Origin of the sequence: Thermanaeromonas toyohensis ToBE (assembly GCF_900176005.1) — a bacterium.
Taxonomy (GTDB): Bacteria; Bacillota; DSM-521; order Neomoorellales; family Neomoorellaceae; genus Thermanaeromonas; species Thermanaeromonas toyohensis.
Map to the genome: position 1 here is coordinate 1,081,475 of NZ_LT838272.1, position 57,671 is coordinate 1,139,145.

Here is a 57,671-nt window from a genome sequence, read left to right on the forward strand (position 1 = left end):
TCTTAGCTGCGGCGGCTGATGAAAATCAGTTATATAGTTATCTACAGGAGCTGTCTCCAAAATCTCCGAGCAAGCAGCCCAGAAGCTTTCTAGAAAAAATATGTTCCCTGATTTCAAAACAGGAGATCAAGGAGCTAGAAGTTATAGTTCAAGAAACAATTAACGATCTCAACTATACTGTGGCTGAGGGCAATTTTTATGGTCTTTTACTACATTTGGCAGTAGCCTTGCAGCGTATAAAGCAAGGAAAAAATGTATTTATATCTTCTGAACAGCTTGAGCAATTAAGGGCGCTGGACGAATTCCGAGTAGCGTATAAGCTTGCTGAGAGGCTAGAACGGACTTACGGCGTTAAAATCCCTGAAGGTGAAATAGGCAATATTACCCTGCACTTTATGGGGGCCAAGATGCGGCAGGGTAGTCCAGTGCAAACCTTTGCCGGAGTGGAACCTTATCTTCTCGAGATAGTTCAGGAATTCGTCCGGCATACAGGTGCTGTCTTAGGGTTTAACTTTTTCGAGGATAAAGAGTTGATTATAGCTTTAGCCCTGCACTTCAGGGTGACGTTCCACAAGTTAAGATGGGGTTTGAGCCTGCGTAATCCCCTTTTACAAGAGATCAAGGAGAAATATCCGCAAATTTTCTTTGCTGCCCGGCAGGCCGCTCGACGGCTGGAGGAAAAATGTCAGGTTGGAATACCGGAAGATGAGATCGGGTATCTGGCAGTGCACCTGGCAGCCTCTATTGAAAGGCAGACTTCTAGGGAAATCCGTTATAAAGCCCTTCTAGTCTGTGGGAGTGGAATAGGTACTGCTCAATTGTTGTTGACCATATTGCGCAAGCGTTTGCCTGAGCTGGAAATTGTGGGTCTGGGTTCAGTATTAGAGCTTCCTGAACTTCTTAAGGGAAGTCAGGTGGATTATGTTATCACTACTGTTCCCCTGGAATTAAAGAATTTTCCAGTTATCCAGGTAAATCCCCTCTTGCAGGAAGAAGATATTTTGTATTTACGCCGGAAGCTTTTGGAATCGCCCCACAAAGGAGGACCTCCGTTAATGCTAAAAGATGTTCTAACCGAGGAGACAATTTCCCTGGACGTGGAGGTGAAGGACTGGGAGGAGGCTGTACGGGCAGCGGGAAGATTGCTTGTTAGAAAGGGGGTGGTGGAGGAACGGTATGTAGAGAGCATGGTGCGCACAGTTAAAGAATTGGGCCCGTATATTGTAATCGCGCCGGGGATAGCTATGCCCCATGCACGACCGGAAGATGGAGTTAAACAAGTGGGCTTAAGCCTGGTGCGCCTAAGACCCCCAGTCGATTTCGGAAATAAAGCTAATGACCCCGTTGATATAGTTATAGCTATTGCAGGTGTAGATCGCTCTTCGCACCTGCAGATTTTGGCGCAGTTAAGCAAGGTTTTAAGCGATAAAGATAAGCTTCATGTCTTACGTCGCGCCAGGTCCGCCAAGGAAATTATCGAAGAGGTGAAACCATGAAAATATTGGCCGTTTGCGGTATGGGGTTGGGTAGCAGCCTGATTTTACGGCTGGGAATAGAGGGAGCCCTCAGAGATTTAGGGATAGAAGGGGAGGTGGAAGTAGCGGATATTGGGACGGCAAAATCAGTACCCTGTGACCTGATCGTTACTTCCGAGCAGCTAGCAGAACTTTTAACTGCTACTGGCAAACCTATTGTAGTTATCCACAATTATTTAGATAAGGAGGAGATGCGGGAAAAATTAGAAGCTGCACTTAAAGGTAAAGGGTAAAATGGCAAGAAGAACTTAGGAATGAATTAAAGAAATTTGGTAAAGGAGGGAATTAGACTTTATGAATTTTATTATAAGCTTTGTAAACGATGTTTTAGCGGTTCCTGCTGTACTTGTGGGCCTTGCAGCATTGGTAGGCCTTGTGGCCCAGCGAAAATCATTTCCCGAAGTATTAACGGGTACTACTAAATCAATTCTCGGTTTCTTAATATTGGTCGCCGGAGCCACTACACTTGTGGGGAGCCTAAATAAGTTAGGACCGCTTTTGGAACAGGGATTTGCTGTTAAAGGAGTGGTGCCTAATAACGAGGCAGTAGTGGCCATTGCTCAAAAAACGTTGGGTAGCGAGACTGCCTTAATTATGGTGTTTGGCTTTATTGCTAATATACTTTATGCTCGGTTTACCCCTTTTAAATTTATCTTCTTAACTGGCCATCATACCTTTTACATGGCAGCCTTGCTTTCTGCGGTACTCGGTACAGCCGGTCTGTCTGGTGCTTCCTTAGTAATAATAGGTTCTCTGATTCTGGGTGCTCTTATGGTTCTTATGCCTGCTTTGGCTAGTCGTTATATGGATCAAGTTACTAATAATAGCGGTATAGCACTAGGACATTTTGGTACTCTAGGGTATTGGCTTTCAGGATTAATTGGTAGTAAGGTTGGTAATAAAGAAGATTCTATTGAAAATTATAAGCTACCTAAAACTCTCTCCTTTTTTCGCGATTCCTTGGTCTCTACTTCGCTAGTAATGTTTATTATCTTCCTAATTGCCGCCCTGGCTGCAGGGAATGAGCAGGTCCTTAAGCTTTCCGGCGGTCAAAATTTGCTAGTGTTTACCCTCCTCCAGGCTTTAACCTTCGCTGCTGGAGTAGCAGTTATCCTCCAAGGGGTGCGGATGATTATTGGCGAGATCGTACCCGCCTTCCAGGGAATTGCCCAGAAGATTGTGCCAGAGGCCAAGCCGGCCCTGGACTGCCCGGTTACTTTTCCCTATGCTCCTACTGCAGTATTGGTGGGTTTCTTGTGTTCCTTTGCTGGCGGGCTAATTAGCATGTTGGCTCTAGGCAGCCTCGGGATGGCAGTTATTGTTCCGGGCTTGGTACCCCACTTTTTCGTAGGAGGTACGGCGGGCGTCTTTGGTAACGCTACCGGTGGAAAGCGGGGTTGCATACTTGGCTCCTTTGTAAATGGCATTCTAATCAGCTTTGGAGCTGCTTTCCTGTTACCGATGTTGGGCGCTTTGGGATTTGAAAATACTACCTTTGGTGATTCTGACTTCCAGTGGGTGGGTATAGTTATCGGCGCGGTGGGTAAATCCTTTAAGGGTAATGCGGTAGCTATTGCGGTTACCCTCATCGCTTTACTGGCTTTGGTCATGATAGTAGGTAGTTTAATAACCCAAAGGCGGCGGGCCGATGTCAGCAGGGAAGTTTAGGGTTTTGGACCGTAGGGAAGACCCTGCTCTTAACTAGGGTCTTCCCCTCGCCTAAACTTCGCCTAAATATTTTAAGTGTGGAGGTAGACACGAGCTTGGTTTATAAGCAGGTTGTTATAGCTAATGAGGCCGGCCTGCATGCGCGACCGGCTGTTCTTTTTGTCCAAGAGGCCCAAAAATTTAAGAGTAAGATCACCGTGCATAAAGGAGACAAGCAAGCAGATGCTAAGAGCATTTTAGGGGTCATGAGCCTTGCAGTTACTAAGGGGACCTCAATATTAATTGTAGCTGAAGGAGAAGATGAGAAGGAAGCGGTTGAGTGTCTTGTAAACCTTATCAACAATAAATTCGGAGAAGGTAGTAACGATGTTTAAAGGGTTACCCATTTCGTTGGGGATAGGTATAGGCAAGATCTGTTGGTTACGCGAAGCTCAGGGCATTTATTGCAATAAGTTAAGGTAGTGATAACCCGTTAGGCATAGGGTTGGGCGCTGGGGTAATCTATGGTAAGAACCATTAGTTTGGGCTCTATGTCAATAGTTGTGGGATCAGATTTTGGGGGCAACATCCTAGGAAGATTTTTTTGATGAAATGAATGCGATTTCTGAAGCCGAAACTTAAGCGTTTAAGCATTTTGCTTAAGGTATTTTTACCTTCTATATAGCCATTAGTGTACCGGCGACCTTGCTGGGTATATCTTACCAGGTTTAATATTTCTGACCTCCAAGACTTGATAGTACGGGCCCATATCCGTCCCTCTGCATTTTCAGCGCATTCTGCATTTATAAACCAACGGCTCAAAGCAGCTTTTGCCTCTTCTACCCGGTCCATCCTTAGAATTTGCCTTAAGTCTTCCTTTAGCTGGTATAATTCATAGAGGGACGGGTATTTATCTTTAATTTTTCTAATGCCTCTTGCTGTCTGGGAGTAAGTCTCTCTTTAGCTTTAATCAAAGGAAACCGGGGTATCTTCTCTTTGCTCGCTTCTTGCTCTATCCTCCTTGCCTCATCTAAACGACGGTTAGCATCCTGGATCACATGAAAAGGGTCTACTATTATCTTGGCTGAAGGAAATATTGCTTTGATTAACTTACGCCAAGAGTCTTTCATGTCAATTACTACCGCCTCTACTTTGACCCCAGCTTTCTTGAGCTCTTCTAGGTAAGCCTTTATAGTTGCCGTCCTCACATCCTCTAAAATAGTCAAAGGCCTCTTGTCCGGTTCCAACCTCCCTACCATGCATACAAAATCGTTCCCAGTAAAGGATAGCTCATCTAAGGTTAACACTATAGGTTCTTGAGTATCATCAAAAGGAAGATTAGGCTGGACATACTTGTCCACTAATCTTATAACCCTAGTGGGGGTAAGGTTTAACATTTGAGCCGCATAAGTAAAGCTCATCCTCTGGGCATAATAAACTACTGTCTGCACCCCTAATTTTGTAAATCTGGCCCAGGGGTTGGTACCCGGAGGACGAAGGGTATAAGTCTTACCACAACGGTAACACTTATACCGTACGGGAACCCAGGACAGAATAACCCATCTCCCATATAAGAAAGCATGATGAATTCTTCTTTCTTTTGGCTTCTGGTTTTCCTTTAAGAAGCCATGCCTGTGTAATTTGCCTTCGTTGCATACAGGACATACCTCTGGAGGGTCTACGGTTACCTTTAACACAATATCTCCTGGGTCTTGGGGTTCTTCTAAAATGGGCTGTAGTATTTTCTCAAAATTCTCTTGCTCTTCGAGGGTGAACGTGTTAATCTTGTGCATGGGGGCACTCCTTTCTTGAAGGGGTTTGTGTTTGCTAACATTCAATTTGGATGTGCCCCCGTCCTTTTCCTCCTACAACCAAAATCTACCTTCCCACTCGCTTAATCCCATCTACCCCTATCCCACACTTTTTATTATAGAGCCATTAGTTTGTTGACAGTCCGTAGAAAGGCGACTATAATTTTCCGTAGAGGTTTTATTGCACCTTAAGGAATAAGTAGGTTTAAATATGGCATAGACGAGTTAAAAAATGAAGGCCACGGAGGCTCGAAATTTCCTTCCACGGAAGGGAAGGAAAATGGTTTCGTGGCTTTTTTATTTATTTTCCAAGAGACTGATGGGGTGTGATTTTGGTGGTTATGGCTCACCGTGAATATTTTAATCAAAAAGCAGCAGAGTGGGATAGCTTATTATCCGAGGAAACAATACAGTGCTTAAAAACAATCATAAGGGAACTTGCCATTAAACCCGGCAGCATCATTTTGGACGTGGGCACCGGTACGGGGGTTTTGTTGCCTTTTCTTGTGGAAGCAACAGGTCAAGACGGTAAAGTAGTAGCGCTAGACATTGCCGAAGAAATGCTAGCCAGAGCTAAAGCAAAAAACATACATAATGTAGATTATGTTTTGGGAGATATAACCTGTACGCCCTTTGACGAGAATACCTTTGATGAGGTTATCTGCAATTCCTGTTTTCCCCACGTCCTCGATAAACCTCGGGCGCTTAGAGAAATGGCCCGCCTTTTAAAACCGGGCGGGAGGCTAGTTATTTGTCACCCTATGAGTCGGGAGGCGGTGAATGAGCTGCACAGGTCAATAGGCGGGGTGGTGGGCAACGATCTCCTTCCCGATGATGAGGAGATGCAAAGCTTATGCAGGCAGGCTGGCCTGGTACAGGTGAATATTACTAATACCCACGAAAAATATATCCTTACTGCCCGGAAGCCATAATAAGATTTTGATTTCGGAAAAGAGGATGATTTTTTTATGAACCTCCGGGAGATTTTATCCAAAATCGAAAAAGAGGAGATCATTGTAATCTGGGAAGAGGTAGCAGTTCAATTTGATAATTTGCAGCAAACGCCATTAGGTTTTCAATGGCGCGGCGAACATTATGAGGTTTTAGAGCCCCTTTTAGTATTTAAAAGCTCTGGAGGTTACTTACATTATCTTTTACTGACCAGTGGGGGCGTCTTTTGCCTGACTTTGGTACGCGATAGAGGAGATCTTCCCTTGAGTGAAAGTAGGTGGGTCCTGAGGTACCGGGTAAAAGATGATGCCCCACCCAAGAAGTCCAACGAATCTGTTCCTTTACTTGGCGGTTCTCCGAAAGCAGCTTTTTCCCTTCTCCAGGGGATAAGCAAGTCGATGCTGGTACCCCTCCCGTTATTAAACGTGGTTTATTATCACGGGCATCTTTGCCCTGAATTGGCTATAGGTTACCGTGCTGGGTTAGTTGCTCAGCAGGAATTGGGTCTTTCCCGGGAGAACGCGTATAACTTTTTTGTTCTAGCTGAAAATATGACTTCGGCCATTGATGCTCTTCAGTTTATGACAGGCTGTACCATTGGAAACCAGAACTTTTTTGTTTATGATCTGGGTAAACATGTTTATTACTTCGGTCGTTTTTCCAGTACCTTTGATGCTCAGGAAGTTTTACGGGTAGCCCTGATAAATCCTGTTATTGATCTTAAGTATAAAGGTGAAGTTGAAAAGAAAATTGTAGCCGGCCGGGCTAGTGCAACTGAGCTAAAAGAGTACCAGAAGGCTATTGACGATGCTGTGCAGGAGATATTGAGCCTTCCTGAGGAGGATTTATTTTCTAAATCAAAGGTTTCTCTACGGCTGCCCCAGGTAACTAGCCGCCACAATTACACTAAATGTTCGTGCTGTGGTGAGGTGGTGGCAGTGGAAAAAAGCATTATGGGGGAAAACAAGTTTTTATGCCAGGTTTGTGCAGCTAAAACAATTTAGGGATTATTTCTTGGGTTTTGGTTTACTTTTTTATGTTAAAAGCGGGAAAATCCTTGACATATGCAGAAGAGTAATATAGATTATAGTAAGCAGGTATCCTTTAAGTTAGTCCGGTGAGGCTAGCAAGGAGTGAATAAAAAACTCCTTATTGTAGTGTGGTGCTAAACCTGCGCCGGATGAGCGTGGGTTTTTTTATGCGCAAGGGCGGAGGGGTTTAACTTGAATGTCAAGGCTCAAATTATGGACGCTGAGAAAATGCGGCGAGCTTTAATACGAATTGCCCATGAGATCCTAGAGCGGAATAAGGGGACGGAAAACCTAGTCCTTGTAGGTATTAGACGGCGGGGTGTTCCCCTGGCCGAAAGGTTGCAGCGGATAATAGAAGAGATTGAAGGAGTAAAGCTTCCTTTAGGGATTTTGGATATCACCCTCTACCGCGATGATCTCACTACTTTAAGCTCGCACCCCATCATCCACCGTACAGAGATACCCTTTAACATAACCGGCAAAAAAGTAGTGCTAGTAGACGATGTACTATTTACTGGAAGGACCGTAAGGGCAGCCTTAGATGCTTTGATGGATTTGGGTCGGCCCCAAAATATTCAATTGGCGGTGCTAATTGACCGGGGCCACCGGGAACTACCCATCCGGGCAGATTATGTAGGCAAGAACGTTCCCACTTCCCTTAAAGAAGAGATCGCAGTACAAGTGAAAGAAATAGACGGCGTGGATCAAGTTCTGATCCGCGCTCTACCTGAAAAAACCGCCGGTCCTTGAAATTAGCCCCGTGAGGCTAATAAGGACGGCAGGAGACCTCCTTATTAGCCTCGGGCGATAAGGAGGTTTTTAATTTATATGGCTTTAAAGAGCAAGCATCTATTAGGGCTTAAGGATCTCAGTGCTCAAGAGATCAAGCTTATACTGGATACTGCTGGACCTATGAAGGAAATAATCCAGCGCGACATTAAAAAAGTTCCCACCTTAAGGGGTAAGCTCGTAGTAACCCTTTTTTACGAGCCCAGTACCCGTACCCGCACCTCCTTTGAGCTGGCTGCTAAATACATGGGCGCCGACACTGTAAGTATAGCTACCTCCACCAGCAGTGTCACTAAGGGGGAGTCTTTGCGGGATACAGCTCAGACCTTGGCCGCCATGGGCGCGGATGCAGTCATCATTCGGCATTCTGCAGCCGGAAGCCCGGTTTTACTCACCCGGTATATTAAGGCTTCGGTTATCAACGGGGGGGATGGTATGCATGAACATCCTACCCAGGCTTTACTCGATATGTTTACTATCCAGGAGAAGTTGGGTCGTATAGAGGGTCTTAAGGTAGTTATCTTAGGAGATATCCTTCATAGCCGGGTAGCTCGGTCCAACATTTGGGGATTAACTAAGATGGGTGCGGAAGTCCGGGTAGCGGGGCCGCCAACCCTTATACCTAAAGGCATAGAAAACTTAGGGGTAAAGGTCTTTTACCGGGTGGAGGAGGCTTTGAGAGGGGCTGACGTAATAAACGTCCTTCGTATCCAAAGGGAACGGCAGAAGAAAGGGTTGTTCCCTTCTTTGCGGGAATATGCTTTGCTTTATCAGCTTACCCCGGAGAGGCTCCGTCTGGCTAAGCCTAACGCCTTAGTCCTACATCCTGGCCCTATGAATCGTGGAATAGAGATTTCCCCAGCTGTAGCTGATGGTTTGCAATCAGCCATAACTGAACAAGTAACCAATGGGGTGGCTGTCCGCATGGCCCTCCTGTACTTGCTCATCGGAGGTGGCAATTGATGAAGATTTTGCTCCGAGGTGGAAGGGTGATCGATCCTTCCCAAGCTCTAGATATGGTAGCTGATGTTTTAGTCTCCGGCGACCGGATAGCGGCCATAGGCCAAGATCTAGAAACAGACCGGGAGACCAAGGTTATAGATGTCGGAGGGTGTATTGTGGCGCCCGGCTTTATAGATATGCATGTACACTTACGGGAACCCGGATACGAGCAGAAAGAGACTATAGCTACAGGAACTCGGGCCGCAGCGGCTGGGGGTTTCACAGCGGTGGCTTGCATGCCTAACACCCAGCCGGTAGCTGACAGCCCAGCAGTTATCGCTTATATAAGAGAAAAGGCCCGGGCCATAGGGGTGGTTCATGTCTATCCCATCGGCGCCCTCTCTAAAGGTTCACAAGGGGAAGAGCTGGCGGAGATCCGGGATCTGGTGGAGGCCGGGGCTGTGGCCCTTTCCGACGATGGGAATCCGGTTATGAATGCAGAAGTTATGCGCCGGGCCTTGGAGTACACCCGGTTATTTAACATCCCGGTGATATCCCATTGCGAGGATCTTAATCTTGCGGCCGGAGGAGTAATGCATGAGGGTTTTATCTCCACCATCTTAGGATTAAGGGGGATTCCTGCGGCAGCTGAGGAAGTTATGGTCGCCCGGGATATCATCCTGGCTGAGCTTACAGGAGGGAAGCTCCACCTGGCCCACTTAAGCAGCGCAGGTTCTCTTCGCATCTTACAGGAGGCTAAGTCCAGAGGGATTAAGGTTACTGCTGAAGTAACCCCTCATCACCTATGCCTGACTGATGAGGCGGTGGAAGGATACGATACCAACACCAAGGTTAATCCCCCCTTAAGAAGCGAGGAGGACCGACAAGCTTTAGAGGAAGCCTTAAGAGAAGGGCTTGTGGACGCCTTGGCCACGGATCATGCGCCTCACACAGAGGAAGATAAAGACGTAGAATATGATGTTGCTCCCTTCGGTATATCTGGGCTGGAGACAGCTATACCCTTGGTGGTAACCCGGTTAGTCGAAACCGGAAGGTTATCCTGGGAGCGGCTTATAGAGGCCTGGAGCTGCCAGCCAGCCAGTATCTTAAATATTCCAGGTGGCACCCTTAAGGAAGGTGGGATAGCTGATATTACAGTCATCGCACCTGACTGGGAAAAAGAAGTAGATGTAAATACCTTTTACTCCCTCGGGAAAAACTCTCCTTTCCAGGGCTTAAAGCTTAAAGGCTGGCCTTTAGTTACCATCGTAGCTGGGCGGTTAGTAATGGAGAAAGGCCAGGTCCTGCTTTAGAATCTTAGGCCGAACCAGGTTACCAGGCCCGGTTAAGGATAAAAGGTTAAATGAAACAAGGCTTTAGGAGGGGATTTCCAGTGGAAGCTTATTTGATCCTAGAAGATGGGACCATATTCCAGGGGGAAGCGTTGGAAGCAGGATATTTTTGCCATGGGGAAGTGGTGTTTAATACCAGCATGACCGGTTACCAGGAGATCCTTACCGACCCCTCCTATTGCGGTCAGATTGTTGTTCTAACTTACCCCCTTATAGGCAACTACGGTATCAATGAAGAGGATAGGGAAGCTCCACGACCACAGGTTTTGGGGCTGGTAGTACGGGAGGCTTGTCTGGAGCCTAGCAACTGGCGGGCGCAGGAGACTCTGGCTTCTTACCTTAAAAGGTATCGCATCCCCGTTATCCAAGGGGTGGATACCCGAGCTTTAACCCGTCACCTACGTACCCGGGGTACCATGCGCGGGATCTTAACCTCAGGCCAGGTGGACTGGGAGGAGGTTAAGCGTTTAGTACGGCAGACGCCCCCTTTAAGCGGAGATAAGCTGGTACCTGCAGTGACCAACAGTCAACCTTACGTTCTGGGAGAGGGTTCCCCCCGGATCGCGGTTTATAACTTAGGGGTCAAGCAGAGCATTTTGGAATGGTTTATAAAGCAGGGCTGTAGCGTTACCGTTTTCCCCGCTCACAGCACAGCCGAGGATATTTTGGCTATTCAGCCTGATGGGGTACTACTTTCCAACGGTCCCGGAGATCCCAAAGATGTTCCTTATGGTGTGGAAACTGTGAAGGGGCTCCTGGGTAAGGTTCCTATCCTGGGGATATGCCTGGGGCACCAGATCTTGGCTCTGGCTCTGGGAGGTGACACCTTTAAACTACACTTCGGCCACCGGGGAGGTAATCACCCGGTTAAAGATCTCACCACCGGCCGGGTGTACATTACTTCCCAGAATCACGGCTATGCAGTAGCGGCCGGCTCTTTGCCCTCGGAAGAAGTTTATGTCTCCCATATTAATCTGAACGACGATACCGTAGAGGGCTTGCGCCATAGGTATTTGCCTGTGTTTTCCGTCCAATATCATCCCGAAGCAGGGCCTGGGCCTAGGGACAGTGAATATATCTTCAGGGAATTTTTGGAACTGATAAGTAATAAAGGATGCAGGAAAGGGTAAGTATCTAGAGCACTACTCTACCAAGGGAGGGAAGGGATGACTATATATCCCCTGTGGAGGGGTTATATGAGGGAAGCATCATTAAGGAGGTGAGGGAAGGGGATGCCCCTGCGCAAGGATCTTAAAAAGATCATGGTCATAGGATCAGGACCTATCGTTATAGGCCAGGCTGCTGAGTTCGATTATGCTGGCACCCAGGCTTGCCGCGCCTTAAAGGAAGAAGGCCTTGAGGTAGTTCTGGTTAATTCTAACCCCGCTACCATAATGACCGATACTGAAATGGCGGACCGGGTATACCTGGAGCCCTTGACCTTAGAGTTCGTAGCCCCTATATTGCGCCGGGAGCGTCCGGATGGCCTTCTTCCTACTTTGGGAGGGCAGGTGGGGTTGAACCTGGCTTTGCAGCTCGCGGAAGCTGGCATTTTGGAAGAACTGGGAGTGGAGCTACTGGGCACGCCCTTAAGCGCTATCCAGAAGGCGGAGGATCGGGAACAGTTTAAGTCCTTGATGCAGGCTATAGGGGAGCCGGTTCCTGTAAGTCGCATTGTTACCCGAGTGGAGGAAGCCTTAGAATTCGCCCGGCAAAACGGCTACCCGGTGATCGTAAGGCCAGCCTATACCCTGGGAGGTACTGGAGGAGGGGTGGCCCGCAATGAAGAGGAGTTAAAGGCTATTGTGTTAAAAGGGCTTAAACTTAGCCTTATAAATCAGGTTCTAGTGGAACAATGTGTTATTGGTTGGAAAGAAATTGAGTATGAAGTTATGCGGGATGCTGCCGATAATTGCATTACCGTGTGCAATATGGAGAATATCGATCCCATGGGCATCCATACCGGTGATAGTATAGTTGTAGCTCCTTCCCAGACTCTATCTGATAAAGAATACCATATGCTCCGTACCGCGGCCCTAAAGATTATTCGAGCTTTAGGTATTCAAGGAGGATGCAATATTCAGTTCGCCTTGGATCCCCGGAGTTGGCAGTACTATGTCATAGAAGTAAATCCACGGGTGAGCCGCTCCAGCGCTTTAGCTTCTAAAGCTACTGGATACCCTATAGCCCGGGTGGCGGCTAAGATAGCTTTAGGGTTAACCCTCGATGAAATACCCAATGCAGTTACCCAAGAGACAAAGGCCTGCTTTGAACCTGCCCTCGATTACTGCGTGGTGAAGATCCCCCGCTTTCCCTTCGATAAATTTTCTTTAGCCGACAGAACCCTGGGGAGCCAGATGAAGGCCACAGGAGAGGTCATGGCCATCGACCGCACTTTTGAAGGGGCGTTACTCAAAGCTATACGGTCTTTAGAGCTTAAGCTTGATGGCCTGTATTTAGAGAGTCTAACTCGATTGACGGATAGCTCCTTAAGGCAGAAACTACGGGAGGCCGACGATGAGCGGCTGTTTGCCGTGGCTGAGGCTTTGAGGAGAGGCTTTGGGATTAAGGAGTTAAATGAGCTTACGGGCATCGATTCCTTCTTCCTGGTGAAGATCCGTAATATAGTGGAGCTGGAGCAAACCCTTCGGCAGGTGGGCAAAGGGGGTCTTACGCCGGAACTTTTACGTCGGGCCAAGGAGAGAGGCTTTAGCGACTCCCAGATTGCTCGGTTGACAGGGCTTAAAGAAGGGGAAATAAGGCAGCGAAGGAAGCTCTATAACCTCCGGCCGGTGTACAAAATGGTGGACACCTGCGCGGCAGAGTTCGAGGCGGTTACCCCTTATTTCTACTCAACTTATGATCAGGAAGATGAAGGCGAGGTTAGGTCAGGGGCTAAAGTAGTAGTTTTGGGAGCCGGCCCCATCCGTATTGGCCAGGGTATTGAATTTGACTATTGCTGTGTCCATTCTGTCTGGGCCCTGCGCAGGGCAGGGATACGGGCTATTATAATCAACAACAATCCGGAGACAGTGAGCACCGATTTCGACACTTCCGACCGCCTTTATTTCGAACCACTTACCCCGGAGGATGTAATTAATGTGCTAGAAAAGGAACAGCCCCAAGGAGTGATAGTCCAGTTTGGGGGACAGACGGCTATAAATTTGGCCCGGTATGTAGAGGAGGCGGGTTTTCAGGTTTTAGGTACTGCCGTGGAAGATATAGATCGGGCGGAAGACCGCGAGAAATTCGATACCCTTCTGGAAGAGTTGGGTATCCCCAGACCCCGGGGAGGGGCAGCAAGTTCAGTAGAACAGGTAGTCCGCATAGCTAAGGAATTGGGCTTTCCAGTGCTGGTCCGGCCTTCCTATGTGCTGGGTGGTAGAGCCATGGAAATAGTGCATAATGAAGGTGAACTGGTGGAGTATGCTACTACAGCCGTGAAGGTAACACCGGAGTATCCTATACTAGTGGATAAGTACCTGCCAGGGAAGGAAGTAGAAGTGGATGCTGTAAGCGATGGTGAGGAAGTCCTCATACCAGGTATTATGGAACATGTAGAGCGGGCAGGTATTCATTCTGGAGATAGCATCGCCCTGTACCCGGCGCTCTCTTTGAGCGAGGAGATTAAGGATAAAATTGTGGATTATACCTTGCGCCTGGCTAGGGCCCTTAAAGTAAAGGGGATGCTCAACATCCAGTTTGTGATCCACGAGGGCGAAGTGTATGTCTTGGAAGTGAACCCACGGTCTAGCCGGACTGTTCCCTATATAAGCAAGATAACCGGCGTGCCTATGGTGGCCCTGGCTACCAACATCATGCTAGGCCGGACTTTAAGGGAGCAAGGTTACCGGGGAGGGTTGCTTCCTCCTCCTGATTACGTGGCTGTGAAAGTACCTGTATTCTCCTTTGGGAAACTGTTGCAGGTAGACACTTTCCTGGGGCCGGAAATGAAATCCACTGGCGAAGTATTGGGGATAGACATTAACTTCGAGCGGGCCCTTTATAAGGGCCTGACTGCGGCGGGTTACACTATACCTGTACAAGGGACTTTACTAGCTACGGTAGCCGACAAAGATAAGGCGGAAGCTGTTCCCCTTCTTAAAGGTTTTGCAGAGCTGGGCTTTAAGATTGTGGCTACTGCCGGTACAGCCGGGGCCCTGGCTGCGGCTGGGCTATTTGTAGAGCGTGTGGCTAAACTGCGGGAGGGTTCACCCCATATTCTCGATTATATCCGGGGAGGGAAGGTGGACTTTATTATAAACACTTTAACCCGGGGCAGAATCCCTGAGCGGGATGGCTTTAAGATCCGGCGTGCGGCCGCGGAATTAGGTATACCCTGTCTTACTTCCCTAGATACGGCCCGGGCCCTGCTGGGAGTGGTAAGGGCCTGGCGTAAGGGTTCGGAATTTACCCTCCGGTCGCTGCAGGAGTACTTGGGGGAGCAGGGAAGATAACCCTCCACCCTCTAATCATGTTCATAAAAAGGAGGCATTTTCCTTTGTCTACTACCCACAAGTCCGCTAAGGATAGATTGATAGTCGCCCTAGATGTTCCTGAATTGGCTAGGGCGCAAGAAATAGTAGAGAAGCTTGCTCCTTTCGTGGGAATGTTTAAAGTAGGCCTTGAGCTATACTCCGTAGCCGGACCAGCTGCCCTAAAGATTATAAAGGAACGAGGGGGACGGGTCTTTGCTGACTTAAAATTCCACGATATCCCTAATACTGTAGCTGGGGCCGTTCGCGCCCTGGTGCGGCACGGGGTAGATATGTTGAATGTCCACGCGGCAGGGGGGAAAGAGATGCTCCTTATGGCCCGGGAAGCGGCGGAAGAAGAAGCGGCCCGCCAGGGGCGAAAACCTCCCTTGCTTATTGCGGTGACTGTCCTTACCAGCCTGGATACCGCAAGCTTAAAAGAAGATGTGGGGATTGAGCGGTCCTTGGAAGAGCAGGTAGTACATTGGGCCCTTCTTGCCCAAAGATGCGGGCTTAATGGGGTGGTGGCTTCCGCCCGGGAGCTAGAGGCTATAAGAAAGGCTTGCGGTCCCGAATTCGTAGTGGTTACACCTGGGATACGGCCAACTGGGGCTACACCAGATGACCAGCGCCGGGTTTTAACTCCGGCTGAAGCTGTGCGCCGGGGTGCTACTTACCTGGTGGTGGGTCGACCAGTGCTTTCCTCTCCGGATCCTGTAGCTGCTGTGACCAGCATATTGGGTGAGATAGGTTCTATATAAATGGTACGGTAGTTATTATAGAGCACCATACCCGGGCGTGCTCCTGGAGGTTTACGGACGTTTTTAGCGAGGGTATAGTCTACTGCTACGCGGCCGGCTTGGCGCGAGCGACTGAAATAGGCGGCCAGGCCGGCCGCTTCTTCTAAGGTGCGTGGAGATACTTCCTTTCCTTGAGTACGGATGATTACATGTGCTCCAGGAACATCCTTAGCGTGTAGCCATATATCTTCATCATGGGCTACTTTTAGAGTTAAGAAATCGTTTTGCCGGTTGTTCTTTCCAATTAGGATGGTGAAGCCATCGCTGGAGATAACTTCTAAAGGCTTAAAAGCCTTTTGCGGGGGAGCCTGGGCTCCCTTTTTCTTTTGGTGGGTAGCTTCTAAGTACCCCGCCCGGATTAGCTCTTCGCGGATCTCCTTTAAATCCTCCAAGGAATCGGCCATCTCTAAAGCCTGGATTATAGAGTTAAGATAAGCTATTTCTTCTCTTGTTTCTTTTAACTGCTCGGAAGCTTTTTGAGCGGCATTTTTGGCCTTCTGGTAGCGTTGAAAATATCGTGCTGCGTTTTCGGCTGGGGTAAGGGCAGGATCTAATTCGATGGTTATTTCCGGTGACCCCGGTTCATAAAAGTTTTCTACTGTAAAGTAGCGCTGTCCCTTTTCTAAACGGTAGATATTAGCCATAATAAGCTCCCCGTAAACCCGGAAACGGGAAGCTTCGGCTGCGGAGGCCACAGTTTCGGCTTGAAGGGCCTCTTTTTTTAAGCAGCGCTTTAGCTCTCGTTCCACTAAGTGGGTTAGAGAGCGTTTTTCAGATATTACCGAGTTGCGGGCCCGCTTTTCCTCATAAAAGGTTTCGCAGGCCTGGGAAGGGGTAGAAAAGCGCTCCCGGGGAAGGCCAGTGAACTGCTTAAGATCAAAGGCCGCAAAGGCCAGAACCCCCTTGTGGGGATCCTTTACCACCGTGGGCTCCCAGGAAGGGGGTAGGCTTAAAGCTAGAACTTCCTCCAAGGCCTGATGTAGGCGGGCTGCCTCGTATTCACCACAATCCTGGGGTGTAATATCTGCTGGTAGACCGGCCCGGAAAAGGATTTCCCCGGCTGTAAGGGGACCTATCCCGTCCAGCCGCTCTACTAAAGCTTCTTTAAGGGGTTTATCTAACGGCTCTTGCCAGATCACTTGGGCAATTTTTTCTCCCAACCCCCGGGGATCCTTTTTGTCCTGGTGCGGCGGCGGTACATATTCTTTTCCAGGCAATACTTCGCGGTACCGGCTTACAGTATGGGTGTAGCGCCGTAAAGCATCTATGATCGTAGGTCCAGCCGGGTCGAGAAGTAATAGGTTGGAATGCTTGCCCATGATTTCGGCTACCAGATGGCGTTCCATTGGTCTACCCAGTTCATCACTAGCATGGAAAAGAAGTTTTAAGACCCGCTCCAGGCCAGGCTGCTCTACCCCGGCCAGTGTAGCACCGTGCAGGTGTTTGCGCAAGACCATACAGAAAAGGGGGGGCTCGAGCGGGTTTAAGAAATGTACTTCAGTAAAGTGTATCCGGCAGTATTCGGCATGGGCAGATATAAGGAGTTTCTTTATTTCCCGGGCCTTCCGGAGATGAAGGATAACCGTATCCTTGTCCGGTTGATAAATACGGTCTACCCGGCTACCCAACCAATAAGACAATTCCTCTTTTATGGCACTTAAAAAAAGGCCGTCGAAGGCCACAGCACCTCTTCCTTTCTTTACCCCCGAAGTACCTTTTCTTCGATCGCTAATAACCAATATATCACTATATAGGTTCTAGGAGTACCCCGCCCTCCCTGTTCTTTTCTGTTTGGGACAGGCATACAAATTTAAGGTGGAGGCGAGGGAAAATGCGTTCTTCTATTAAATGGTATCAACTAGACATAAGCCAAGCCCTGGAAGAGTTAAAAAGTCATGGAGAATGGGGGTTAACCACCCAGGAGGCCCGCCGGAGGTTAGAGGAAGTAGGACCCAACCTTATCCAGGGGCAAAGGCGGTTATCCCCTTATCAAATCCTTCTCCAGCAGTTTAACGACTTTATGGTCTGGGTTCTCTTAGCTGCTACTGTTATTTCAGCCTTTTTAGGCGAGATAGCTGATGCTATTACTATTATAGCTATTGTAATCATTAACGGCTTCTTGGGATTTATACAGGAATACCGTGCTGAGTGTTCCATGGAGGCTTTAAGGGAAATGTCAGCCCCCTTTGCTCGGGTGATAAGGGATGGGGAAACCCAAAAAGTACCTGCCCGGGAACTGGTACCAGGGGACATCCTCTTGGTGGAAGCTGGAGACCGGGTAGCTGCCGATGCGCTTCTCTTGTGGTCTAGCGCTTTGGAAGTGGAGGAAGCGGCCCTTACCGGAGAATCAGTTCCCGTGGTTAAAGAGCCGGGAGTTTTAAAGGGAGAAGTGCCTCTGGGGGACCGTAAGAACATGCTTTACCAAGGTACCTTGGTTACCCGGGGAAGGGGGAAAGCTTTAGTGGTAGCTACCGGCATGGAGACGGAAATAGGTAAGATCGCCGGTATGCTCCAAGAGGTCGAGGAGGAAGAAACCCCACTTAAGAAACGTTTAGCTGGACTAGGGAAGTGGTTAGTAGGGATCTGTCTTTTAATATGTAGCCTTATGGTGGTGGCTGGTGTAGCCCGGGGAGAAAGTTTGTACAATATGTTCCTAGCTGGAGTAAGCCTGGCTGTAGCAGCCATCCCTGAAGGATTGCCAGCCATAGTTACTGTTTGTTTGGCTTTGGGTGTACAGAGGATGGCCCGGCGCCAGGCCATTATACGTAAGCTTCCGGCAGTGGAAACTTTAGGCTGTGCTACAGTCATCTGTTCGGACAAGACCGGGACCCTTACCCAAAATCAAATGACGGTAAGGGAAATCTGGGTGGATAATAAGTTATACCAGGTTACGGGGATAGGGTATATTCCTCAAGGGGCCTTTTATGTGGAGGACCGCCAGGTGGAGGTGGACCAGGCTTTACGGGTACTACTTACGGCTGCAGCTTTATGTAACAATGCCACGTTAAAAAGAAACGGGTTAACGATTAAAGGATGGCTACGGGGTAAGAGGAGAGATCCTTCCTGGGTAGTTAATGGGGATCCTACAGAAGGGGCTTTGCTTGTGGCAGCAGCCAAGGCCGGGCTTTGGCGGGAACACTTGGAGCGCAAGGCAAACCGTCTACAGGAGTTCCCCTTTGAACCTGAACGTAAAAGGATGAGCGTCGTTTATCAGGAGAACGGGAAACGGTTTGTGTATGTTAAGGGAGCTCCTGATATCATTTTAGGGCTTTGTAATTCTTTTTTCTATAAAGGCAAAACTATCCCCCTTACACTAGAGTGGAGACGGGCTATAGAACAGCAAAATGAAGCCATGGCCCGCCGGGCTCTTAGGGTCCTGGCCTTAGCCTTCCGGGAACTTCCTCAAGGAGCTACCACCGAGGAAGAGGTGGAGCGGGATTTGACCTTTATAGGACTGGCTGGTATGATAGATCCTCCTCGGCCGGAAGCCCGGGAAGCAGTACAAGTCTGTCAACGTGCCGGAATTAAAGTGGTGATGATTACCGGCGACCACCGGCTTACAGCCCAGGCTGTGGCTCGGGAACTGGGCCTTTCTGCAGAAAACGATCAGATTTTAACGGGTTCCCAACTAGATTCCTTAACGGATACTGAACTGGTCCAGGCCGCCCGGGAGGCCTCCGTATATGCCCGGGTTTCACCGATGCATAAACTCCGCATTGTCCGGGCTTTAAAAGCCAACAACCACATAGTAGCTATGACCGGCGATGGAGTCAACGATGCTCCAGCTATTAAAGAAGCTGACATAGGGATCGCTATGGGTAGAACAGGTACTGATGTGGCCAAAGAGGCAGCGGCCATGGTGCTAGCTGATGATAACTTTGCTACCATAGTGGCTGCTGTAGAGGAGGGAAGGGGGATTTATGCTAATATACGCAAGTTTATCCGTTATCTCTTATCTTGTAACGTGGGGGAAGTTTTAACTATGTTCGTGGCTGCAGTAGCAGGATTGCCTTTACCCTTGCTCCCCATTCAAATTTTATGGATGAATCTGGTGACAGATGGGTTACCGGCCCTAGCCTTAGGTGTAGATCCGCCTGAACCTGGCCTAATGTCCCGGCCGCCTTACCCACCTGGAGAAAGCATATTTGCCCGCGGCCTTGGATGGCGTATCCTAGGTTTAGGAATGGAGATCGGGGTAGTTACCTTGGGGGTATTCCTCTTGGGACTTTTCTTGGGGGAGGGGGATCTGCCCACGGCCCGTACTATGGCCTTTACCTCCTTGGTTATGGCCCAGCTTTTTGCCGTCTTCGAATGCCGCTCGGAAACCCAATCCCCTTTTGCTGTAGGGTATTTCAGCAATAAATACCTGGTATTGGCTGTAGCCTGTTCCTTGGCCATGCAGCTTCTAGTACTTTATATCCCACCTCTCCAAGTAGTCTTTGATACAGTTCCCCTTAATCCCTTCCAATGGGGGCTGGTCCTTATGGCTTCTGGCTGGCGGACTTATCTGGCCGGGATAACTTATTACCTAGTGCGCCCGCTTTGGCGCCTCATATTAGAAAAACCTAGCGCATTGTGCTAAAATCGTGTAAAATAAGCCTCAAGGTGCTAAAATACTTTAGCAGCGGAGGAAGGATAGGTGGGGACTCTACGTTTTACTAAAATGCACGGGTTAGGCAATGATTTTGTGCTAGTTAACGGTTTTCGCGAAAGAATAGAAAGGGATATGGCGGAACTTGCCCGACGCCTTTGTGACCGACGGTTTGGAGTAGGCTCTGACGGCCTTATTTTTCTTTTACCCTCCCAGGTGGCAGATCTTAAGATGCGCATGTTCAACCCGGACGGCAGCGAAGCTGAAATGTGCGGTAATGGGATCCGGTGTTTGGCTCGCTTGGCTTATGAAGAAGGGTTGGTCCAGGGGCGGGTTATCCGGGTGGAAACCCTAGCAGGTATTGTAGTACCTGAGTTAATCTTGGAAGGGGATAAGGTAAGCCAGGTTCGGGTAGATATGGGTGAACCAAGATTCTTTCGCCGGGAGATCCCTATGCTAGGAGAAGGGGATACAGCTATAGAGGCCCCTTTAGAGGTAAACGGGGAAATATGGGAGGCTACCTGCCTTTCCATGGGCAACCCCCATTGCGTCATCTTTGTACCCCGGATAGAGGAGGCTCCGGTGACTGAGCTGGGGCCTAAGCTGGAGTATCACCCCTTATTTCCCCAGCGGACAAATGTAGAATTTATTGAAGTCCAAAACCCAGGGGAAATAAAAATGAGGGTATGGGAGCGAGGCGCTGGAGAAACCCTGGCCTGCGGGTCTGGGGCTTGTGCAGCAGTAGTGGCCTCCGCTTTAACCGGCCGGACTAAGCGGAAGGTTGTTGTCCACCTCCCGGCTGGAGATCTCCAGATCGAGTGGGCAGCTAACAATCATGTTTTTATGAGCGGCCCAGCGGCGCGGGTTTTTGAAGGCCTATACTACTTAGAAACCTAACATTTAGAAAGCCAAACATCCTCTTCTTGCTATAAGGGGATTTTGACCAGGTTATGGCCGGAGAGGCCGGCTTTCCGGTAAGGCCCAAGAATGAGGATAGGAGGATAGAAAGAAGGAGGTAAGCTTAATACCATGGAATTATCCCAACGTCTTCAGAAGATACCCCCTTACCTTTTTGCTCGTATTGAAAAGAAGATCGAAGAGGCTCGGGAGAGGGGAGTAGATATCATAAGCTTAGGTATAGGAGATCCGGACCTACCTACACCAGGCCATATTATTGATAAGTTAGCTGAGGAAGCCCGGAACCCGGAAAACCACCGCTATCCTACTTCAGTAGGTTTACTTTCTTTTAGAGAGGCCGTAGCTAATTGGTACCGGGAGCGTTATGGAGTAGAACTTGATCCTCGTACAGAAGTAGTAAGTTTGATAGGATCCAAAGAAGGTATCGCCCATATATCTTTCTGTTATGTCAATCCTGGAGATATAAATTTAGTCCCGGATCCTGGTTACCCGGTATACGGCTTGGGCACTTTACTCTCGGGGGGAGAACCTTATATTATGCCCCTTAAAGAAGAAAACGGTTACCTCCCGGATCTTGCGGCTATCCCTCATGATGTGGCCAAACGGGCTAAACTTATGTTCCTTAACTACCCCAACAATCCTACAGGGGCTGTGGTCCAGCCAAGGTTCTTCCAGGAGGTAGTAGAATTTGCTAAGTCTTATGATATAATAGTCTGCCACGATGCAGCCTATAGCGAGATAACCTTTGATGGCTATCGAGCGCCTTCTTTCCTAGCCACCCCAGGAGCTAAAGAGGTGGGTATCGAGTTTAATTCTTTGTCCAAGCCCTATAATATGACGGGATGGCGTTTGGGGTGGGCCTGCGGAAGGCATGACGTGATTGAAGCCTTAGGCCGCCTTAAGTCCAACCTAGATTCCGGGGTATTCCAAGCTATACAGTACGCTGGTATAACAGCCCTTACAGGACCCCAAGATAGCTTAGAAGAGGTACGCCGGGTTTACCAGTCCCGCCGCGATTTGGTGGTAGATGGTTTGAATGCTTTGGGATGGCACCTGAATAAACCCTTGGGCACCTTTTACGTATGGGCTCCTGTGCCCGCAGGTTATACTTCTGAGAGTTTTGCGGAAACTTTGCTGGAGAAGGCAGGGGTGATTGTTACACCGGGTAATGGATACGGACGTTATGGAGAAGGATATTTCCGTATAGCCTTAACTATTAGCGAGGAACGCATTAAGGAGGCGCTAGATAGACTCAAGCGGGCCTTGGGAAGGGTGAAGTTTAGCTAATGCTTTCTAGTATGACCGGGTTCGGCCAAGGCGAAGCCAGGGGAGAGGGTAAAATAGTCAAGGTCGAAATCAGATCTCTTAATAGCCGTTTCCTAGATATAACAGTAAAACTTCCCCGGCCATATCTAGCCTTGGAGGAACGGATCCGGAAGGAAATTAAAAATCGTCTTGCCAGGGGGCATGTGGACGTATTCATAAGTATTAGCGAAGAAAATCCTCAAAATCAGCTCATATCCGTTGACAAAGGCCGTGCAATAGCTTATTATAGTGCTTTGAAGGAATTGGCGCAAATTTTGGCGATTCCGGAGGATATTACCGCTTACCAGATTTTGGCTCTGCCAGAAGTTCTAGTTATAAATGAGCCCCAGTGGTCGGAGGAAGTTCTTTGGCCTGTGGTTCAGCAGGCCCTGGAGAAAGCGCTGGAGAGATTACTCTCTATGCGTTTTTCCGAAGGGGCTCGGTTACAGCAGGACTTGGAAGAGAGGGCGCGGACCCTTAAAGGGTATTTGGAAGCTATCCGCCGGCGGGCCCCATTGGTACCGAAAGAATATGCTGTGCGGTTACGGGAGCGGATAGCGGAGTTAACTAGTGGAGCTATTTCTCTAGATCCGGGACGCGTGGAGGCCGAGGTAGCTTTTTTGGCTGAAAGGTGTGACATCCAGGAAGAGATAACAAGGCTTCAGAGCCATCTGGAAGAATTGGAAGAGTGCCTTAAGGGGGAAGGACCTGCGGGTCGTCGAGCAGAGTTTATATTGCAAGAAATGTTCCGGGAGATTAACACTTTAGGAGCCAAGGCCAATGATTTGGAAATTAGCCGATGGGTGATAGCCTTTAAAACAGAGTTAGAAAAGATACGGGAGCAAGTCCAGAATGTGGAATAATTCTTAGGAGGAGGCTATATGGACAAACTTATAAATATAGGTTTTGGTAATATTGTTTCAGCGCGGCGTATTGTAGCCATTGTAAGTCCAGAGTCTGCACCCATTAAGAGGATAATTCAGGAGGCAAGGGACCGGGGGATGCTCATTGATGCTACTTACGGCCGGCGTACCCGGGCCGTCATTATCACAGACAGCGACCATGTTATACTTTCCGCGGTTCAGCCGGAAACTGTAGCCCACCGTCTCTCTTCTCGCGAGCCGGTTAGTTCCAACGAGGAGCCTGTCGAATAAATGCAAGGGTTGCTCCTGGTGATATCGGGGCCCTCAGGTGCTGGGAAAGGTACTATCTGCCGCGCCTTACGGGAGAAAATGCCCGAGGTAGGGTATTCTATTTCGGCTACCACCCGTCCTCCCCGGCCAGGGGAGAAGGATGGGGAAAGTTATTTTTTCCTTGATCGTGAGAGATTTCTTCAGATGTTAAAGGAAGGGGCTTTCTTAGAATGGGCGGAAGTTTACGGGGAACTGTATGGTACTCCGCGAAAGCCGGTAGAAGAAGCTCTAGCCCGGGGCCAGGATATCATCCTGGAGATAGATACCCAAGGGGCGGCGCAGGTAAAAAGGTATTATCCTGAAGGTGTTTTTATATTTATTGTTCCCCCTTCCTATAGTGAGCTGGAAAAAAGAATCAAAGGGCGGGGTACGGAAAGCCCTGCCGCTATTAAAGACCGTCTGGCCTGGGTTAAGAAGGAGATGGCCCAGCTTGATCTTTATGATTACGTAGTGATAAACGATCAAGTGGAGGAGGCGGTAGCCAAAATTCAAGCCATTATTATAGCTGAAAAATGCCGCACCAAGCGGTTAAAAAAAATTGGTTGGCACCAGCTCTTTTGGAGCTAAGGAGGGATCCTATGGACCGTCCTTCCATTGATGAATTATTGCGCCAAATAGACAGCAAATATGCACTAGCCGTCTTAGCAGCCAAAAGGGCCCGTATGCTTACCCAGGGCCAGTTTGAGAGTTTATATCCTAAGGGCACTAAGCCTGTAACAGTGGCTTTAGAAGAGATCGCTCAAGGGAAGCTCAAGATGGAATGGGGTAAAAGGAAAACGTGAAGATGTTACAGGGTAAGAAAATAATCCTGGGGGTTTGTGGGGGTATAGCCGCCTATAAAGCAGCGGATCTTTGCCGGTTACTGGTAAAAGAGGGGGCCCAGGTTCAGGTCCTGATGACCCGGGCGGCTAAAGAATTTATTACCCCTTTAACTTTTAGTACTCTTTCGGGCCGCCCGGCTTTAAGTGAAATGTTCGGGGCGGAAGGAGTAAACCCCTTGCTTCATATCGAGGTGGCCAGCGGAGCCGATTTGCTTTTAATCGCCCCAGCTACTGCTAATATCATCGCTAAGTTAGCTTGGGGCTTAGCTGACGACCTTCTAAGTACTACGGCTTTAGCTGTTACCTGCCCGGCCCTTATAGCGCCAGCTATGAACGTACACATGTACAACAACCCTGTAGTACAAGAAAACTTGGCTATCCTAAAGCGGCGGGGCTGGGAAGTTATCGAGCCGGAAGAGGGTGAGCTGGCCTGCGGTGTTCAAGGGAAGGGAAGGTTGGCTTCCTTAGAAAAGATAATAGCCGCCGCGCGCAAAGCGCTCTCCCCCCAGGATTTAGCCGGAAAGACTTTTTTGGTAACTGCTGGAGGCACCCGTGAACCCTTAGATCCCGTACGTTTTATAAGTAACCGGAGTTCCGGTAAGATGGGACATGCCCTGGCCCGGGCGGCTTGGGAAAGAGGTGCACGGGTCCTCTTAGTTAGTGCAGCCACGGGGATAGAACCTCCCTGGGGAGTGGAGTATTATCCAGTAGAGACAGCGGCAGATATGGCTGAAAGGGTATTATCCCTATTTTCCCAAGTAGATGTGGTCATTAAGGCTGCTGCAGTAGCTGATTTTCGGCCAGCAGAGGTGGCCGGAGAAAAAATAAAAAAGAGCGAATACAGGAGTCTTATTCTTACCCTCGAACCTACTGTGGACATTCTAGCTGAATTGGGCAAGGTTAAAAGGCACCAGATACTAGTAGGATTTGCAGCCGAAACCACGGAAGCCCTTCACCAGGGAGCCCTTAAAATGGCAGCCAAAAATGTAGATCTTATGGTAATCAATGATGTAACCCTGGAAGGGGCTGGCTTCGGGAGCGACACCAATATTGTTACCCTGCTTTATCCTGATGGGCGACGGGAAGAATTACCCCGGTTACCCAAGTTAGAGGTTGCGCACCGGATTCTCAATGCTGTTAAGAGTTTACCCCGTTTTAAAGAGCAGGGAGATATACCGACTAAGAAGGAGTGAGAAGCGTGGCGCGCAGGTTGTTTACTTCTGAATCAGTAACTGAAGGCCACCCAGATAAAATGGCGGATAGCATATCCGATGCCATCCTCGATGCCATCCTGGAGAAGGATCCCCTGGCCAGGGTAGCTTGTGAAGTACTGGTGAGCACAGGGTTAGTCTTGGTGGCCGGCCAGATAACTACGGAATGTTATGTGGATATTCCTAGGATAGTGAGGGATACGGTACGCGATATTGGTTATACCCGGGCTAAGTTCGGCTTTGATTGTGACACTTGTGCGGTGGTTACCTCTATTGACGAGCAGTCCCCAGATATCGCTATGGGTGTAAACCAGGCCTGGGAAAAAAGAGAGGGGCTTGAGGATGATGAAGTAGCCTCCTTGGGAGCGGGGGACCAGGGAATGATGTTCGGCTACGCTACCCGGGAGACGCCAGAGCTCATGCCTTTGCCCATCACCTTAGCCCATAAGCTTACTAAGAGGCTGGCTGAAGTTCGCAAGCAACGTATCCTCCCCTACTTAAGGCCGGATGGCAAATCTCAGGTTACTGTAGAATATGAAGGGGACCAACCCATCCGGGTAGATACAGTAGTAATTTCTGCCCAGCACCGTCCAGATATCGATTTGGCTGATCTAAGGGAAGGCATTTTGGCAGAGGTTATTAGGAAAGTTATACCCGAGGAGATGCTGGATAAAAACACTAAGTATTTTATCAACCCTACGGGGCGCTTTGTTATCGGAGGACCGCAGGGAGATACGGGGCTTACCGGGCGAAAGATCATAGTGGATACTTATGGTGGGATGGCCCGCCATGGTGGGGGTGCCCTTTCGGGTAAGGATCCTACTAAGGTGGATCGGTCAGGAAGTTATGCGGCCCGTTATGTGGCCAAGAATATTGTAGCTGCAGGTTTGGCTGAACGTTGTGAGGTACAGGTAGCTTATGCTATAGGAGTAGCTCGTCCAGTTTCTATAGCTGTAGATACTTTTGGAACAGGTATACTCCCTGATGAGAAATTAGTAGATATAGTACGGGAGCATTTTGATCTACGTCCGGGGGCCATCATCCGCGATCTAAACTTACGTAGGCCCATTTACCGCCAGGTAGCAGTTTATGGTCATTTTGGCCGTAGCGATCTAGACCTTCCTTGGGAGCGTTTGGACAAGGTAGAGGCCCTGCGGTCTGCAGCAGGATTATAATCTGGAAGAACGGGGGTATAGCTTTTGGGGCTCGCCTTTATCTTTTCCACCGCTTTCTTAGTTGGTTTATCCGGTGCTTTAATGCCTGGCCCTCTCTTAACGGTAACAGTTGGAGAAAGTGCCCGGCGAGGATTTATAGCCGGGCCTCTTTTAGTTGCGGGGCATGGTCTATTGGAAGGAGTATTGGTGTTGGCTTTAGCTTTAGGTCTGTCTTCCTTTTTCCACCACCCCTTAACGAGCAAGGTAGTGGCTTTAATTGGTGGGTTTTTCCTTATCTATATGGCCTGGGGCATGCTCCGTGATGCCAGGAGCGGTAGGTTAGAGTTTGAAGCTAAAGGGACACGTGAGGAAGTAGCTGTCACAGACGGAGTTCCCCAGGTTTTCCCCTCTAGGGGATTGGACCTGGTGTGGACCGGGATGTTAGTTAGCTTATCTAACCCTTACTGGAGTCTCTGGTGGGCTACAGTAGGGTTGGGCTATATAACTTTATCTTTACAGCACGGGGATCTAGGCTTGCTTAGCTTTTTTTCCGGTCATATATTATCCGATCTGGTCTGGTATAGCTTGGTGGCGGCTGTTGTAGCTGGCGGCCGGCGGTTCCTAACCCCTGCTTTATACCGAGGCATAATCTTGGCTTGTGGTCTTTTTTTAGTCTTTCTGGGAGGCTCATTTATATTATGGGGTCTTAGAACCTAGACCTTCGGAAAATACAAATTGCGCGGAGACCGCAGACTGTGCTATATTTATGCTTGAGGTGGTTGTTGGTGATCCTGGAGCCCACGGTAGTCAGGCATTTGGCAGCCAGCATTATATACCGCGCAGTTTTAGATCTGATTTATAAGGATGAACGCTCTCCTTACTGGCATAGCGCCAGGTCTTTTTTCGCTTCTTCTTGGTTTGAAGACCTGGCCGACTACCTGGGTTATGACATAGAATCTGTAAGAAAAGCCATAGACCAGATATGCGCTAATCGGGAATACTACCGTAACCTCTTGCGCTCGTTGAGTTAGCTCCTGCCCTTGATTTTTAAGTTAAGACAATGGTATAATCCGTTAAGAAAAATGCTGATGTAGCTCAGTGGTAGAGCAGCGCACTCGTAATGCGCAGGCCGTGGGTTCGAATCCCACCATCAGCTCCAGGGAAACAAGGAATGGCAAGGTTTCCGGAATGGGAAATCCTTGCCATTTTACTTTGAGAGGGCAAATTGGGCACAAAATGTGCCCCATAAGCCTGTGATCTGATTTATCCTCGTTTTGTTGCTTGCCGGGTTAAATCTCACTTAACAAGTGAGGAGAAGACCATCTCCACTTTCACTCCACTTTATCTCCGGTTTTTGAACCCTCTGCTCATAAAGTAATGTTAAACCTAGGATTTTAAGGATTCCTTTTTGCCTAGCGATCTGTTATAATGACCTGTGGATAAATTAGCCATTAGGATTGGATTTGAGGACATGCTGGCTTCTGTTATTGTTAATTCGAGCAAGCAGTGGATAGGCCAGCCGTTGGTATACGAGGTCCCAGCCTCCCTGATTGGAGAGATCCGTTTAGGGACATGGGTGAGGGTTCCTATAGGCAACAGGGAAACAGATGGGGTTGTAGTGGGTTTTCCCCAGGAGAGTACAGTCCAAAACGTGAAGGTAATAGGAGAGGTACTAGACCCCGAGTTGCTACCCTCACCTGTTGTAGAGCTTTTACTATGGATGAGCGAGTATTACTTATGTCTTCCGGGAGAAACCCTCCCCCTTTTTTTACCCCCTATTTTAAAACGTCGCCAGTGTTTCTGGTCCTGGTTAGGGGGAAAAGGCAGGGAGGGGCTTGACCCTGCCTTATTTATTAACCCCTTAACCTTTGAAGTAGCAGCGTACTTATCTAGGCGAGGTCGGGTGACTCAACGCTCCTTAAAAAGTCGTTGGCCTGGGAAAGAGCTAGACTTAGCTCTGCAGGAACTGGAGGCACGCGGTTTTGTAGTCCGGGAATGGAGCTGGGGGTCCAAGGCGAGTAAAAAGCAAGCTTCTTCCCCTGGGCTAGAAGAGGAAAATCTTCGGGACATAGAGCAGCAGGTTATAAATTTAACTTTTGAGCAACGGTTGGCCCTTAAGTACTTGGAGATAGGTCTTAAGCAAGGTAAGGGTAACTTTTTATTACACGGGATAACGGGAAGTGGGAAGACAGAAGTTTACCTTCGAGCTGTTGCTGCTGCCCTGAATTTAGGGAAAGGGGTTATTGTATTAGTTCCTGAACATTCCCTCATCCCCCAGATGGCCGAGCGGTTAAAGGAAGCCTTCGGGCATCTGGTGGTGATCCTTCATGGTGACTTACCTACAGGGGAGCGTACGGGTGTTTGGGAGAAACTGCGCAGTGGCGAGGCCAAGATAGTTGTAGGTACACGTTCGGCTCTCTTCGCCCCTCTACCTGAGCTCGGGCTTATTGTTATAGATGAAGAGCATTCTCCAACCTACAAGCACGAGGCCAATCCCAGGTACGATGCTCGGGAGGTGGCCTTAAAGCGCGGACAGCTCCAGGGAGCTGTGGTGGTTTTGGGCAGCGCAACCCCTAGCACAGAAGCTTATTTTTTAGCCTCTCGCGGCCAGTTAAAATTACTGGTCCTTAAGCAAAGGGTGGCTGGGGGCCAGTTACCTAAGGTTGAGATAATCGATATGCGGGAAGAATATCTGCAGGGTCGCTCTGGTTACTTAAGTGTACGGTTGCAAGAAGAGATACGTACCACCCTCAAGCGGGGAGAACAGGTACTTCTTTTTCTTAATCGGCGAGGTTATGCTCCCCATGTTACTTGCCGTTGTTGCGGATATGTACCTACCTGTACCAATTGTGCAGTCGGCCTAACTTATCATGTTGATGGAAAATTACGCTGCCATTATTGTGGATTAGAAAAAGGATGGAGAGGAAGTTGCCCACGGTGTGGTGGCTCCCTTGCCCTCCTCGGCGCAGGAACCCAGAGGGTGGAGGCTGAGATACGCACTATATTTCCTGAAGCGCGGGTTTTACGAGCTGACAGCGACAGCCTGAAAAGCCCGAGACGGTGGCGGGAAATTTATAACCTATTTTTGGCTCGTCAGGCTAATGTGCTTATCGGCACTCAGACTATAGCTAAAGGTATGGACTTCCCTGGGGTTAGCCTGGTGGGAGTGATAAATGCTGATGTTTCCTTGTTTCTCCCGGATTTCCGCGCCCGGGAGCGTACCTTTCAGCTTTTAACCCAAGTAGCAGGGCGAGCCGGGCGTCGCTCCAGGGAAGGGAAAGTATTGATTCAAACCTTTAATCCCCAGGAACCAGCTATAGTTTTGGCTGCCCGGCAGGATTACGAAAGTTTTTACCACTTAGAAATAGCTTCTCGCCGTACCTTGCGTTATCCTCCCTTCGTTAAGCTAGCCCGGTTAGGATTGATGGGCCTTTATGAGGGAGAGGTAATAAGCGCTGCCTTTTCCTTAGCCAGGATATTAAAAGAGGTGGGTACTTCTTTAGAAGTTTTAGGGCCCGCTCCAGCAGCTATACCTAAAGTAAGGGGTGAATACCGATGGCAGCTGACTCTTAAAGCCCCAGGCTGGCAGGAGCTTAAAGAAGCCTTGGAAGCGGGGCTAGGACGGTATTGTTGCCCACCAGGGATAAAACTAATTAAAGAGATAGGACCAGTTAACCTGTGGTAGCTGTGTTCCGTCGAGTATTACTTTCCTAGGCCTGAAAATGGCACCTGAAAACCGAGGATAAGTTGGGTAAGTGCTCAATTAGCAGGGGGTAACTCGGGTGGCTGTTTTTAAAATTATTACCTTCGGTGATCCTATTTTAAGGGAAAAAGCCGAGCCGGTTAGAAAAATAACCCCCCACATCCATAAGTTGCTCGATAACATGGCGGAGACCATGTACGCTGCACCGGGGGTGGGGCTTGCCGCGCCTCAAATAGGGGTGAGCAAGCGGGTTATTGTGGTGGATGTGGGAGAAGGCCTGGTAGAGCTTATAAACCCAGAAATAGTGGTTGCCGAAGGCCAAGAGATTGGTATAGAAGGGTGCTTGAGCATACCCGGCGTACAAGGGGAGGTACTCCGGGCGGCCCGGGTAGTGGTAAAGGGGTTGGATCGTCACGGCCAAATGAAGGAATACAAGGCTCAAGGGTTGTTCGCCCGGGCTTTGCAGCACGAGATCGACCACTTAGATGGTATTCTATTTATAGATAAAGTGATCCGCTGGGTGGAGGATACCCAGGGGAGGCGATAGGGTTGAAAGTAGTTTTTATGGGGACGCCGGAATTTGCTGCTTTTTGCTTGCGTGCTTTATTAGAAAGCCGGCACCAAGTAGTAGGGGTGGTTACTCAGTTGGACCGACCCCGGGGTAGGGGGAAGAAGTTAGCCTTTTCCCCGGTAAAGGAGCTAGCCATAAAGCAGGGTTTACCCGTGCTCCAGCCTTCTAACCTGGCGGATCCCACGTTTTTAAATATTCTAAAGGGCTGGGAGCCACAGGCCATAGCGGTGGTAGCCTTCGGCCGTTTATTACCTCCCGCCGTATTATCTTTGCCGCCTTATGGGTGCATTAATGTTCATGCTTCTTTATTGCCCCGTTACCGGGGAGCAGCGCCCATCCAGCGGGCCATAATGAACGGGGAAAAAGAGACTGGGGTAACCACGATGTATATGGTAGAGAAATTGGATGCAGGGGATATTATTCTACAAGAGAAAGTTTCCATTCCTCCAGAAATGACAGCTGGTGAGCTTGAGCAAGAGCTAGCTGCCCGAGGTGCCCGGCTACTGGTGCGTACCCTAGATTTAATAGAGAGTGGACAGGCTCCCCGCATCCCCCAAAATGAGGAGTTGGCTACTTATGCTCCGCCTTTAAGGCCGGAGGAAGAAAGAATAAATTGGGAAGAAGAAGCGGCAAAAATTGTCGATCACGTCCGTGGTCTTAGCCCCCTTCCAGGAGCTTATACCTTGAGGGGGGGAGAGCGGCTTAAGGTTTATCGGGCTCGCGTGTGGGAAGGAGAGAAGGAAGATTTACCCAAGGGTAGGCCAGGGCAAGTCACGGCAGTATTTCCACGGGAAGGATTCCTGGTGCGGGCAGGTGAGGGCGAAGTATTAATTTTAGAAGTACAGCCCCCAGGTAAAAGGATAATGTCGGCGGTCGAGTATTTAAGAGGATACCGCCTACAGGTAGGTGAATACCTGGGATGAGGATAAAGAAGCGAGTTTTTCTAGGCCTGTTAATTATGAGCCTAGCCTTTATCCTTCTGACTTTTGTAGGTATCTGGTATATCCTGGCCCACAGGAGCACTATATGGACTAAATTTCTAATATTCGTGGGAGCTTTTTCTTTAGCTGGCCTTTTCTTTTTTATAATTTTAGGTATCAGTGGATTGACCCTTGTCCTTTGGCGACATCATCCCCTCCCCTTTCTACAACACCTGGGTATTTCGGTGGCTAACTTATTATTTCCTCTGGCTATAATGATCGGTAAAAAATTGGGCATCCCCTCGGATACTGTCCGGGCCTCTTTCATAGAAATTAATAATCAGCTTGTACGGGTGCAGAAACCTAAAGTTAAGCCGGAGGAGATACTTCTGCTAGCTCCCCATTGCTTACAGCGTAGCGACTGTCCCCATAAGATAACGGCGGATGTTTATAACTGCCGGCGCTGTGGAAGATGTTCTATCCATATCCTTCTTGATCTAGCCCAAAAATACGGGGTTCGCTTGGCGGTGGCCACTGGTGGTACTTTAGCTAGGCATTTTGTGAAGGTTTATCGTCCACGGGTGATAGTAGCTATTGCTTGTGAAAGGGATTTGACGAGTGGTATCCAAGATACCCAGCCCCTCCCTGTGTGGGGGGTTGTTAACTTAAGACCTCACGGCCCTTGCCTTAATACCCAGGTCGAAGTATCCCAGGTAGAGGAAGCTTTACGCTTTTTCCTCGGTTTAGAGCTTGAACTTCCGCATCAGGCTGGCTGCCAGTATTTACAGGGTAGTAGAAGCATAATATAATTCCAGGTGAAAGGTACGTTTTTTAAGGAGGGGTTAAATGTTGTTTTATCCCGTGGATCCCACGTTTATCCTGTTAATACCAGCAATATTACTTTCCCTGTATGCTCAATTTAAGGTCCAAGCCACCTTTGAGCGGTATTCGCGCATACCTTCCAGGCGGGGATTAACTGGTGCTGAGGTGGCCCGGGAGCTCCTTAACCGTGCAGGCCTGTATGATGTACACGTAGAGATGGTCCAAGGGTTTTTATCTGACCACTATGATCCTCGGACTAAAGTACTCCGTTTGTCCCCCGCGGTTTTCCAAAGTAGCTCTCTGGCTTCTTTAGGTGTGGCTGCTCATGAGGCTGGTCATGCCCTCCAACACAGGACAGGCTATGTTCCTTTACATATCAGGTCTAGCCTCGTTCCCCTCGTATCTTTGGGGTCCAACTTAGCTATACCTTTGTTAATTTTAGGCTTGATCTTGGGGTTGCCTTCCCTCGCCCGCTTGGGAGTATATGCCTTCCTGTTGGTGGTGATGTTCACCCTGATCACTTTGCCTGTAGAGTTCAATGCCAGCCGACGGGCTGTTGCCCTGCTTGAGAGTGGGGGTTATTTGATAGGCCAAGAGGTTAGAGGAGCCCGAGAGGTATTAAATGCTGCAGCCCTTACTTATGTAGCTGCTGCTTTAACTGCCATTTTAAACTTGCTACGCTTAATGCTTTTGACGGGGTTCTTCGGGCGTCGTGAAGAGTAGTCGGGAAGCCGCCCTGCATATTGTATACCGGGTCCTAGAAGAAGGAGCCTTTGCAAGTCTCGCGGCTAATGAGGTTTTAAAGGATAGCGGGCTAGATGCCCGGGATCGATCCCTGGCCCGGGAGATCGCTTATACAGCCATTAAGGCATGGAATACCATTGACTGGGCCCTTAATTTATATTTGTCCAGGAAGAAGCTAGAAGAGCTACCAGCGTGGATTCGTTGTGTCTTGCGGATAGGGGCTTCCCAGATTCTTTTTTTATCTCGTATTCCCCCTTGGGCAGCTGTTTATGAAACGGTGGCCCTGGCCAAAAGATACGGCCATCGAGGAACTGCGGGCTTAGTTAATGCGGTTTTGCGCCGCCTTTTACTCCAGAAGGAACAGCTCCCTTATCCTGATGTTAAAGAAGATCCGGTGGGGTATATCTCCCTTCGCTACCATCACCCGTCCTGGATGGTAGCTGAGTGGTTGTCCCGCTGGGGCCTGGAGGAGACCATAGCACTTTGTCAGGCTAATAATGTACCACCACCTTTAACTATCCGGGTAAACACACTAAAGGCCGATGTTTCTTTCGTACGGGAGGTTTTGGCCCAGGAAGGGGTGACTACTCATCCCTGCCGTTATGCTCCCGAAGGCCTAGTAGTAGACAATCTCGAAGGCCTGGAGGATAGCTTGGCCTTTAAGAGAGGCTTATTTTACGTCCAGGATGAGGCTTCCATGCTGGTTAGCCATGCCTTAAATCCATATCCTGGAAGCACAGTTGTAGATGCTGCTGCAGCTCCTGGAGGTAAGACTACTCACTTGGCTCAGCTTATGAAGAATCAAGGGCAGATTTTAGCTTTCGATACCCACGAGAAGAGGCTTTACCTTATTGCAGATAATTGTCGCCGTCTGGGCGTAACCTGTGTAGAGCTTCATCTAGAAGATGCCCGACGGCTTGGCGCTAGATACCCTAGTGTAGCTGATTACCTTTTGGTGGATGCTCCTTGCTCGGGGCTGGGGGTATTACGTCGGCGGCCTGACGCTCGCTGGCGTAAAGATTATCGCGAGATGGAGGAGTTAGCCGAACTCCAGCTAGCTATTTTAAAAGGCTCTTTGGGGGTCCTTAAGCCGGGAGGTGTCCTGTTGTATAGCACTTGCACCTTAACTTGGAAAGAAAACGAGGGAGTAATCAACCGTTTTCTCCAAGAGATCCCGGGGGTAACCCCAGAGGATCTTTCGGCTTATCTTCCATCCCTTCCGCGAGATCTTAGAGAGCAGGCACGGCGGGGACAAGTCCAGTTTCTACCACACAAACACGGGACAGATGGTTTTTATATAGCTCGCCTACGTAAAATAGGAAGTTGATAAAGTAAAAAGGGGTAGCAAAAATGGATTTTATGCCTTGGCAGGCCGTGATTTTTCAATCCATTCCGGAGAGTATAATATTAATCAGTCTAGGTTTAGGGTTTTTGGGCCTTTATCCACCCTTTAACGGGGTCGTTTTAGTAGCTACTGTTTATTCCCTTTCCTCAGTTGTGATCCGGGGGTTACCTTTACCCTTTGGAGCCCATACCCTTATCCTTTTACCCTTGTTAGCAGTACTTCTTAAACTTTTCTTTAAGATAGAGTGGTGGAGGGCAGCTACAGCCGCCTTATTAGGGACTATAATTTTTGGCCTTGTAGAGAGTATTTCTATTCCTCTTATGCTTTTCCTTACAGGATATGATCTGGCCACGGTGATGCATGACTCTTGGCTACGGGTTCTTTTCCCTTTACCCGATGAAATTATATTAGGGATGTTGGCGTGGATAGTTTGGAAAAAGCGCCTTTCCCTCTTTCGTCCAGGACGGCCCAAGTTTTACTAAAGGGGGATGGAAGAGGGCATGAGTAGAAAACCTTTAATTTTGGTGGCCTTGGTTTTGATCTTGTTAGAGACCCTTTTTTTTGTTTTATTAAACCTAAATTTTATAATGGCTCCCGCTTTTCCTACCCTCTGGCCCAACGCAGTTACCGCTGTCCAGGTCATTTCGCCCTTTTTTATAGCTACTTCTTTAAGCTTGATTTTCCTTCTTTTTAAGTATGTAAATAAAGAACTGGAGGCTTCCAACCAGCGCATATACATAGAGAATTTACGCGAAAGCCTAGAGAACTTGCGGGCTCAGCGTCATGATTTTATGAGCCATCTGCAGGTAATCCATGGATTACTGCAACTGGGGATGATCGGCGACGCTAGGGACTACGTGGCCTCTTTATGTGCTGAAATCCGCCAACCCACCCGTATTATTTCCCTGAACCAGCCTACGCTAGCAGCCCTGCTCCAGAGCAAGATTACCCTAGCGGAATCCCAAGGCATCGCTTGCCAGTGTGAGGTAACTACCGAATTAAAGGAATTGCTGGTGCCCGGGATGGATATAACCAGAATATTTGGTAATTTATTGGACAATGCTATTGAAGCCCTCAAGGAGGCTACAGGTGAAAGGCGGCTCTGGCTACGTATTTACGAGAGGGAGGAAGAGTATGTATTTGAGGTAGGTAACACCGGTCCTGCCATTCCCCTGGCCCTACAGCAAAAAATTTTTGAACGGGGTTTTACTACGAAAAAAAACAGGGAGGGTCATGGCCAGGGCTTATTTATTGTTAAGACTTTAGTAGATAAGCATAAGGGTCGCATTAGTGTACACAGCAGCGACCAGGGTACCGTGTTTACGCTTCTTTTTCCCCGCAATAAAGACAGCAAATTTTAACTGAAAAAGAAGGATTTTCATCTTTACTATAGAAATATGTAAATATGGTAAGCCTTCACAATATAGCTCGAAAATGGGCCCAAATTCTACTTACCAAGGTTGGGCCAGAGAGTAAACCTTACAGGAATTATGGGCCAGAGGCTCTGGCAGTGATAACCTACGGCCTGGAGATAGCCTTGGGAGCTTTAGGGGAAGTAGTAGCTGTAATAAGCGTAGGGGTTTTGGTAAAAATGTTCCCAGAAATGATGGCAGCTTTTCTTACCCAGGCTGTATATCGTTTGGGCGCCGGAGGGGCCCACTGCACTGCCTATTACCGCTGTTTGGTGAGCTCCCTGATGGCCTTGCTTCTTACGGCTGGTTCCGCACGTTACTTAGAGAAGATAATGCCAGAATGGGGGGTTATGGGGTTAGCCCTTGCTGCTACCTTGGTAGGGTTAGCGGTAGTTGCTCGCTGGGCGCCGGCAGATACACCGGCTAATCCTATTACCAATCCTTTAAGGCGAAACTTTCTCCGGCGGTTAAGCTTTTTATTTTTAACTAGTTGGTCAATTGCTGTATTTTTGGCTAGAGGTTGGGTAAAAGTGAGTATTCTCTATGCCTCCATTATAGCCGTGCTCCTACAAACTTTAACTGTCACGCCACTAGGGTACCGGTTACTAGAGAGGGTGGACAGGAGTTTAGGCGGGAAGGGGTTTTGAACAGGGAGGAGGTGAAAAAAGGATGTGGCGTAAGGCTCTAGCCTGGGCAGTATCTTGCCTGTCCCTTTTGGCGGTATTGGTAGCCCAGAGTAGCGTCTTGCCCACCAGTACCTTGGCTTGGTACCAGCCGGAGGTACCGAAGGGCCTACGGAGATAAGGGTAGAAAAGATAGAGAGAATAGCAACGCAACTAGGGGAAGTAGAGTATAGTCGAGGGGGGAGTATACCCTCCTGTTTTTTTATTTTCGGGTAGCTATAAAAGGGGAAGAACCTATTGGTATATAATGGTATAAGTTTAGCCATACTAGTTTTCAGGCCTGGTATAATATTTACCAGGGGAATCTTATGTATGGAAAAAGTTGAACTTTATGGGCTTGAACTGGGTGAGTTAAAAGAGCTTGTAACCCAACTAGGAGAGCCTAGTTACCGGGCCACCCAGCTTTTTCATTGGATTCATGCTCACCAGGCTGGGGAATGGGAAAAAATGACCAATTTGCCCCGGGCCTTTAGAGAAAGATTAGGAGAAGTGGGCTTTCTCCCTCAATTTTCCTGCTTACGCCAGTGGCAAGACCCCTGGGACGGTACTACTAAGCTTTTACTTAAGTTGCGCGATGGAGAAAAGATCGAGTGCGTTTTGATGACCTACGAGAAAGAGGGTAAGGCTTCTAGATATACCGCTTGTGTTTCCAGCCAAGTCGGTTGCGCGCTGGGATGCGGGTTTTGCGCCACAGGGCAGTTGGGCTTTAGGCGTAATCTTACAGCCGGAGAGATCGTGGGGCAAGTTTGGGCTTTACAGCGCTATTTAGGCCCCCGGGAAGGGGGAAAACGTATTGGTAATATAGTGTTTATGGGCATGGGAGAGCCCTTACTAAATTATGAGGCCGCTCTCAAAGCACGGCGTATCTTAATGGATCCTAACGGTTGGGGGATAAGCCACCGGAAGATTACCCTTTCTACTTGTGGACTAGTACCTCAGATTAAACGCCTGGCCGAGGAAGAACCTCCGGTTGAACTGGCTGTTTCCCTGCACGCTACAACCGATGAGGTACGGGATAAGCTAGTACCTATCAACCGTCGTTATCCGCTAAAGGAACTTCTTAAGGCCTGCCAGTACTATGTGGAAAAGACTAACCGGAAGATCACCTTTGAATATATTTTGATCAAAGGAGTTAATGACTCCTTGGAAGATGCCAAACGTTTAGCTCGGATGGTAGGAGGTATCTTAGCCTATATAAATCTTTGGCCCTTTAACCCTATTCCTGGATCTCCTTGGGAGCCGTCCTCAGGCGAACAAGTGCAAGATTTTGCCCTACAGTTAAAAGAGCGGGGTCTAGAGGTAGCTATAAGGGAGAGCCGGGGTAGCCGCATTGCGGCTGCCTGTGGCCAGTTACGTTATTACTCGGCGAAGGAGGTTTAGGGCATGGGTTGGCTTGAGGATATAGAAAATTTTTGGCGACGCCTTTTTGAAGGAATTTTCCAGCGGGGCAAGGAACAGCCCCTACACCCGGTACAGATCGCTAAAGCCCTGGTAAGGGTTATGCTGGATAGCCGTTCCATAAGCGTTAATAAGGTTTATGTACCTAATATATATTTAGTGTACTTAAGTCCCCGGGATTTTGAAAACCTCTCCATGTATAAGAAGGCCCTGGCTTCTGAATTGGCTGAGTATCTACGAGAACGAGCATCGGCGCAGAATTATACTTTGGTGGGGGACATCAAGGTGCTTTGGGAACTTGACGAAGAGCTTCCACCTGGGGGGCTTCGCGTCCATGCCCGGATGGAGGAGCAATGGGCTTCTCCATCCCCAGAGGATACATTGGTATATCCTCCTGTAAAAGAAGGAGTATCCGTTCCATCTCGCCGTCCAGAATTTAGGCTTTTGGTTGTAGAAGGGCCGGACCAGGGCCGTACCTTTGTTTTACATGAAGGCCGACAAGTATTAGGTCGCAATCCTACCTGCGAAGTATTTTTAACCGATGATCAAGTTTCCCGTCAACATTGTCAAATCGAAGTAGAAGAAGGGAAAAGCATCCTTACAGATCTAGGAAGTAGAAACGGGACGTTGGTGAACGGTCAGCCTGTGCAGCGGGCCTTGTTAAACCCTGGGGATCACATTCAAGTAGGACGTACTCTCTTACAAGTGCAGGTGGTGGGGCAATGACCCCTTGGCTTATAATGGTGTTTCGCCTTTTGTTTGTCTTTCTCCTTTATTTGTTTTTATTCCATGTTTTACGACTAATGTACCAGGATTTATTCAAGGAAACCCGGACATGTTATCCTTTACGGAGTGGAAGATTGGTTCTGAAGGTAAGGGAAACCTTAAATACTAATTTAAAAAAAGGAGAAGTTTACCCCCTTGCCGAAAGTATTATGATCGGGAGGGAGGAATGGAACGATATCGTTATAAAGGAAAGCCATGTCTCCGGGCGCCATGCTATTATCACCCGCCAAGGCTTGAGGTGGCAGATCCGCGACTTGGGTAGTACTAATGGGACCTATGTAAATGGCGTACGTATTGAAGGACCGGTAGACCTCGTACCGGGAATGGAGGTACGTATTGGCGGGGTGACTTTTGAAGTGGGGTGGGAGAATGCGAGCCGAGGCGCTTACCCATACCGGGTTAATACGTCCAGATAACGAAGATGCCTTTCTAGTAGATACCGAGAAAGGGCTTCTGGCCGTAGCTGATGGGATGGGCGGGCATCAAGCAGGGGAGGTAGCCAGTTTCCTCGCCCTCCGGGCCTTAGCAGAAAAATTGAAAGAGGAACTGGTGGAAGACCCGCTAGCTAAACTCCTGGCTGCTGTGCATTTCGCTAATGAAGTGGTATATCGTTCGGCCTGCCAAAGCCCGGAATTGAGCGGGATGGGTACCACTTTAACAGCTGCTTGGGTGGTAGGTTCCCAAGCTTTTCTGGCCCATGTGGGCGACAGCCGAGCTTATCTTTTTCGCGGCGGGCGGTTGGAAGTCTTAACCCACGACCATTCCTATGTGGGTGAGCTGGTAAGGAGCGGTGATCTTACAGTAGAACAAGCCCGCCTCCATCCCCATCGTAATATTCTGACCCGGGCCTTAGGTACTGAGGCCGAAGTTATAGTTGATACCCGGGTTGTTGGTCTACATACAGGAGATCGCCTGCTTCTTTGCACTGATGGATTACCTGAAGTGGTTAAGGATGAGGAAATCGCTGAGGTCTTAAGCTCAAGAACAGGTCTTAAGGAGGCGGTGCAAAGCCTTGTAAGATTAGCCTTAGAACGGGGAGGACCCGATAACGTTACGGTGGTGCTAGGAGCTTATGAGTAGGAGGTGGCGGGAGTTTACCCTTCTCCTGTGGCCAAATCTTATACTCTTAAGCGGCTATTTTTATAGCCAGATCTTGGGAGGAACGCTCACTTCTTTAGGGATTCCTGAGTTCAGTCTTTTATGTAGTTCCTTTCTGGGCGCCCATCTAGTATTAAAGGCTAGCAAGCACCAAGGAGACGAATATTTGTTACCCCTAGCAGCCATGTTGACCAGCTTAGGTCTAATTTTCCTTTTTCGTTTAGATCCAACCTTGGCTAAGCGACAGGTAGCCTGGACGGTGATAGGTTTACTCGCCTTGGTATCCGTATGCCTAAGAGGAAGGGATTATCAACGGATACTTCGATATCCCTATCTGTATCTTATTTTAGGGCTTTTTTTTCTAAGTTTGACTATAATCGCAGGAACCCGGATAGGTGGTGCTAAGAGCTGGATAGTTTTGGGTCCTTTAAGCCTTGAGCCTGTGGAAGCGGTTAAAGTACTGGTAGTGCTTTTTTTGGCTGGATTTTTGGAAGAAAAGAAGGAACTTATGCTGGAGCAACCGAGTTGGTCACGGTCCTGGGGCCCTCTTCTAGTTGCGGTTAATCTAGCGGTACTTCTTTTGGTGCTCCAGCGTGATCTGGGTTCTGCTTTAATTTTACTGGTAGTCTTCTTAGCCATAATATACCTAGCTACCGGCCGAAAACGTTACGTAGCTGTAGGCACTTTTTTATTTACGTTGGGAGCCTTGGGTGCTTATGTATTTTTCCCGCACCTTAAGTCTAGGATAGCCATATGGCTTAATCCTTGGGAGGATCCTCAAGGAGCTGGGTACCAGGTAATACAGGGGTTACTAGCCATAGCCAGCGGAAGGGTTTTAGGTACCGGAGTAGGACTAGGTTATTCCCAAATTATACCTGCGGTGGCTACAGATTTTATTTTTGCCACCATGGCGGAAGAGATGGGCTTCTTGGGGGGGTTAGGGACAGCCATACTTTACCTCCTTTTTGGCTATAGAGGATTTCGGGCGGCTTTGGATGCCCCTGAAGAGCAAGGAACCTTGCTAGCCGCCGGCTTAACTATACTAATCACTTTTCAGGCCTTTATCATCATGGCAGGGGTAACTAAACTTTTACCCTTGACGGGCGTTACCTTGCCCTTTGTAAGCTACGGGGGGAGTTCCCTGGTTATAAGTTATCTAATTTTAGGTTTACTCCTTAATGTGAGCGCAGCCAGGCGGCAGGTGTAAGCATTATGGGCAAGCATGTAAGGCACTTGGCTTTAACCTTGATGGCCATGTTTTTTGTCCTTATTTTGCATCTCACCTATCTTCAAGTACTTAAAGCGGAAGGACTCTACCTTCATCCCCTTAACCCTCGCCTTAAGTTGCTGGAAGAAAAGACCTTGAGGGGGGATATACTGGATCGGGAGGGAAGGGTTCTCGCCCGCTCTAGCTCCTTCCAAGGGCGCGTGAACAGGGAGTACCCCTTGGGGAGGGCGGCAGCCCACGTGATAGGTTATGCTTCACCTAGGTTAGGTACGAGCGGATTAGAAGCAGCCTATGATGGCGAACTACTAGGCCTTGTGGGAAGCCTAAGTTATCTTAACGAGTTTCGGCGGCTACAGGGTTTGCCCCGTAAAGGATATGGTCTACTGTTAACTTTGGACGCTGAATTGCAGCGTCTTGCCTTCCAGTTGCTGGAGGGATACCGGGGAGCAGTGGTGGCCTTAAACCCGCGCACTGGGGAAGTATTGGCCCTAGCTAGTAGCCCTTCCTTCGATCCACAGAGTGTAGAAGAGCAATGGGAACTACTCCAGGATCCCCGGCAAGGTAGCCCTTTTCTAAACCGGGCTATCCAAGGCTTATATCCGCCGGGTTCTACTATGAAATTGGTGGTTGCGGCGGCAGCCCTGGAGAGGAATTTCCGAATAGCTGAAAGCCGTTTTTACTGCCCGGGATATATAGAAATTGAAGGCCGCAGGCTGACTTGCCCCCAGGTTCATGGTAATATTAATTTTAGGGAAACCTTGATGTATTCTTGCAATGTGACTTTTGCCCAGTTAGCTTTGGAGGTCGGCCCTGTATCCCTTAAGAAGGCGGCAGATAATTTCGGCTTTAATCAGGCCTTAAGCTTTGATCTACCCGTGGTTGTTTCCCAGGCTCCCTTTATGGAGGATAGTGATGCCAATTTGTTGGCCGAAGGCGCTATAGGCCAGGGTAAGGTATTGGCTACCCCTTGGCAGATGGCTTTAGTAGCTGCAGCCATAGCCAATAAAGGCTTATTGATGAAGCCTTTCCTAGTAGCCAAGGTTATAGGTGATGAAGGGGAGGTTGTTAAACAAACTCAACCTCGACTAGCCAGGGTGGCTACTACTCCTAATATAGCCCAAGTTATTAAGGAGGCTATGGTAGCTACGGTTGAGGAAGGTACTGGCCGGAGTGCGAGACTCCAGGGGCTTAAGGTGGCAGGTAAAACGGGTTCCGCCCAAAACCCGCAAGGTAAGGCCCATTCTTGGTTTATAGGCTTTGCGCCAGCTGATAATCCCCAAATAGCAGTAAGTGTAATTATGGAGAATGCCGGAGCGGGGGCGGAAGCGGCAGCTCCGGTAGCTCGTGAAATCATAGCCAAGGCCTTAAGGCGGTGAAAGCGTGATTGGTAAGATCTTAGAGGGCCGCTATGAAATTAAAGAGGCTCTAGGGGGCGGCGGCATGGCCCAGGTGTACCGGGGCGAGGACCGCCTACTTCACCGGAGCGTTACTATTAAGATTTTGCGTGAACAGTTCGCTAGTGACAAGGATTTTATAGCTCGCTTTCAACAAGAGGCGAGATCTGTAGCTAAGCTTTCCCATCCCAATGTGGTAAGTATCTACGATGTAGGCCAAGAAGATGGCCTATATTATCTCGTTATGGAATATGTGGAAGGCCGTTCTCTAAAGGAAATTATTAAAGAAAGGGGCCACCTTTCTGTCCGTGAGGCGCTGGACATCGCCCTCCAGATCTGCGAGGCCCTTGAACATGCCCATGAGAACGGGGTTATTCATAGGGATGTGAAACCCCATAATATTCTTATTACCAAACATGGTCGGGTTAAGGTTACTGATTTTGGGATTGCTCAGGCTATGACCGAGGCTACCCTTACGTATAGTGGAACCTTAATAGGTTCTGTCCATTATCTGGCTCCTGAACAGGCCCGCGGGGAACCAACAGGGGTAACCGTAGATATTTACGCTTTAGGGGTGGTACTTTATGAAATGGTTACGGGAGAGCTCCCCTTTCAAGGTGACACCCCTTTAGCGGTAGCCTTAAAACATCTTCAGGAAGAACCTCGACCACCTAGGGAGCTAAACCCCGCAATACCTCCTGCCCTGGAGCGGATAATCCTTCGGGCCCTAGCTAAAGATCCAGCCCGGCGCTATCCTACAGCGGCAGCCTTAAGGGCCGACCTGCGCGCTCTCCGCAGTGTGCTGGAAGAGGATGATTTTGCTACTAGGGAGTTACCTTTACTAGCCCAGGAAAAGGATCCTCCTGCGGTTGCTCGTACAAGACGGCGACCCCGGGTATGGGCTTGGGTTTTAATTATCCTTGCTTTTTTGGGTTTGGCTATGGCGGGGCTCTGGGCTGGGTTCCATTACTATCTAGTGGTGGGAGAGACGGTAGTGCCTTCGGTTGAGGGTTTAACTGAAGGAGAAGCCTTGGAACGATTGGCCGCAGCAGGACTTAAGGGCCAAGTCAACGCCCGCCAGAATCACCCGGAGGTTCCTCCGGGAAGGGTCATTTCCCAGGAACCCAGGGCAGGAGAGAGGATTAAACGATCCCGTCCCGTACTTTTAGTGGTGAGCTTAGGCCCTCGGATGCGGCAGGTGCCTAACGTGATCGGAGATCCTGAGCGCATTGCCAGGACCAAGTTACAAAACGAGAAATTTATTGTAATCGTTGATCCCCAAGGAGTCTATCACCCCACCATCGCGGCTGATTCCGTAGTGGCCCAGGATCCACCGGCTGGTACATCAAGGCCGGAGGGCAGCGAGGTGAGAATAACCCTTAGCAAGGGCCCAGAACCCAAATTTGTACGTACCCCCAACTTAATAGGACAGAATTTAACGGAAGCTCAACAGAGGATAAAAGAAAGCGGGCTAGAGCTAGGCACCTTAACTTATCAACGTAACGAGGAACACTATGCGGGGGTAATAATTGGTCAAGACCCCCAGCCGGGAACTTCTATTTTACAGGGAAGCCCGGTGAATTTGGTAGTCAGCCAGGGGCCAGGACCAACCAGGCAAGAAGCGGTAGTCACCATACCACCTAGTGGGGATCAGAAGGAACATAGGATACGGATTGTGGTTATTGATGCTAAAGGTACCCATGAGGAATATAATGATGTCCAGAAACCTGGAGAAAAAATTGTGGCGGTTGTCCCCTATTATGGTAAGGGGAAGCTGCAAGTTTTTAAAGATGACCAGATGATTTTGGAAAGGGCGGTGCCATAGGAAAAAGGTTGTGAAGGAAGGTATACTGCTTAAAGGTATAGGAGGTTTCTACTTTGTAGAGGCTAATGGGGAAATTTATCAATGTCGCCTGCGCGGCCGCTTTAGGCAAGAGGAGAAAGAGTTTTTACCTGGAGATCGCGTCCAGTTTAGAGAAATAGCCCCCGGCCAGGGAGTAATTGAGGGTATATTACCCCGTAAGACTAAGCTAGAGCGACCGGCGGTGGCCAATGTAGATCAGGTTATCATAGTAATGTCCTTGGGGGAGCCTCCCCCTGATCTGGAACTTTTGGATAGGCTCTTGATCTTAAGCCTGGCCAATGGGACGGAGCCCATTATCTGCTGGAACAAAGCTGATATAGCTAAAGAGGAGTTTATCGGTTTACCATCTTTGTATCAAGGGCTCGGCTATCGGGTGTTAGTCACCAGCGCTAAGACAGGACAGGGTATAGAACTTTTACGGGAAACCTTGAAGGGTCATATTAGCACCTTTGCCGGCCCTTCGGGTGTGGGAAAATCTTCATTGCTTAACGCTATCCAGCCTGGTCTTAATTTAAAGACCGGGGAAGTCAGCCGCAAGATGGGGAGGGGACGCCATACTACCCGACAAGTGGAGCTCCTTGTATTAAAAGAAGGGGGTATGGTAGCCGATACTCCAGGCTTTAGCCGGCTTTATTTACCGGAAATGAAACGAGAGGAGCTCGCGAGCTATTTCCTTGAAATGGAGCCTTATGAAAGCCAGTGCCGGTTTCATTCTTGTTTGCATCGTACTGAACCAGATTGTGCAGTACGTAGAGCGGTAGAAAAGGGCCTTATCCCCCGCCATCGTTATGAACATTATCTAAAATTCTTGGGTGAAGTTATAGAAGCTGAAAGGAGTTACTAAAAAGCATGGTCATTATAGCGCCTTCGTTACTTGCGGCTGATTTTGGCCGGTTGCGGGAAGAGATCGCCTGTATAGAAGCAGCGGGGGCTACATGGTTACATTTAGACATAATGGATGGGCATTTTGTCCCTAACCTCACCTTCGGGCCGGGGGTAGTGTCTGCTTTAAGACCCTACACTAAATTAACTTTTGATGTGCACCTTATGGTGGAACAGCCGGAGAATTTTATCCAAGCCTTTGCCGAAGCTGGGGCGGAATGGATTTCTGTACATGTGGAGACCTGTCCACACCTCCATAGGGTAATCCACCAAGTGAGGGAGGCAGGCTGCCGGCCAGCGGTAGCATTGAATCCGGCCACTGGCCTCCAGGGGCTGGAATGGGTTTTGGAAGAAGTGGATATGGTCCTCGTTATGACGGTTAACCCTGGCTTCGGAGGCCAGCGCTTTATTCCTTCTATGCTCCGGAAAATAGAGGAATTGGCTAGATTAATAAAAGCCCAGGGGAAAGAAGTGTTGATAGAAGTGGACGGGGGGATCAGCGCGGATAATGCTGCTGCTGTGTGTCGGGCTGGTGCCCAGGTTCTAGTAGCGGGGACTGCTATTTTCGGCCAACAGGATAGAGTCGCTGCCTTTAAGGCCCTACATTATGCCGCAAGCCGAGCTGAAGAGGTCGATGCGAGAACTGGCTATAGAGGGTAGGTAGAGCTAAGGCCTTAAATGGCCTACCTTCCGGTTCTTAGTTCGGCAGCCTTGGCGCTGAGGGCAGGGCCGACACGGACGATCCCTGTTTCTTCGATTTCCAAAAGGTGCACGCGGGGATCGTGCCCGCACACCCGGCAGCCATCAATGCGTACAGTGCGGACTATATCTCCTGGTTCCTTCCCGTAGAAAGAAGAGGTGCTGCGGCTGACCACCATCTTGGTTAAGACCAGCGTGCAGTCCAGGATGTGGGATACACCGTATCCGCCAGCTGCTTCAGCAGAGATCTCTTCGTGGCTGCTGCGCTTTTGGGAGATGAAGATAGCTGTCTGATAATGCTCCTTCATTACCTCATAAAGGCGGCGCACTATGGTGCGTGCCGCAGTCTCCTTGCCCTCGTAAAGCCCAGTGATGGAGTCTATAACACAGGCCTTTATATTGTGGTCTCTGATGATCTGAGTCAAATGATGGCAGAGCTCTCCTATGTTTTCCCTCACCTCGGGTAGGCGGACAAGCTCCAAGAGAAAAACTTTGTCTTCGATTTCCTCCCAGGCCAATCTTAAGGCCTGAGCCCTTTGGCGGAGCCCTTGGGCTAAGAAGGGAGCAGGAACCTCTACAGTAACAAAAAGGGTGGCAAATTGGCGTGCAGCCTGGGTCAAGGCGAACTGTTCAGCCATAAGGGTTTTACCCGTATCGGGCACGCCTGTAAGATGCACTACTGAAGCCGAAGGAAGGCCCTTTAGAGGCACCTTACGGTAGCCCTCCTCTTCCATGGTGAAGGTAAAGAAAAGGTCGTCTAGCCCTGGAACGCCTGAAGGGATACCGAAAAGCTTAGGGATACGTTCCTCAAGCTCCTTAAGCTTTAAAACCCGCAACTTTTACTTCCCCTCCTTCTTAAGTCTTGGGCCAGCTAGACTAGGTAAGAAAGTCAGGTCCATAGCACCACCTGCTGCTCCATTTTAGAATGGCCTCCGAGTCCAAGTCAAGGATTAGGCCTTAGGGGCTGACGAGTATCTGGTTAAACCTGGAAAGGCAACAATTAGGTAAAATTCTCATCATAGAGGACTTTTTCTGCTCAAAATTTAGGGAGGGAGATTGAAATGAAGGCCTACACTAAATACCTATGGTTTAACACCCTAAGACGCCGTGAGTATATCAACATCACCGACGAAGTAGAAAGGGCGGTAAAAGAAAGTGGTATTCAGGAAGGTATGGTCCTGGTATCTGCCATGCATATTACCGCCGGAGTCTATGTTAACGATGATGAGGAAGGCATCATCCAGGATCTAGACGAGATGCTCGAGAAGCTCGCTCCCTTTGGGAAACCTTATCGCCACCACCAAACGGGCGAGGACAATGGCGACGCACACTTGAAGAGCATATTAGTCCATCACCAGGTCATTTTACCTGTTACCAATGGCAAGCTGGATCTGGGCCCGTGGCAGCAGATATTTTACGCCGAGTTTGATGGGCAGAGAAGAAAGAGAGTCATCATCAAAGTAATAGGGGAATAGAACTGTGTTGGAGATTTCTGGTACAGATCTTGAGGCTTTTAGAGTGAGGGTGCCTCCTGATTGTCGAACTGCGTTGAGCTCCCATTTCCCTTGACGGTTTAAGTTAAGGGGTGCTATAATTCATACTGACGTCTTCGGGGTTAGGTGAAATTCCTGACCGGCGGTGAAAGCCCGCGAGCTGCTTTTTAAAGCAGTTGACCCGGTGGAATTCCGGGGCCGACAGTGAAAGTCTGGATGGGAGAAGGCGTCAAAGATACTTCAGTCTATCCTGTCCTACCCCGAGGAGCGGAGCGGGGTTTTATTTTTTATGGGGGAAGCTCGGGATAAGTTCTTCATGGAGAAAGCGCTGGAGTTGGCCCGGCTGGGGCTAGGGAGGACCAGCCCCAACCCAGCAGTCGGAGCTGTTGTGGTCCGGGACCAGAAAATAGTGGGGGAGGGTTATCACCAAAAGGCAGGCACCCCTCACGCGGAGATTCATGCTCTGCGGGCAGCCGGGGATCTGGCCCAGGGCGCAACTTTATATGTCACTTTGGAGCCGTGTTGTCATTATGGTCGAACACCTCCCTGTACCGAAGCTATTAAAGCTTCTGGTATCCGTAGGGTGGTTATAGCCATGCCTGACCCCAATCCTAAGGTGGCGGGAAAGGGTATAAGAGAGCTTAAAGAAGCAGGGATAGAGGTAGAGGTGGGGGTCCTGGCCCAGGAGGCCCAGCGATTGAATGAAGCCTTTAGTAAATACATTACCACTGGTTTGCCCTGGGTAACCATGAAGGTAGCCATGACCCTTGACGGGAAGATAGCCACTCGTACTGGGGCTTCGCGGTGGATAAGCTGTGAGGCCTCCCGCCAGAAGGTTCACGAGTTAAGGAATACCCACGATGCTGTTTTGGTAGGCATAGGGACGGTCCTGGCTGATGATCCTTTGCTTACTACCCGATTACCAGGGGGCCGGGATGCCGTAAGGATCATCCTGGATAGTCGTTTGCGGTTGCCGCTGGAAGCTAAAGTTATTAACCCTGCTTCTAGTGCCCCCACCTGGGTAGCCACCACCGATAAGGCTCCGGTAGAGAAGCGGAAGGAGCTGGAAAAATTAGGAGTAGAAGTGCTTGTTCTCCCCTCGGAAGAGGGCCGGGTTTCCTGGCCGGCCTTACTTAAAACTTTAGGTGAGCGCGAGATAATGAGCGTTCTCATAGAGGGAGGGGCAGAAGTCAACGCTTCGGCCCTAGCCAATGGTGTAGTGGATAGGGTGATAGCCTTTATCGCCCCCAAGATCTTTGGGGGGAGGGAAGCGCCGGGACCGGTGGGAGGTATGGGCGTAAGCCAGCCATATGAGGCTTGGGAATTGGAACAAGTAGAGGTTCATCCTTCAGGCGCCGATATAATGATAACCGGCTTGGTTAAGAAAGGGTCTCGATAGGAGTATGGGGCTACAGGAGTAGGCGGCAGTTCAATGGATTTTGGTAGATGAATTCGCGCTCGATAGGAATATGGAGCTTAAGGAGCAGGGGAGGCTGCTTTAAGGGTTTTTTAATAGGGAGGGCTAGAGGCTTGTGTTTACCGGTATAATTGAAGAGATCGGAAGGGTAAAGGAGGTAGAGCTTTACGGCTTGGGAGCGCGCCTTGTCATACAAGCTCAAAAGGTCCTGGAAGGTACCAAGGTAGGGGACAGCATAGCTGTAAACGGAGCCTGCCTTACAGTGGTAGAACTTAAAAGAGGGGCTTTTGTAGCCGAGGTCATGGAGGAGACCCTTAGGGTGACCAATCTGGGGCGATTAAAGGTGGGGGAAGGCGTCAACCTAGAAAGGGCTCTGCGCTGGGGAGACCGCCTAGGAGGGCACCTGGTCAGCGGTCATGTGGATGGTGTGGGGCGTATACTTGACCGGAAGTCTGTGGGTCAGGCTCAAGAGATAACCGTGAGCCTGCCCGAGCACCTCCGGCGCTATGTAGTTCCTAAAGGTTCCATAGCACTGGATGGTACCAGTTTAACTGTTATCGAACGGCGAGACTCTACCTTCAAAGTGGGGCTAATCCCACATACCCTACAGGCCACGGTCTTAGGTTTCAAGGGAGTGGGGGAGGAGGTAAACATTGAGGTGGATTTGATAGCTCGGTATTTAGAAGGACTTTGTGGCCTGGAAGGACTGTACGGAAAAACAGGACAAAGCAATGGAGCGGGGCTGACCTGGGAGTTTCTTGCCGAGCATGGATTCGTTTAAAAGGCTTTTGTTTAAGAGAGCTAGAAAGATACCGGCTGGGCACCTTGGTGCTTAAGGAGGTGGGAAAATTGAGCGAGGAATTCCGTTTTAATACTATTGAAGAGGCTTTGGAAGATATACGAGCTGGCAAAATGGTTGTGGTAGTAGATGACCCGGATAGGGAGAACGAGGGGGATCTAGTTGCGGCAGCGGAAAAGGTCACTCCTGAGATTATAAATTTTATGGCCACATACGGCCGTGGCCTTATATGCATGCCCATAAATGGGCAGCGCTTGGACGAGTTAGAATTGGGCCCAATGGTCACTGAAAATACAGAGGCCCAGGGTACAGCCTTTACGGTTTCTGTGGATGCAGCAGAGGTGACCACCGGCATTTCTGCTTATGAACGGGCTCTGACCATAAAGAAAATACTGGATCCTAATACTAAACCGAGCGATCTGCGCCGGCCCGGGCATGTATTTCCTATCCGGGCCAAAGAGGGTGGCGTGCTTAAGCGCGCAGGGCATACTGAGGCCGCTGTAGATCTGGCCCGCTTGGCAGGGCTGTATCCTGCAGGCGTGATCTGCGAGATTATGAATGACGACGGTACCATGGCCCGCGTACCGCAGCTAATGGAATTTTGCCGGCGTCATAACCTTAAAATCATCACCATTGCAGATCTTATCCAGTACCGCCGGAGGACAGAAAAGCTCATACGACGAGTGGCGGAAGCCCAGCTACCTACACGGTATGGAAGCTTTCGGGCCATAGCTTATGAGGATATTCTCGAGAAGCAAGGCCATTTGGCCCTAGTGAAAGGTACGGTGGATGACGGCCGTCCAGTGCTTGTTAGGGTTCATTCCGAATGCTTAACTGGAGACGTCTTCGGTTCCTACCGGTGTGACTGCGGGGAACAGTTAGAACGGGCTTTGCGCCTAATTGAGGCTGAAGGGCGCGGTGTACTTCTATACATGCGCCAGGAAGGAAGGGGGATAGGACTTCTAAATAAAATTAGAGCCTATAAATTACAGGAGGAAGGGAAAGATACGGTAGAAGCTAATGAGGCCTTGGGTTTTCCTGCTGATCTTAGAGATTATGGGATTGGAGCCCAAATTTTAGCGGACTTAGGGATCCGGGAGTTAAGACTCTTAACCAATAATCCCCGCAAGATAGCCGGCTTGGAAGGCTATGGTCTCCGGGTAGTGGAGAGAGTACCCCTCGAGATTAAGCCCAACGGTATTAACCGCCGCTATCTTCAGGTCAAGAAAGAGAAGCTGGGGCATTGGTTAAAGATAGGATAAAAAGGCAGGATAATTTGAGCATTCCTGTAATGATTTAGGATAGCCGTTGCCAATAAGAAAGCCTCCTGGTAGAAAGGAATTGAACGACAAAACCTCAGATACCAGGAGGCGAGCAAGCGATGCAAAAGGCCGAAAAGAAAGCCTTAGTTTATGGCAACGTGCTGATCGTGGGAGTGGATGTAGCTAAGAAAAACCATTACGCCCGGATATATAACAGCATGGGTATCGACGTAGTAAAACCGTTCTACTTTCATAATAGCAGAGAAGGTTTCTGCCGTCTACTAGGGAAAATAAGCGAAGCCAAGGAGAAAGAGAAGGCGGAACGTATCATTATAGGCATGGAACCCACAGGACACTACTGGAAACCTCTAGCCTATTTCCTAAAAGAGGCAGGTTACACTGTAGTAATTGTAAATCCTTATCACGTTAAAAACAGCAAAGAGATGGAAGACAATAGCCAAGACAAGAACGACCGCAAGGATGCAGGCCTTATAGCCCAACTGGTAAAAGAGGGCAAATTCTTGCACTGCATCTTACCGGAAGGGATATATGCAGAACTGAGGACCCTTTATATTACCCGGCAGCAGGAACACAAAAAACTTAACGCTGCCCTCTGCCAGCTTAAAGCCATAGTAGATGAATATTTTCCCGAGCTAATGGAAGTATTTAAGAGTCTTTTAGGCAAGGCAGCCCAGTGGGTCTTAAGGAACTGTCCCTTTCCTAAGGACATATTAAGCCTAAAGTTAGAAGAACTAGAAGAAGGGCTAAAACAGGCCTCGAACAGTAGAGTAGGGATAAAGAGGGCTCTTGCTCTAAGGCAAGCAGCAGAAAAGAGCATAGGTGTTAAAGAAGGGCTAGAAGGGGCTAAAGTCAAACTTCAAGCCTGCTTGGAAGAAATCGAGTTTTACCAAGGTCAAATAAGGAAGACAGAGGAAGCCATGGGGCGATACCTAGAGGAGACAGGTTTAGCGAATTATCTTTTAAGCATTCCTGGGGTAGGGGTAGTAACAGCGGCAGGCTTTTTAGGGGAGATAGGTGACCCAGCGAAATACCAGCACTGGAGACAGATACGGAAACTAGCTGGTTATAACCTAACGGCCCAGAAATCGGGGAAGAAACAGAAGGCCAAGACCACCATATCCAAGAGGGGTCGGCCGGGGCTAAGGAATCTACTTTACCAGGCGAGCCTTATTCTAGTGGCTAAGAACAAAGAATTTAAAGCGCTATATCATTATTTCTTAAAGAGGCCGGAAAATCCTTTAACGAGGAAGCAGGCTCTAGTAGCTGTGGCTTTAAAGCTAGTGCGGGTGATGTTTACCCTTATTACCCAGAAGAAGGAATATGATGCCAGCAAAGTATTAGGGAAATACCGGGAAGAACAACTAAAGAAAGTAGCTTAAAGAGCTAGGGAGGTTTTGGGTGGGGGAAGCCAAATCCCTCCATAAGGGCATAGACCCTGTAATTAAGTAAAGGCAGGCCCCACCCGCCCCCTTAAGGCAGGACGAAGGAATGAAAGGGCAAGACCCTGCGAGAAATGATAGGGTAGCCTGGGGGCGAATTTTAAGGTGAGGGTCCACCCAAAACCTTAGGATAAAAAATACTCAAAAATACCCATGGTAATTTTTAACCCTTCTCTCTCGTTTCTTAGATGGAGGATGAAAAACTTGAAAATCTAAGAGAGCGAGAGATAGAGGGAGATTTAAGCAAAAAATTGAGATAGGAGAGACAATAGGGGAAAAGCATAATTAAATAGACTCGGTTTAAAAGGGAGGGGTAATGATTCTTATGCACACTTTTCAAGGGAAACTTACTGCTCAAGGTTTAAGGTTTGGTATAGTGGTGAGCCGCTTTAACGAGTTTATCACTAGCCGTTTGCTGGCTGGTGCTCTGGATGCGCTAGAACGGCATGGTGCTGAACCGGAAGGCATACATGTGGCTTGGGTACCAGGAGCCTTTGAGATTCCTCTTGTCGCCCAGAGGTTGGCCCAGCGGGGGTATGATGCTGTTATCTGCCTAGGAGCTGTTATTCGGGGAGCTACACCTCATTTTGAATACGTAGCGGCTGAAGTCACTAAAGGAATCGCCCAGGTTAGTCTGGCCACTGGTATTCCTATTATTTATGGGCTTATTACAGCGGATAATCTAGAGCAAGCCATTGAACGGGCGGGAACTAAGGCGGGAAATAAAGGATTTGAGGCTGCCATGGCTGCTATAGAAATGGCTAATCTCTTAAAGCAGCTAGATGGCGAGCCGAGAAGCTGAAATAAAAAATTAGTTTTTTACCCTCTATCCCCGCCTTTTTAACACTTATACCGCCCGTTGGACCTTGCCTGAACGCAGGCAGCGGGTACATACATAAATACGGCGGCAAGTGCCATTAATGACCGCCCTTACGCGCTGTAGATTAGGAAACCACTTTCTTTTGGTTTTGATGTTAGAGTGACTAACCTGGTGTCCGGTACCAGCTTTCTTGCCACAGATAGCGCAGACAGCCATAAAATCCACCTCGCTTTAAGGTATCACGCCGCTTATTTTACCAAAGTTCTTTCCTTAACGCAAGGAGAGGGGAGGGAAAGTGTCGAAGATAGTATTTACCTCGGGGCAAAAGGGGTGTAGGGCAATGAAGGAGACCAAAAAGTTACAGGAACAAAAAGCAGAGGTTATACCTTTTAAAATTACTAAAGATCTTTCCATCTTGGAAGTTTTACAAGCTTATCCAGAGGTGCGCTCCATTTTTATCCGCCATGGTATGGGGTGTCTAGAGTGTATGGGCGCTATGGCCGAAACCATCGAAACTGGAGCCCGGATGCATGGGATAGACCTAGAGGAGTTACTAGCTGACCTCAATAAGGCTATACAGAAAGGCTAAGCTAAAGACAAAAATTAAAGGGAGAGGGGTAAAAAGGGGGAACAAAAAAGCCTAGAATAGCTTATGAATAGGCCGATAGCTCAAGTTAAGTATGTGGGCCATAAAAAAGCAATAAAACTTTCACACCTTGGTATTCATACCACTAGGGACCTTCTTTACCACTTTCCCCGGCGTTATGAGGATCGAAGGCAGCTTAAGCCTTTAAACCAATTGGTTCCTGGTGAAACTGTTACAGTAAGGGTTATGGTAGTGAGTTGGGAACAGAGGGAACTACGACCTAATCTCGTGCTGGTACGGGCTGAAGTTTCTGACGGTCACCATAGGGGTTATGCCCTTTGGTTTAACCAACCTTACATTAAGCGCCGGTTGCCTCCAGGGAGCCTGGTCCTCCTTACCGGGAAAGTTAGCCGCCGTTCTATTTTTCCGGAAATCCAAGTGGAGGAATATGAACTAGGGGATAGTGAAGGTTCAAGCCTAAACACAGGATATCTAGTCCCTTTTTATCCTTCCACAGCAGGGCTAACGCAGCAGTGGTTTCGGAAGGTGGTTTTTCAAGCCCTCAGTGAATCTCTTCCCTTTGTGGAGGAAACGTTACCCTTAAAATGGCGGGAAAGATATCGCCTGGTACCCTTATCCAAAGCTTTAAAGGATATCCACTTCCCCGCCGATGAAGAAGCTCTGCGTCAGGCAAGAAGAAGATTAATTTATGAGGAGTTATTGATATGGGAACTAGCTTTAGCCTTACATAATCATAAGCGGAGGATGGTTGCCCCAGGTATTGCCCATAGCCGAGATAATACTTTAGTGGAAAGGTTTTTACGTAGTTTGCCTTTTTCTTTAACCAAAGCCCAGGAAAGGGTTATCCAAGAGATATTCGCTGATATGGAAGCCCCCCGTCCTATGGCCAGGCTCCTGCAAGGAGATGTGGGGTCGGGCAAGACTATTGTAGCTGCTGCGGCCTTACTTAAGGCGGCCGCTGGTGGCTGGCAAGGAGCCCTTATGGTACCTACGGAAGTGCTGGCTGAACAGCACTTCTTGACTTTTAAACGGCTGTTAGCCCCTTTAAGCTTACCTATAGCTTTACTTACTGGAAGCACTAGCCGCAAAGATAGAGAGAAAATTTTGCTTGGCCTAGAAGACGGTTATATCTCTATAATTATTGGAACCCATGCCTTGATACAACAGGATGTAAACTTTAAAGCTTTAGGCCTTGCTGTCATCGATGAACAGCACCGCTTTGGTGTGCGCCAGCGGGCGGAGCTTTCCTCTAAAGGCTTCCTTCCCGATCTTCTGGTGATGACTGCTACTCCTATTCCTCGAACTTTAGCCTTAGTAGCGTACGGCGACCTGGATGTGTCTCTGCTTGATGAGTTACCACCAGGGAGAAAACCTGTGCTAACCTATGTTTTAAGCGAAAGCCAGCGGCAGCAGGCCTACCGATTGATCGCCCGGGAGGTTTTAGCTGGTCGGCAGGCTTATATTGTCTGTCCTTTGATTGAGGAAAGTGAAGTTTTGGAAGCCGCGGCCGCTACCGCTAAGGCTCAAGAATTGCAGACAAAAGTATTTCCGGGATTTAGAATAGGTCTCCTTCATGGCCGAATGCGGCCCGCCGAGAAGGAAGAAATTATGGAGCGTTTTCGTCAAGGCGAAATCCAAATTTTGGTTTCGACTACAGTTATTGAAGTAGGAGTAGATATACCCAATGCTACAGTAATGATGATCGAAGGTGCTGAACGCTATGGGCTAGCCCAGTTACATCAGCTCCGAGGTCGGGTAGCCCGGAGCTACTACCAGGCTTATTGCTTTTTAGTTACAAGGAATAATGATGTTGAGGCGAAGCGCAGGCTTAAGGTATTGGTAGAAAACCACGATGGGTTTGCCATCGCCGAAGCTGATCTTAAGCTCCGCGGACCAGGGGAATTATTTGGTACCCGCCAACATGGATGGCCGGAATTTCGCTTAGCTGAATTTCCCCGCGATCTTAAGGTATTAGAGCAAGCAAGAAAGGATGCCCACTTCCTTATCTCTTCTGGATACCTTGACCAGCCCGAATTCGCCGTCTTAAAAGCGTTAGCTGAAAGCAAGATCCAGCAACTTAAGTTGTGAATTTTTTTCTTTACTTTAGATAAACTAAATTAAAGGGCATCGATAACCCCCAAAAGTAGTGTAGGTACAAAAAGTTAGTGTATATAGACAAGCGTTTATAAATTTAAAGAAGGGGGCGTAAAACAATGAAAGTAGAGGAAGGAGAACAGGCCTTGTTAGCTTATTTTTCCAGTAGCAACTCCGCCCACGAAGCTGTATTAGCGTTGAGGCGTGCTGGGTTTCGGACGGCTCAGCTTGATAGGGTAGGCCGGTTTGGAGTGCGCTTTAACGATCGCTACAACAACCCCCTAGCCAACCAGGCTAACACCATTACAGGTTTGACTTTATACAGTGCAGATATTAACCCCCAGGTAAAAACAGACACCCGCGCCCTTCTAGGGGCAGACCCCTCAGTGAGCGGAGTGGGTCTAACTAATTATGGAGTAGCCGGAAATGAGGGGTTTTTAGTTACTGTTGTAGTTCCTCAACAACGGGTGGAGGAGGCCAATAAAATTATTACCCAGTACGGCGGCCGGTTATAATTTTTATTTTTTTAGTATTGTAATAAAAATTTTTGCTGACCAAATAATACTAGCTGAGTTTAAGCATAAAAGGGTCCCCACGAAGCATACTAGAACTAGACCAAGGGTTAAGGAGGTGAAATAGATGCCTCGTGGAGGTAGGACCAACCGCCTCTTGATCCCACAAGCTCGGGCCCAGATGGAGAAATTCAAGCAGGAAGTGGCCAGTGAGCTGGGGATCTCTAACTACAGCGGTTACCTCGGCGATCTACCCTCCAAGGTAAACGGTTCGGTTGGGGGGTTGATGGTTAAGAAGATGATCGCCGCCTATGAGCAAACGCTTACCGGGACTGCCGCTGGCGGCCTTGGTGGCGATGTTGAGCTGGGCGCTGCTGAGCAGGTAACCGGGCGGATTAGCGGCCCCAACCCCGCTTTTACCACCGGTGGACAGAAATTAAACATCAATGCTCAGCAGTACAACGCCCAGTCTACCGGCATGGTCTAAACCCTCTTTCTCCCTCCTGGTCCAGGCGGGCCCTGCGCCCGCCTTTTTTCAATGTAAGGGAATAGCCATTTTGGTTTGCAGCAAGGTGGTATGCAAGGTTTGATTCAGGGCAGCTCCCACCACCCAGGCCAGGTTATGGATTAGTTCGTCGATCTCCTTCGGGGTAACTGTTAAATTACCGCCGAAGGGCTTTAATATTTCCTGGACCAGCCCTTGAGCCCAGTTTGGGTTTTGTACCCAAGGGCTGCGCTCGATACCTTGGCCTGTTTTAGCTAGTGTTTCATATATGATTACTGCGGCGTGGACCACCGTAGGTATGCCCACCGCGATTACAGGTATACCCATAGTCTCGCGGTTTATGGCTGTGCGCTGTTTACCTACTCCTGAACCTGGACTGATACCGGTATCTGTAATTTGGATACTAGTCCCGATACGGCGCAGGTCCCCAGCTGCCAAGGCATCAATGGCTATAATAGCCCTCGGTTGGGTACGGTCTACCACACCCCGGATGATTTCTGCTGTCTCAATCCCCGTGGTACCCAGAACGCCAGGGGAAAGGGCGCTTACTGGCCTACTACCGGGAGGCAGGGTTTGGGGTGCATATTGGAACAGGTGTCGAGTAACGGTAAATTCGCCGATAACCTT

56 protein-coding genes, 1 tRNA gene, 1 pseudogene and 1 riboswitch (2 of these 59 running past the window's edge) are annotated in these 57,671 nt (G+C 49.0%); of the genes and pseudogenes, 53 read left to right on the top strand and 5 right to left on the bottom strand.

What is annotated here, in order from left to right; genetic code table 11:
• The 4 genes from B9A14_RS05305 to B9A14_RS05320 form a co-directional block, all read left to right on the top strand.
• On the top strand, positions 1-1,496 hold the 3' portion of the coding sequence (locus B9A14_RS05305; RefSeq protein WP_157109782.1) for a BglG family transcription antiterminator. It extends 496 nt beyond the left edge of the window; only the last 1,496 of its 1,992 coding nucleotides appear in the window; its start codon lies beyond the left edge, outside the window; the stop codon is at positions 1,494-1,496.
• Positions 1,493-1,768: a PTS sugar transporter subunit IIB gene (locus B9A14_RS05310; RefSeq protein ID WP_084664537.1), complete on the top strand. Its 276-nt coding sequence runs from the start codon at positions 1,493-1,495 to the stop codon at positions 1,766-1,768. Before B9A14_RS05305 ends, B9A14_RS05310 begins: the two co-directional genes overlap by 4 nt.
• A gap of 61 nt (positions 1,769-1,829) precedes the next feature.
• On the top strand, positions 1,830-3,203 hold the full coding sequence (gene ulaA, locus B9A14_RS05315; protein ID WP_084664538.1) for a PTS ascorbate transporter subunit IIC: 1,374 nt from the start codon (positions 1,830-1,832) through the stop codon (positions 3,201-3,203).
• A gap of 95 nt (positions 3,204-3,298) precedes the next feature.
• Positions 3,299-3,577, top strand: coding sequence for an HPr family phosphocarrier protein (locus B9A14_RS05320; RefSeq protein ID WP_084664539.1), 279 nt, complete (start codon positions 3,299-3,301; stop codon positions 3,575-3,577).
• A gap of 154 nt (positions 3,578-3,731) precedes the next feature.
• On the opposite strand, the pseudogene B9A14_RS05330 reads toward B9A14_RS05320, so the two are convergent.
• Positions 3,732-4,975 (bottom strand): annotated as a pseudogene (locus B9A14_RS05330) (ISL3 family transposase).
• Between the two features lie 359 nt (positions 4,976-5,334).
• Here B9A14_RS05330 and B9A14_RS05335 point away from each other — a divergent pair.
• The 8 genes from B9A14_RS05335 (at position 5,335) to pyrF (ending at position 15,294) form a co-directional block, all read left to right on the top strand.
• Positions 5,335-5,925 carry a class I SAM-dependent methyltransferase gene (locus B9A14_RS05335; protein ID WP_084667046.1) on the top strand — a complete coding sequence of 197 codons (591 nt, stop codon included), beginning with the start codon at positions 5,335-5,337 and terminating at the stop codon, positions 5,923-5,925.
• 36 nt (positions 5,926-5,961) lie between these two features.
• Positions 5,962-6,948: an FmdE family protein gene (locus tag B9A14_RS05340; RefSeq protein WP_084664542.1), complete on the top strand. Its 987-nt coding sequence runs from the start codon at positions 5,962-5,964 to the stop codon at positions 6,946-6,948.
• 219 nt (positions 6,949-7,167) lie between these two features.
• Positions 7,168-7,725, top strand: coding sequence for a bifunctional pyr operon transcriptional regulator/uracil phosphoribosyltransferase PyrR (pyrR, locus tag B9A14_RS05345; protein ID WP_172839045.1), 558 nt, complete (start codon positions 7,168-7,170; stop codon positions 7,723-7,725).
• A 78-nt stretch (positions 7,726-7,803) separates the two neighbouring features.
• The gene (locus tag B9A14_RS05350) at positions 7,804-8,727 is read left to right on the top strand and encodes an aspartate carbamoyltransferase catalytic subunit (RefSeq protein WP_084664543.1); all 924 of its coding nucleotides are present in this window, start codon (positions 7,804-7,806) and stop codon (positions 8,725-8,727) included.
• Entirely contained in the window at positions 8,727-10,019 is a 1,293-nt protein-coding gene (locus B9A14_RS05355; protein WP_084664544.1) for a dihydroorotase, read from the top strand. Before B9A14_RS05350 ends, B9A14_RS05355 begins: the two co-directional genes overlap by 1 nt.
• An 80-nt stretch (positions 10,020-10,099) precedes the next feature.
• Positions 10,100-11,188: a glutamine-hydrolyzing carbamoyl-phosphate synthase small subunit gene (gene carA / locus B9A14_RS05360; RefSeq protein ID WP_084664545.1), complete on the top strand. Its 1,089-nt coding sequence runs from the start codon at positions 10,100-10,102 to the stop codon at positions 11,186-11,188.
• A 102-nt stretch (positions 11,189-11,290) separates the two neighbouring features.
• Positions 11,291-14,515, top strand: a complete 3,225-nt coding sequence (carB, locus tag B9A14_RS05365; RefSeq protein WP_084664546.1) for a carbamoyl-phosphate synthase large subunit — start codon at positions 11,291-11,293, stop codon at positions 14,513-14,515.
• Between the two features lie 44 nt (positions 14,516-14,559).
• Positions 14,560-15,294, top strand: coding sequence for an orotidine-5'-phosphate decarboxylase (gene pyrF, locus B9A14_RS05370; RefSeq protein ID WP_231967945.1), 735 nt, complete (start codon positions 14,560-14,562; stop codon positions 15,292-15,294).
• On the opposite strand, the gene B9A14_RS05375 is transcribed toward pyrF, so the two are convergent.
• On the bottom strand, positions 15,207-17,072 hold the full coding sequence (locus tag B9A14_RS05375; protein ID WP_084664548.1) for an Rqc2 family fibronectin-binding protein: 1,866 nt from the start codon (positions 17,070-17,072) through the stop codon (positions 15,207-15,209). The two genes, pyrF and B9A14_RS05375, sit on opposite strands and share 88 nt — an antisense overlap.
• A gap of 92 nt (positions 17,073-17,164) precedes the next feature.
• Between B9A14_RS05375 and B9A14_RS05380 the strand changes: the two genes are divergently transcribed.
• The 31 genes from B9A14_RS05380 to rpe all read left to right on the top strand — a co-directional run bounded on the left by B9A14_RS05380 (position 17,165) and on the right by rpe (position 46,036).
• Positions 17,165-19,915 (top strand): calcium-translocating P-type ATPase, SERCA-type, encoded by a 2,751-nt coding sequence (locus B9A14_RS05380; RefSeq protein WP_084664549.1) that lies wholly within the window; start codon positions 17,165-17,167, stop codon positions 19,913-19,915.
• An 81-nt stretch (positions 19,916-19,996) separates the two neighbouring features.
• Positions 19,997-20,821: a diaminopimelate epimerase gene (gene dapF / locus B9A14_RS05385; RefSeq protein ID WP_084667048.1), complete on the top strand. Its 825-nt coding sequence runs from the start codon at positions 19,997-19,999 to the stop codon at positions 20,819-20,821.
• 132 nt (positions 20,822-20,953) lie between these two features.
• Positions 20,954-22,129, top strand: a complete 1,176-nt coding sequence (locus tag B9A14_RS05390; RefSeq protein ID WP_084664550.1) for an LL-diaminopimelate aminotransferase — start codon at positions 20,954-20,956, stop codon at positions 22,127-22,129.
• 11 nt (positions 22,130-22,140) lie between these two features.
• Complete coding sequence (locus tag B9A14_RS05395) at positions 22,141-23,010, top strand: YicC/YloC family endoribonuclease (protein WP_231967946.1); 870 nt, start codon at positions 22,141-22,143, stop codon at positions 23,008-23,010.
• 18 nt (positions 23,011-23,028) lie between these two features.
• Complete coding sequence (gene remA / locus B9A14_RS05400; protein ID WP_084664552.1) at positions 23,029-23,301, top strand: extracellular matrix/biofilm regulator RemA; 273 nt, start codon at positions 23,029-23,031, stop codon at positions 23,299-23,301.
• Complete coding sequence (gene gmk / locus B9A14_RS05405) at positions 23,302-23,907, top strand: guanylate kinase (protein ID WP_084664553.1); 606 nt, start codon at positions 23,302-23,304, stop codon at positions 23,905-23,907.
• Positions 23,908-23,918: 11 nt separating this feature from the next.
• A complete protein-coding gene (rpoZ, locus tag B9A14_RS05410) occupies positions 23,919-24,122 on the top strand; it encodes a DNA-directed RNA polymerase subunit omega (protein WP_084664554.1) in 204 nt (67 codons plus the stop codon).
• A gap of 2 nt (positions 24,123-24,124) precedes the next feature.
• A complete protein-coding gene (coaBC, locus tag B9A14_RS05415) occupies positions 24,125-25,354 on the top strand; it encodes a bifunctional phosphopantothenoylcysteine decarboxylase/phosphopantothenate--cysteine ligase CoaBC (protein WP_084664555.1) in 1,230 nt (409 codons plus the stop codon).
• 5 nt (positions 25,355-25,359) lie between these two features.
• Positions 25,360-26,547, top strand: coding sequence for a methionine adenosyltransferase (gene metK, locus B9A14_RS05420; protein ID WP_084664556.1), 1,188 nt, complete (start codon positions 25,360-25,362; stop codon positions 26,545-26,547).
• Between the two features lie 24 nt (positions 26,548-26,571).
• Positions 26,572-27,243, top strand: a complete 672-nt coding sequence (locus B9A14_RS05425; protein ID WP_084664557.1) for a LysE family transporter — start codon at positions 26,572-26,574, stop codon at positions 27,241-27,243.
• 68 nt (positions 27,244-27,311) lie between these two features.
• Positions 27,312-27,557 (top strand): hypothetical protein, encoded by a 246-nt coding sequence (locus tag B9A14_RS05430; protein ID WP_084664558.1) that lies wholly within the window; start codon positions 27,312-27,314, stop codon positions 27,555-27,557.
• Positions 27,558-27,610: 53 nt separating this feature from the next.
• Positions 27,611-27,685: transfer RNA gene (locus tag B9A14_RS05435), tRNA-Thr, on the top strand.
• 312 nt (positions 27,686-27,997) lie between these two features.
• Entirely contained in the window at positions 27,998-30,211 is a 2,214-nt protein-coding gene (gene priA, locus B9A14_RS05440) for a replication restart helicase PriA (protein WP_172839046.1), read from the top strand.
• Between the two features lie 97 nt (positions 30,212-30,308).
• Positions 30,309-30,776, top strand: a complete 468-nt coding sequence (def, locus tag B9A14_RS05445; RefSeq protein WP_084664560.1) for a peptide deformylase — start codon at positions 30,309-30,311, stop codon at positions 30,774-30,776.
• A gap of 2 nt (positions 30,777-30,778) precedes the next feature.
• The gene (gene fmt, locus B9A14_RS05450; RefSeq protein ID WP_084664561.1) at positions 30,779-31,723 is read left to right on the top strand and encodes a methionyl-tRNA formyltransferase; all 945 of its coding nucleotides are present in this window, start codon (positions 30,779-30,781) and stop codon (positions 31,721-31,723) included.
• Positions 31,720-32,529, top strand: coding sequence for a DUF116 domain-containing protein (locus tag B9A14_RS05455; protein ID WP_084664562.1), 810 nt, complete (start codon positions 31,720-31,722; stop codon positions 32,527-32,529). The genes fmt and B9A14_RS05455 overlap by 4 nt, the downstream gene beginning before the upstream one ends.
• 37 nt (positions 32,530-32,566) lie before the next feature.
• Complete coding sequence (locus B9A14_RS05460; RefSeq protein WP_172839047.1) at positions 32,567-33,265, top strand: zinc metallopeptidase; 699 nt, start codon at positions 32,567-32,569, stop codon at positions 33,263-33,265.
• Positions 33,255-34,613, top strand: coding sequence for a 16S rRNA (cytosine(967)-C(5))-methyltransferase RsmB (gene rsmB, locus B9A14_RS05465; protein WP_084664563.1), 1,359 nt, complete (start codon positions 33,255-33,257; stop codon positions 34,611-34,613). The genes B9A14_RS05460 and rsmB overlap by 11 nt, the downstream gene beginning before the upstream one ends.
• 23 nt (positions 34,614-34,636) lie before the next feature.
• Positions 34,637-35,113 (top strand): hypothetical protein, encoded by a 477-nt coding sequence (locus B9A14_RS05470; protein ID WP_084664564.1) that lies wholly within the window; start codon positions 34,637-34,639, stop codon positions 35,111-35,113.
• An 18-nt stretch (positions 35,114-35,131) separates the two neighbouring features.
• The gene (locus B9A14_RS05475; RefSeq protein WP_172839048.1) at positions 35,132-35,992 is read left to right on the top strand and encodes a sensor histidine kinase; all 861 of its coding nucleotides are present in this window, start codon (positions 35,132-35,134) and stop codon (positions 35,990-35,992) included.
• 44 nt (positions 35,993-36,036) lie between these two features.
• On the top strand, positions 36,037-36,690 hold the full coding sequence (locus tag B9A14_RS05480) for an accessory gene regulator ArgB-like protein (protein ID WP_084664566.1): 654 nt from the start codon (positions 36,037-36,039) through the stop codon (positions 36,688-36,690).
• Between the two features lie 22 nt (positions 36,691-36,712).
• Entirely contained in the window at positions 36,713-36,847 is a 135-nt protein-coding gene (locus B9A14_RS05485) for a cyclic lactone autoinducer peptide (RefSeq protein WP_084664567.1), read from the top strand.
• Positions 36,848-37,038: 191 nt separating this feature from the next.
• Positions 37,039-38,106: a dual-specificity RNA methyltransferase RlmN gene (rlmN, locus tag B9A14_RS05490; protein WP_084667050.1), complete on the top strand. Its 1,068-nt coding sequence runs from the start codon at positions 37,039-37,041 to the stop codon at positions 38,104-38,106.
• Between the two features lie 3 nt (positions 38,107-38,109).
• A complete protein-coding gene (locus B9A14_RS05495) occupies positions 38,110-38,850 on the top strand; it encodes an FHA domain-containing protein (protein WP_084664568.1) in 741 nt (246 codons plus the stop codon).
• A gap of 77 nt (positions 38,851-38,927) precedes the next feature.
• Positions 38,928-39,326, top strand: coding sequence for an FHA domain-containing protein (locus B9A14_RS17350; RefSeq protein WP_269456775.1), 399 nt, complete (start codon positions 38,928-38,930; stop codon positions 39,324-39,326).
• Positions 39,280-39,990: a Stp1/IreP family PP2C-type Ser/Thr phosphatase gene (locus B9A14_RS05505; protein ID WP_084664570.1), complete on the top strand. Its 711-nt coding sequence runs from the start codon at positions 39,280-39,282 to the stop codon at positions 39,988-39,990. The genes B9A14_RS17350 and B9A14_RS05505 overlap by 47 nt, the downstream gene beginning before the upstream one ends.
• Entirely contained in the window at positions 39,983-41,215 is a 1,233-nt protein-coding gene (locus B9A14_RS05510) for an FtsW/RodA/SpoVE family cell cycle protein (RefSeq protein WP_084664572.1), read from the top strand. Before B9A14_RS05505 ends, B9A14_RS05510 begins: the two co-directional genes overlap by 8 nt.
• Positions 41,216-41,220: 5 nt before the next feature.
• A complete protein-coding gene (locus tag B9A14_RS05515) occupies positions 41,221-42,612 on the top strand; it encodes a peptidoglycan D,D-transpeptidase FtsI family protein (protein WP_084664574.1) in 1,392 nt (463 codons plus the stop codon).
• A 4-nt stretch (positions 42,613-42,616) separates the two neighbouring features.
• Entirely contained in the window at positions 42,617-44,455 is a 1,839-nt protein-coding gene (pknB, locus tag B9A14_RS05520; protein WP_084664576.1) for a Stk1 family PASTA domain-containing Ser/Thr kinase, read from the top strand.
• 10 nt (positions 44,456-44,465) lie between these two features.
• Complete coding sequence (gene rsgA, locus B9A14_RS05525; RefSeq protein ID WP_084664578.1) at positions 44,466-45,338, top strand: ribosome small subunit-dependent GTPase A; 873 nt, start codon at positions 44,466-44,468, stop codon at positions 45,336-45,338.
• Between the two features lie 5 nt (positions 45,339-45,343).
• Positions 45,344-46,036: a ribulose-phosphate 3-epimerase gene (rpe, locus tag B9A14_RS05530; protein WP_084664580.1), complete on the top strand. Its 693-nt coding sequence runs from the start codon at positions 45,344-45,346 to the stop codon at positions 46,034-46,036.
• A gap of 23 nt (positions 46,037-46,059) precedes the next feature.
• On the opposite strand, the gene B9A14_RS05535 is transcribed toward rpe, so the two are convergent.
• The gene (locus B9A14_RS05535) at positions 46,060-46,911 is read right to left on the bottom strand and encodes a KaiC domain-containing protein (protein WP_084664582.1); all 852 of its coding nucleotides are present in this window, start codon (positions 46,909-46,911) and stop codon (positions 46,060-46,062) included.
• A gap of 225 nt (positions 46,912-47,136) precedes the next feature.
• On the opposite strand from B9A14_RS05535, the gene B9A14_RS05540 reads away from it, so the two are divergent.
• The 6 genes from B9A14_RS05540 to ribH all read left to right on the top strand — a co-directional run bounded on the left by B9A14_RS05540 (position 47,137) and on the right by ribH (position 53,308).
• Complete coding sequence (locus tag B9A14_RS05540) at positions 47,137-47,550, top strand: secondary thiamine-phosphate synthase enzyme YjbQ (RefSeq protein ID WP_084664584.1); 414 nt, start codon at positions 47,137-47,139, stop codon at positions 47,548-47,550.
• 126 nt (positions 47,551-47,676) lie between these two features.
• Positions 47,677-47,800, top strand: a riboswitch (FMN riboswitch).
• Positions 47,801-47,857: 57 nt separating this feature from the next.
• Complete coding sequence (gene ribD, locus B9A14_RS05545) at positions 47,858-48,967, top strand: bifunctional diaminohydroxyphosphoribosylaminopyrimidine deaminase/5-amino-6-(5-phosphoribosylamino)uracil reductase RibD (RefSeq protein ID WP_084664586.1); 1,110 nt, start codon at positions 47,858-47,860, stop codon at positions 48,965-48,967.
• 133 nt (positions 48,968-49,100) lie between these two features.
• Complete coding sequence (locus B9A14_RS05550; RefSeq protein ID WP_084664588.1) at positions 49,101-49,766, top strand: riboflavin synthase; 666 nt, start codon at positions 49,101-49,103, stop codon at positions 49,764-49,766.
• 68 nt (positions 49,767-49,834) lie between these two features.
• The gene (locus B9A14_RS05555; protein ID WP_084664590.1) at positions 49,835-51,046 is read left to right on the top strand and encodes a bifunctional 3,4-dihydroxy-2-butanone-4-phosphate synthase/GTP cyclohydrolase II; all 1,212 of its coding nucleotides are present in this window, start codon (positions 49,835-49,837) and stop codon (positions 51,044-51,046) included.
• A 119-nt stretch (positions 51,047-51,165) separates the two neighbouring features.
• A complete protein-coding gene (locus tag B9A14_RS05560) occupies positions 51,166-52,446 on the top strand; it encodes an IS110 family RNA-guided transposase (RefSeq protein ID WP_084664592.1) in 1,281 nt (426 codons plus the stop codon).
• 385 nt (positions 52,447-52,831) lie between these two features.
• Positions 52,832-53,308: a 6,7-dimethyl-8-ribityllumazine synthase gene (gene ribH / locus B9A14_RS05565; RefSeq protein WP_084664594.1), complete on the top strand. Its 477-nt coding sequence runs from the start codon at positions 52,832-52,834 to the stop codon at positions 53,306-53,308.
• 45 nt (positions 53,309-53,353) lie between these two features.
• Here ribH and rpmB read toward each other — a convergent pair whose 3' ends face one another.
• Complete coding sequence (rpmB, locus tag B9A14_RS05570; RefSeq protein WP_084664595.1) at positions 53,354-53,542, bottom strand: 50S ribosomal protein L28; 189 nt, start codon at positions 53,540-53,542, stop codon at positions 53,354-53,356.
• A gap of 124 nt (positions 53,543-53,666) precedes the next feature.
• On the opposite strand from rpmB, the gene B9A14_RS05575 reads away from it, so the two are divergent.
• From B9A14_RS05575 to B9A14_RS17925, 4 genes are all read left to right on the top strand, one after another.
• Positions 53,667-53,915, top strand: a complete 249-nt coding sequence (locus B9A14_RS05575; protein ID WP_084664597.1) for a DUF1858 domain-containing protein — start codon at positions 53,667-53,669, stop codon at positions 53,913-53,915.
• Between the two features lie 63 nt (positions 53,916-53,978).
• The gene (recG, locus tag B9A14_RS05580; RefSeq protein WP_084664598.1) at positions 53,979-56,021 is read left to right on the top strand and encodes an ATP-dependent DNA helicase RecG; all 2,043 of its coding nucleotides are present in this window, start codon (positions 53,979-53,981) and stop codon (positions 56,019-56,021) included.
• A gap of 125 nt (positions 56,022-56,146) precedes the next feature.
• A complete protein-coding gene (locus tag B9A14_RS05585; protein WP_084664600.1) occupies positions 56,147-56,542 on the top strand; it encodes a hypothetical protein in 396 nt (131 codons plus the stop codon).
• Between the two features lie 124 nt (positions 56,543-56,666).
• On the top strand, positions 56,667-57,026 hold the full coding sequence (locus B9A14_RS17925) for an alpha/beta-type small acid-soluble spore protein (RefSeq protein WP_084664602.1): 360 nt from the start codon (positions 56,667-56,669) through the stop codon (positions 57,024-57,026).
• Between the two features lie 48 nt (positions 57,027-57,074).
• Here the strand turns inward: B9A14_RS17925 and gpr are convergent, their stop codons facing one another.
• Positions 57,075-57,671, bottom strand: the 3' portion of a protein-coding gene (gene gpr / locus B9A14_RS05595; RefSeq protein WP_084664604.1) for a GPR endopeptidase. It continues 381 nt past the right edge of the window; 597 of the gene's 978 nt are visible here — the last part of the coding sequence; its start codon lies beyond the right edge, outside the window — the gene reads right to left on this strand; it ends in the stop codon at positions 57,075-57,077.

Coding starts and splice junctions, on each gene's coding strand:
- B9A14_RS05310 (WP_084664537.1), top strand. CDS start 1,493: ATGAAAATATTGGCCGTTTGCGGTATGGGGTTGGGTAGCAGCCTGATT.
- ulaA (WP_084664538.1), top strand. CDS start 1,830: ATGAATTTTATTATAAGCTTTGTAAACGATGTTTTAGCGGTTCCTGCT.
- B9A14_RS05335 (WP_084667046.1), top strand. CDS start 5,335: ATGGCTCACCGTGAATATTTTAATCAAAAAGCAGCAGAGTGGGATAGC.
- B9A14_RS05340 (WP_084664542.1), top strand. CDS start 5,962: ATGAACCTCCGGGAGATTTTATCCAAAATCGAAAAAGAGGAGATCATT.
- B9A14_RS05350 (WP_084664543.1), top strand. CDS start 7,804: ATGGCTTTAAAGAGCAAGCATCTATTAGGGCTTAAGGATCTCAGTGCT.
- B9A14_RS05355 (WP_084664544.1), top strand. CDS start 8,727: ATGAAGATTTTGCTCCGAGGTGGAAGGGTGATCGATCCTTCCCAAGCT.
- carB (WP_084664546.1), top strand. CDS start 11,291: ATGCCCCTGCGCAAGGATCTTAAAAAGATCATGGTCATAGGATCAGGA.
- B9A14_RS05380 (WP_084664549.1), top strand. CDS start 17,165: ATGCGTTCTTCTATTAAATGGTATCAACTAGACATAAGCCAAGCCCTG.
- dapF (WP_084667048.1), top strand. CDS start 19,997: ATGCACGGGTTAGGCAATGATTTTGTGCTAGTTAACGGTTTTCGCGAA.
- B9A14_RS05390 (WP_084664550.1), top strand. CDS start 20,954: ATGGAATTATCCCAACGTCTTCAGAAGATACCCCCTTACCTTTTTGCT.
- B9A14_RS05395 (WP_231967946.1), top strand. CDS start 22,141: ATGACCGGGTTCGGCCAAGGCGAAGCCAGGGGAGAGGGTAAAATAGTC.
- remA (WP_084664552.1), top strand. CDS start 23,029: ATGGACAAACTTATAAATATAGGTTTTGGTAATATTGTTTCAGCGCGG.
- gmk (WP_084664553.1), top strand. CDS start 23,302: ATGCAAGGGTTGCTCCTGGTGATATCGGGGCCCTCAGGTGCTGGGAAA.
- rpoZ (WP_084664554.1), top strand. CDS start 23,919: ATGGACCGTCCTTCCATTGATGAATTATTGCGCCAAATAGACAGCAAA.
- coaBC (WP_084664555.1), top strand. CDS start 24,125: ATGTTACAGGGTAAGAAAATAATCCTGGGGGTTTGTGGGGGTATAGCC.
- priA (WP_172839046.1), top strand. CDS start 27,998: ATGCTGGCTTCTGTTATTGTTAATTCGAGCAAGCAGTGGATAGGCCAG.
- B9A14_RS05455 (WP_084664562.1), top strand. CDS start 31,720: ATGAGGATAAAGAAGCGAGTTTTTCTAGGCCTGTTAATTATGAGCCTA.
- B9A14_RS05460 (WP_172839047.1), top strand. CDS start 32,567: ATGTTGTTTTATCCCGTGGATCCCACGTTTATCCTGTTAATACCAGCA.
- B9A14_RS05470 (WP_084664564.1), top strand. CDS start 34,637: ATGGATTTTATGCCTTGGCAGGCCGTGATTTTTCAATCCATTCCGGAG.
- B9A14_RS05475 (WP_172839048.1), top strand. CDS start 35,132: ATGAGTAGAAAACCTTTAATTTTGGTGGCCTTGGTTTTGATCTTGTTA.
- B9A14_RS05480 (WP_084664566.1), top strand. CDS start 36,037: ATGGTAAGCCTTCACAATATAGCTCGAAAATGGGCCCAAATTCTACTT.
- B9A14_RS05485 (WP_084664567.1), top strand. CDS start 36,713: ATGTGGCGTAAGGCTCTAGCCTGGGCAGTATCTTGCCTGTCCCTTTTG.
- rlmN (WP_084667050.1), top strand. CDS start 37,039: ATGGAAAAAGTTGAACTTTATGGGCTTGAACTGGGTGAGTTAAAAGAG.
- B9A14_RS05495 (WP_084664568.1), top strand. CDS start 38,110: ATGGGTTGGCTTGAGGATATAGAAAATTTTTGGCGACGCCTTTTTGAA.
- B9A14_RS17350 (WP_269456775.1), top strand. CDS start 38,928: ATGTACCAGGATTTATTCAAGGAAACCCGGACATGTTATCCTTTACGG.
- B9A14_RS05505 (WP_084664570.1), top strand. CDS start 39,280: ATGCGAGCCGAGGCGCTTACCCATACCGGGTTAATACGTCCAGATAAC.
- B9A14_RS05510 (WP_084664572.1), top strand. CDS start 39,983: ATGAGTAGGAGGTGGCGGGAGTTTACCCTTCTCCTGTGGCCAAATCTT.
- B9A14_RS05515 (WP_084664574.1), top strand. CDS start 41,221: ATGGGCAAGCATGTAAGGCACTTGGCTTTAACCTTGATGGCCATGTTT.
- rpe (WP_084664580.1), top strand. CDS start 45,344: ATGGTCATTATAGCGCCTTCGTTACTTGCGGCTGATTTTGGCCGGTTG.
- B9A14_RS05540 (WP_084664584.1), top strand. CDS start 47,137: ATGAAGGCCTACACTAAATACCTATGGTTTAACACCCTAAGACGCCGT.
- ribD (WP_084664586.1), top strand. CDS start 47,858: ATGGGGGAAGCTCGGGATAAGTTCTTCATGGAGAAAGCGCTGGAGTTG.
- B9A14_RS05560 (WP_084664592.1), top strand. CDS start 51,166: ATGCAAAAGGCCGAAAAGAAAGCCTTAGTTTATGGCAACGTGCTGATC.
- ribH (WP_084664594.1), top strand. CDS start 52,832: ATGCACACTTTTCAAGGGAAACTTACTGCTCAAGGTTTAAGGTTTGGT.
- rpmB (WP_084664595.1), bottom strand. CDS start 53,542: ATGGCTGTCTGCGCTATCTGTGGCAAGAAAGCTGGTACCGGACACCAG.
- B9A14_RS05575 (WP_084664597.1), top strand. CDS start 53,667: ATGAAGGAGACCAAAAAGTTACAGGAACAAAAAGCAGAGGTTATACCT.
- recG (WP_084664598.1), top strand. CDS start 53,979: ATGAATAGGCCGATAGCTCAAGTTAAGTATGTGGGCCATAAAAAAGCA.
- B9A14_RS05585 (WP_084664600.1), top strand. CDS start 56,147: ATGAAAGTAGAGGAAGGAGAACAGGCCTTGTTAGCTTATTTTTCCAGT.
- B9A14_RS17925 (WP_084664602.1), top strand. CDS start 56,667: ATGCCTCGTGGAGGTAGGACCAACCGCCTCTTGATCCCACAAGCTCGG.